We start from the raw sequence: 57671 nt of genomic DNA on the forward strand, positions 1-57671 counted from the left end.
AACCTCATATCACTAAAATACTGCTTGCTGCGGTACTTTTTTTATTGGCGATATTTATTACGGTTCCTTTTTCCCTTGAAGCACAAGCGATTTTTATGAGTTTGATCTTATTTATCGCCTACTCATTGCGAGGTATAAAAGGACCATTGCCGACTATTGTAATGATAACATTGTCAATTACGACCTCTACTCGTTACATTTGGTGGCGTGTAAATGAAACACTGAATTGGGGTGACCCTATAGCCTTGTTTTTAGGATTTGGCTTACTTGCCGCAGAAGCGTATGCCTGGTTTATTCTAATTTTGGGCTTTTTCCAAACCATGCGCCCGTTAAAACGTAAACCAGTTAAGCTTCCTAAGGACACCAGTAGTTGGCCTACCGTTGACGTTTACATTCCAACTTATAACGAGCCTTTAAGCGTTGTAAAACCAACGACTATCTCAGCTTTGGCGCTAGACTGGCCAGAAGACAAGCTAAATGTGTATATTCTTGACGATGGCAAACGCGATGAGTTTAAAGAATTCGCCGCTGAGATTGGTGTTGGCTATATTGTTCGTCCAAACAACTTTCACGCTAAAGCAGGTAACCTAAACCATGCAATGCGTTACACTGATGGTGAGTTAATTGCCATTTTCGACTGTGACCACGTACCTGTACGTTCGTTCTTACAGATGACCATAGGTCAATTTGTCGAAGACCCTAAAATGTGTCTAGTGCAAACACCACACCACTTTTTCTCTGCCGACCCGTTTGAAAAAAACCTCGGTAATTTTGCCCAAACGCCTAACGAAAACATGCTGTTTTACGGTCTAATTCAAGACGGAAACGACTTATGGGATGCTACCTTTTTCTGTGGTTCTTGTGCCGTAATTCGTCGCAGTGCAATTGAAGAAATTGGCGGCTTCGCGTTTGAAACGGTTACAGAAGATGCTCACACAGCACTTAAAATGCAACGTAAAGGCTATCGCACCGCTTACATTAATATTCCACAAGCAGCGGGACTTGCTACTGACAGTTTGTCGACCCACGTGGGCCAGCGTATTCGCTGGGCGCGGGGTATGGCGCAGATATTTAGGGTGGATAACCCCTTGCTTGGGCGCGGGCTCTCGTTAAGCCAACGTTTTTGTTATTTGAACGCGGCAATGCACTTTTTCTCTGGTATTCCGCGCATCGTGTTTTTAACGGCACCCTTGGCACTCATTTATTTTGACGCCTATATTATTTATGCGCCGTTTTTAGCAATTTTACTGTACGTGGTACCAACCCTGATGCAGGTTAAAATTACCAACTCCCGAATCCAAGGTAAATGGCGTTATTCATTTTGGGGTGAAGTATATGAAGCTGTGCTTGCTTGGTACATTTTAAAGCCTACAACCGTGGCACTTTTTGCGCCTAACAAAGGTAAGTTCAACGTAACCGAAAAAGGTGGTTTAACCGATAAAGATTTCTATGATTGGGAAATCTCAAAACCATACCTTTTTCTCGCAACCATTAACTTGATTGGCTTAGTTGTTGGTGTTTTTCGCATATTTTTTGGCGACCCCGTTCAAATCGGCGTATTGTTAATCAGTATGGCATGGGCACTGTACAACTTTATGATTTTAGGTGCGGAGATTGCGGTTGCGGCAGAAGCAAAACAAGTAAGGCGCTCTCACCGTATTACGGCGAACTTCCCCGCTGCACTGCGTGATGCGAATGGCAGAACATACAAAGTACGCGTAACCGATTTTAGTGATGTTGGTGTAGGCGTACAGTTGCCAGCTGATGATTTAATCAATGTGGAAACTGATGTTGACCTGATAATGTCACGTGGACGTCGACAATTTTCATTTCCGTGTAAAGTGATTAACGCACGTAAAAATCGAGTTGGATTGATTTTAAGTAATCTGACACTTGAACAAGAGAAAAACTATATTGAATCAACCTTTAGTCGCGCTGATGCGTGGCTCGGTTGGCAAGAGAATTTTACGCATGATCTTCCCTCTGAAAGTTTTAAGCATGTAAAACAAACCAGTATTCGTGGTTTTAAAAGCTTAATTCTTCATGCACCAGCGAAAGCAAAGAAATACATAACAAAGATTGGTAATATTTTAATTTTGGTTGGCTCATTTATGCCGCAAAAGCCAAAACTGGGAAATTTAAATTATGAAAGTGCTAACTAAAGTAGCAGGAAGCATATTGGCGCTCAGTTCGCTGTGTAGTATCAATGGCTACGCAACAACAAGCGGCAACAATGCAACAGGCAACTTTGCCCGCAACGCAACCAAAATTGCTGAAAATAAAGACATATACAAACAAGGTTACCCTGAGGCAGGTCCTCAAAGCACCTTGTCTTATACATTTGAGCAATTGAACCGACCTGATATGCGTTTGCGCGGAGTGCAAGCAAGTCGTACGGTTGATTTTACTAACCGTGTTGATCACATTATTACCGATTTAAGTCTCGACTTTGCATTTACCAGTTCACCTGCATTGATCAAAGAGCTTTCCCATTTAAAGGTGTATTTAAATGAAGAAGTGATGGCGACAATTCCGGTCACCGACGCGAGCCCAGATAAAGTTAACGAGGGCATGCAGCGCCATAGCATTAAGCTTGAGCCTAAATTTGTTGAAGACTTCAACACCCTTAGATTCGAGTTAATTGGTCACTATACGCGTGAATGTGAAGACCCATTTCATTCCAGTATTTGGGCCGATATTAGTCGTACCAGTCGCATTACCTATACCGAGCAGCAATTACCATTTGAGAGCTTACTCGCTCAGTTCCCAGAACCGTTTTTTGATGAACGTGATTACGCTCAGTTAACACTGCCGTTTGTATTTAACGAAACACCAGACAACACAACATTGCACGCTGCAAGTATTTTAAGCTCGTGGTTTGGCGCAAAAGCAAACTGGCGTGGTGCAAAATTCCCAGTTAACTACAATGCACTACCAAGTTCACACAGTGTTGTTTTTGCAACCAATGATAATCGCCCTGATTTCTTAGCGGATTACCCAGGCGTTGATGGCCCAGTTGTTGAAGTAATTGCAAACCCAGAGCATCGTTACCAAAAACTCTTGTTGATCTTAGGCCGTAATAATGATGACTTAAAAGTTGCAGCGGAAGGCCTAGCATTAGGCTTGCCAATGATGACTGGCCGCAGTGCAAAGATTAACAAGGTCGAATACATTGAGCCGCGTAAAGCTTACGACGCACCGCGTTGGATCCGCTCAGATCGCCCGGTTCGTTTCGGCGAATTGGTCGAGTATAAAAATCAACTGCAAGCTGTTGGCTACAGTGCACCACCAGTAAAACTAGATGTACGTGTTGCGCCTGATTTATTCACTTGGTACACCGACGGCTTACCAATCGAATTAAAATACCGCTATACACCACCTACAGATAAAGGTGTATCACGTCTTAATATGTCGATTAACCAAGAGTATGTGCAAGGTTACAAACTCGACCCGAATGAGTACTCAACGTTAGTCGATGAAGATATTCGTATTCCACTACTATCGACCGATGATACCGATAAAGAACGTTACTTTACCGTACCCGGTTTTAAAGTGGATATTAAAAATGACGTGGCCTTTGAGTTCTTATTCTCAACTGAAAAAGAAGGGTTTTGTCAGACTACCGCACCTGAGGGCACCATAGGCGCAATTGATGAAAACTCAACAATTGATGTCTCTGATTATCACCATTATATTGCGATGCCTAATTTGCATGCTTACGCACAAGGTGGTTTTCCATTTACCAAGTTTGCAGATTTAAGCGAAACCTTAATTGTTTTACCTGAATCACCTAACCGTGATGAGGTCGAAACCTTGCTTACTGCAACAGGTCACTTAGGGCAAACAACGGGTTACCCATCTCTAAAAGCAACGATCCTCACCGATAACGGAGCAGACATTGATTTCGACGATAAAGATATCTTGCTCATTGGCTCGCAAACAGGTGCAGATAGTTTTGCTCAAAACGAGCATATGTCGGTGCTGATTAATCACTCTCTACGTGAAATAAAACAAGCAATTTATGAAACTCAGCCGTACAAGTACGCTAAGAGCAATGAAGATGCCTCAACGCACGTTTCACTTGAGAGTTATGGTTCACTTGCAGCCATTGCAGGATTCCAATCGCCGTTTAACGACGAGCGCAGTGTAGTATCAATTATGGCCGCAACTAGTAATGATTTGGGGCTTATCAACAACACCTTAATTGATGGCGCTAAATTAATTCAAGTGCAAGGCACTGCAACAATTATCAACCCTTATAAAGTGCATCAATCGCATTTAGGTGAGCGCTACTATATTGGTTCGTTACCGCTGCACACACTTATTTGGTTCCACTTGTCGGACCATCCTCTGTTATTAGCATTTATGACGATTATTACATTACTTATTTTATCTGTTATCTTATGGCGTGTTCTCAATACTTTAGCGCGCAAACGTGTTGGTAATAAGGAAGACTAAATATGAAAAAGTTACTCATTGTATTATTGCTTCTAATGCCAACATTGCTAAAAGCAGAAAGCTGTATGGTGTGGCCTGAATGGCAGACCTTTAAAAACAATTTTATCTCAAAAGAAGGTCGCGTAATTGATCTTGGTTCTGAGAAAAACATTACCACCAGTGAAGGTCAATCTTATGGTTTATTCTTCGCATTGGTGGCGAACGATAAAGAAACCTTTGATAAGTTACTTAATTGGACCGAGCGTCACCTTGCTGAAGGTGATTTAAGCGCACGTTTACCTGCATGGCTTTGGGGCCGTAAAACGCCATCAAGCTATGGTATTTTAGACTCTAATCCTGCGTCTGATTCTGATTTATGGATAGCCTACGCGCTTGCAGAGGCGAGCCGTTTATGGAATGAGCGTCGTTATGCGGTACTTGCTGCGGTAATGGCAAAGCGCATTTTAAAAGAAGAAACCGAGTTTTTACCAGGACTAGGGTTAACTCTATTACCTGCCCCTTATGGCTTTGAAGTAGGCGAACAAACATGGCGTTTAAACCCAAGTTATTTGCCACCGTTTATTTTCCAACGATTTGTTGAGCTCTATCCAAGCCAACCATGGCAAGAAGTACTAAATTCATCATTGGTAGTGCTTTCAGAAAGTGCGCCAAAAGGCTTTAGCCCTGACTGGGTGTTATACAATCCCAAAAAAGGCTTCCACTTCACTAAAAAGCACAATGATGAGGGTAACTTCAATGCTATTCGAAGTTATTTATGGGTAGGTTTGTTAGCTGATGATGTTAGTTACAAAGAGCAGCTGTTGTTTAAGTTTGACCCAATGGCGCGAAAAGTAAGTGCCAATCGCGCAGTACCACTCAACACCTATGCTAAAACAGGACGCACTGCAAAAACTGGCCCTCTTGGTTTTCAAGCAGCGATTCTACCTTTTATGAAATCATTTGGTGATCGCGTAACGGCAAGTATGATTAATCAAAAGATCAACGCCAACATAGACTATGAGCTGCGAAATAATTATTACAGCAGTGTACTCACATTGTTTGGCACCGCCGCAACCAATGCACGTTTTGAGTTTTTAAATGACGGTTCGTTAGTGCCGGCATGGAGCACCGAATGCAACTAAGAGCGGCAGCATTATTAGTAAGCTGTTTACTTGGGTCACAACTGCACGCCAGTGAAGGCCTTGATGCTCAGCCTATTAGTTGGCTTTTAGAACAAGTTGAACTCGGCGAGGCACAACAAAAACCACAACTGGTGATTGATAGTCTCGCCCGATTAGAGCAAGTTGAACCTGGCAGCCTTGATATTCGCGCTGCCTGGATCCGCTACTACTTCGAGCAAGGTGAAACGGAAAAAGCTGTTGAAGAGCTCAAAGCATTTAAAAAAGATGAACCGTTTTATCCGTATATTCAACGCTTAGATAGCATTGCGTATATTCACTCACCTGAAGGTAAAGAAAAACTGCAAGCTGTGCGCTTATTAGCACGCGCAGGTCAATCAAAAGAAGCTGCAAAGCAATTCAAAGCGCTATTTCGCGGCGAAATACCAACGGCGAGACTAAAGTTTGAATATGCCAACATACTTTCTGCCGATCCAGATAGTTGGCAACAAGCAAAAAAGTTATTTACTAAGCTGACGCAACGCTACCCTAATACTGCACAGTTTGAAGTAGCCTATGCGCGCCATATCTTAAAACGAAAACCAACGGACAAAAAATCGCTGGCAATATTGCGTAAATACGCAACCCATTCGCAAATGCGCATTGAGGTTGAGCGCGTATGGTTAAATGCGTTAGAAGATATGCCAATTAGCACCTTTACTCGCTCACAATACAGTTACTTTTTTAGCCTCTATCCACAAAGTGATTTAGGTAAATTACAGTACGAAGTATTTAGTGAAAAATTGGTTGCACAACTAAAGCTAGAAGCCGATCCTAACTACCAAGCCTGGCAGCGCGCAAAACGCCATATGGCAAAAGAAAACTACGCACTTGCAGAAAAGCTGTTACGCAAAGCAGCCGCTGGCAGACCAAAAGACGCCGACATAGTGGGCGACCTTGGTCGTAGTTTAATGGCGCAAGGCAAACATGCTGATGCCCAACAATATTTTAGCAAGGCCGCCAAACTCGCAGACAGTAGCGATAAACCAATTTGGTTAGGATTATTAAATACTGCCAAGTTTTGGGGGCTGATCAGCGAAGCAAGATCTGCAATTGATGCCTTAGAGCTGACAAGAGCCGAACAACTGCTAGCCAGTGCATTAAAACTCAAAGAAGACACTAATACCGTACTGATTTATTCATCACAGGTAGCACAGGCCAAAGGTGACACAGCGCAGGCGACAAAATACCTGCAAACCGTATTACGCAGTGACCCTAATAATGGCTATGCCCTGTCTTTATTGCTAAATATTGTAGAACAGCAACAAAGTATTAATGCACTAGAGCGATTTGAATCAAGTTTAACTAAAAAACAACGCGAAACAGTCAGTGCGGAAATAAACGCTGCAAAAACGGTTATTTACCGTGAACAAGCTGAAGAACTGTCTGCGCGAGGCGAACCGAAAGAAGCGATTGCACTGCTTGAAAAAGCAATTAAAACCTCACCTACAAATGGCTGGCTTTATTATGACTTGGCCTTTGAATGGCGCAAGTTAGGCGATATTGACACCAGTAAGAAAGTCTACAATCAAGCGCTTTGGCGTTTTCCAATGAATCCAGAAATTCGTTATACCCACGCTCTTTACATGCGTTCGCTAGGCGATTTTCGCGCTGGATTACAAAGCTTATCTTATATTCGGGTGAAAGATTACACGCCGCAAATAAAAGAATTAAAAGAAACGTTAGCGCTCGGTGAGCAATTTGAACAAGTCGATGTGTTAATTGAGACCGAACAAAAAGCCTCTGCCCTTGCCCTGTTACAAGACATCGAAAATCAAAATGATTTAAGTAACCTGCAAACGGCACAAATTGCAGCGCAATGGTACAAATTAGGCATGCATAACCGTGCCACCAGCCAGCTCAAAAGCGCGCTAAATAGCGCACCTAAACTCGATTTCTACTGGTATCAGCTATACAGTGAATGGTTGCTTAGCGCAGACGACGCCGATGATCTCGATTCATGGTTTGCCAATTTGCATATGGCGCCGGCGCAAACCCAAAGTGAAAAGCGCGAAATAGAAAACTTAAAAGTGCGCTACCAAGTAAAAAAACAGCCTGATCGCGAAGAGATTATCTTAACATCTTACCTTAGCAACAACCCATCAAGCATTCCTGCAAATGCACGCTTGCTTGAATTTGCGTTAAATAAAGGTGATTTTGAGCAAGTTGATTTTTTATATGAAAATGCGCACAAATACGGCGAATTAGAGTTCGAAACTGAGTATCAAGTTGCGAAAAAGCCCTATTTAGTAATAAATATGCGCTGGGTGAAAAAGTAGTTAGACACTTAGTTTATCGCGTTCCCGCAGATGAAAACTATAATCAGCGCCGATTAATGGCCCTGTTGCTCGATTTTAAAGATCAAGACAATGCGCTCAGATACCAAAAAGATCTACTCGCACTTTCACCAAGCGACGGCGAATTGCTCAATCTTGCAGGCCAAGTAGCAGACAAATTTGGCCAAAGCGAACTCGCAATTGAATACTATCGTCAAGTACTTACAAAACAACGTGTTGATGTTGCCGACAAAAAAGTGCTGCATGACTTAGCACAAGACCAAGAAACCGATACTTGGTATATGCGCTCTGCTCGTTCGGGCATTGCAAAAATTAAAAACCGTACCGATGGGCATATTGCGCTTGCTGGCGACTTTAGCGGTCAAACCAGTACACAAAATGATCATGAACTGGGCTTAGGTGCTGCGTTATTTGAAGGCTACTTTCCATTTTTAGAGGGTCAGTTATTTGTTAAAGCGGATGCCGTTAGCATCTCTGCCCAACAAACTAACTTTTCAGAACGATTTGCCGCAAGTCGCTACGGCACTGGCGCACTTTGTTATGATACATGCTCGCTATTTAGCATTACTCCTCGCGATCAAGGTATTGCCTTTGGTGTTGGCTGGCAAAACGAAAACTGGCGGGTGGATATTGGTACCACACCACAAGGCTTCTTAATTTCAAATATCGTAGGTGGCGTGCTCTATCAAAATAGTCTCGGTGACTTCAGCTACGACATTGAAATTGAGCGAAGAGCACTCACTAACAGCGTATTGTCATATGCAGGCCTTGAAGACGTTAATCAAAATGAGATTTGGGGTGGCGTTACCAGCAATGGTATTACCCTTGGCTTGTATCACGATCTTGGCCTCGATTGGGGTTTTTGGGCGACGCTGGATTATCAGTATTATCAAGGCAAAAATGTACTTGATAACGACCGAAAACGTGCGATGACAGGTGCCTACTATCGCTTTATCCAGCAGCCAGACTTTGAACTGTCTGTCGGCACTAACTTGTTGTATTGGGGCTATAAGCATAACCTTTCAGAAGAAACGTACGGCCATGGCGGTTACTACAGCCCACAAAAATACCTTGGTCTGTCAGTGCCTGTTACAGTAGATGGTCGTTTTGAGCAGGACTTAGTTTATCGCCTCAAAGTGAACGGTGGTTATTCGCGTACAACCACAGATGCCATTGAACTTTACCCAAATAACCCTGAACTACAAGCTGTTGCAGAGCTCAAAGCAGTTGAAACGGGCATTGACCCAATATTTGCTGCTGATAAAAGCAGTGGATTTTCATGGGGTATAGAGGGCTTAGTTGAATACCGCGTGCAACCTCAATGGTTAATTGGTGCGAGCTTTAATATCGACCGCGCTGATTTTTACGAACCAAATTACGGTCAAATTTACGTGAAGTATTTGTTTAACCCTGTTTACGGTGAGCTGCCATTAGTACCAAGGCTAATCGTGCCTTACGCTAACTATTAATCACATAATTGAAAAAGGGAGCAAAGCTCCCTTTTTTATTTGTTAATTACTGACTTTGACTGCGCCAAAGAGCGGCATAACGCCCTTCTTTTTCAAGTAGTTGTTGGTGTGTACCCTCTTCCACCAGCTGCCCTTGCTCTAAATAAAAAATGTGATCCGCATCGGTCACGGTTGAGAGGCGATGAGCAATCATAATCGCAGTATGATGGCGTGCCACTTTTTTGATGGTTCGCATTATGGCTTCTTCGTTATGACTATCAAGTGCTGAAGTTGCTTCATCAAATACCATAATAGGAGAATCTTTCAATAGTGCCCTTGCAATCGCAACGCGCTGTTTTTCACCTCCCGAGAGCTTTAAACCGCGCTCGCCAACATGGGTTTCAAAACCATCGTTAAGCGATTCAACGAAGGTTTTAAGATTGGCAGCTTCGCTTGCGGCAATCACTTGCTCTTTCGTTGCCGATAAGTTGCCGTAATGAATATTGTCATAAATACTGGCGTTAAATAACACGGTATCTTGTGGAACCACGGCAATGACTTCGCGTAATGAATCTAATTTAACCTGAGCGATATTCTGCCCGTCAATTTGAATGTTGCCATTGGTTACATCATAAAACCGGCAGAGTAACTTGGTTAGAGTACTTTTTCCAGAGCCACTCGGACCAACAATTGCTACCTTGCTCCCCGCCTTAATATTAAGAGACAGGTTATTTAAAATTGTGCGCTCTTTTGCATAACCAAAGCTGACATTTTTAAATGTAATGACTCCTTGGTTTACCGCAAGTGACTCACTTTTGCTATTGCGCGACACAGAGGAGTCAACCTTGAGTAAATCAAACATATTTTCAATATTGGTGAGCGAGCCTTTAATTTCACGATAGACAAAACCCAAAAAGTTAAGTGGCATGAATATTTGCATCATAAAGGCATTCACTAACACAAAATCACCTAGGGTCATCGCGTTTGCTTCCACATCAAGCGCCGCAAATAACAGCATTGAGGTCATCGCTGTGGCAATTACAAGGGCCTGACCGCCATTTAAGGCAAACAGTGATAATCGGTTTTTACGGCGTGCTTTTTCCCAAGCCGCAAGTTCAACATCGTACTCTTTAATTTCGTGCTCTTCGTTATTAAAGTATTTAACTGTTTCAAAATTTAACAGGCTATCAACGGCGCGGGTGTTTGAACGATTATCAGCCATGTTGGCTTCGCGAATAAACTTTAATCGCCAATTAGTCACATACACAGTGAACGTAATATAAACCACCACTGAGGCGGCAATCACTAGCCCGTATTTGGCGCCATACTTGGTAGTTAAAATACCAATTACCAACATCAGCTCGATTAACGTTGGGCCAATATTGAAAACAAAGAAGCGCATCACAAAACTAATGCCCGACACCCCGCGTTCAATATCTCGGGCAAGGCCACCGGTTTTGCGATCTAAATGAAATTTAAGGTCGAGGTGTTGTAGATGGCTAAATACTTTCATACTAATACGGCGCATGGCGCGCTCAGTAACACGGCCAAACAGCATGTCACGTAATTCAGACAACACCACATTGGCAAGGCGCAGTACACCATAGGCGGCAATTAAACCAACCGTGCCTAATAACACCACATTATTTTGTTGATCTAACGTGTCTACCGTGTATTTCAGTACAAAAGGTAAATAAACACTGGCAAGCTTAGCAAATACTAAGCAACAAAACGCAATAATAATGCGCGTGCGAAATTCTAATAAATAAGGTACAACTTGTTTAAAGACGCGTATATTAAAGCTGTCATTTTCGTTTGGCACAGAAAAACCGCGGCGCATAACTCACTCGTGCTCATTAAGATCAAATATAGGATGTATTATGTATTGGCAAGCAGTTGAACAGCAAATAGAAATCGCATTAAAAACAAAAACGCTCCAGCCACTCACAACACAAAGCCAATCCTTTTTGGATAATAATATTCACTTCACGGTGCACTTGCGCGTCGCTAAAAAAATCGACAAACCCCATCAAAGCACGCAAAAGACCAACCCATTTTTACCTCATGAAGAGGCGATGTTTGTAAAAGACTGCCCACCGTCACACAAGCTGCTGTTAAATAAGTTTCCGGTATTAAAACCCCATGCACTGTTGTGCAGTAAAGAATTTGTAGCGCAGCAAAGCCCATTAACGGAGTCTGATTTTTCAGCTTGGCTTCAACATTTAAATTCGCCTTATGATGTTGGCTTTTATAATGCGGGCCCTATTGCTGGTGCCAGCCAAGGTCATCGCCATATGCAATTGATTCGCTTAGCACACAGTGACACCGTTACGGCTATTGCAAAACAGCTAGACGACATCAGCTTTGTGCGATTTGGCCCTCTAAATTTAGCACTGTGTATCAAATATTATCAGCAAGCGCTTCAACAATTTGCTTTGAATAACAATGACATTGAGACCGGTGCATACAACCTAATTATACATAAAGACTTATTCTGGTTAGTGCCACGAAAAACCGCGCATATCGAATCAATATTCGCTAACGGACTTAATTTTTGCGGCCATTTTTTGGTAAGAGATGAAGCGCATCTACACTGGTTAAAGGAACACGGTTTTATCGCGTTTTTAAGAGGCCTATGCCAAGACCTGCATAAATAAACAGCAAAAGTGCATACAAACAGGTCAAATCTGTTAGATAAGGGCTTTTGTTTAAAAAACTCTCTAGGTATACTGGCCGGATGCAGTTTGTATTAATAACCTTATTTTACCCCTCGTTCAGTATGTTTATTAACACAAATCTGCTTTCTGGGTAACTGTTACCCAAACACAACTATTGGCCGCCCGTTCAAACCGAAAGGTAGTAACAACAATAATAATATTGGCCACAACAATAATTTGAATTAGGAAGCATACGATGAATTCAGTCCCTAAAGCAGGTGAAATGTTAGGCCATCCGAAAGGCCTATTCCTGCTATTCACTACAGAACTTTGGGAGCGCTTTAGCTACTACGCAATGCGCGCAATCTTAGTACTTTATTTAGTAGACCAAGTATATTCTGAAGGCGGTAACGGTATGGGTTGGACCCAAGCCGATGCACTTTCAATGTATGGTACATTTACTGGTCTTGTTTACCTTACGCCATTAATCGGTGGTTGGTTAGCGGATCAATACTTAGGCCAACGTAAAGCAATTTATATCGGCGGCTTCTTAATGGCTGCGGGTCAGTTTATCTTAGGTACACCACACGCGTGGGTACCAGGTATGGAAACAGAAGCCTTCTATGTAGGTTTAGGTCTATTAATTGCTGGTAACGGTTTATTCAAGCCAAATATTTCAACCATGGTTGGTGATTTATATGAAGAAGGTGATAACCGTCGTGATGGCGCATTTACTATCTTCTATATGGGTATCAACGTAGGTGCTGCACTTTCTGGTATCGTAGTAGGTTCGGTTGTTGCACATTATGATGGTAACTACCAAGCGGGCTTCATTTGTGCCGGTATTGGTATGATCTTCTCACTTATTATTCAATTCTTATTTGCGCAAAAACTACTTGGTAACATAGGTACAATCCCAGCGGCTAAGTTAGAAAAGCAACAACAAACAGAAGTACGTAAAGAGCCATTAACTGCTGTTGAGCGCGACCGTATTAAAGTAATCATGGTATTAGGCCTTTTCACTGTTGTTTTCTGGGCAGGCTTCGAGCAAGCTGGCGGCCTAATGAATATCTTCACTAACGAATACACAGACCGTAACATTGGTAGCTTCGAAGTACCGACTACATGGTTCCAATCTTTAAATGCAATTTTCATCGTTGTATTTGCTCCGGTAATTGCGTCTATCTGGATCCGTCTTGGTAACAAAGAACCTAACTCACCGGTTAAATTTGCACTTGGCCTTATCTTATTAGGTATTGGTTTTGTATTTATGATGGGTGCGGTTATGGAAATGGACGGTGACCCAACAAATAAATCAAGCATGTGGTGGTTAGTAGGTGCATACTTCTTCCATACCATGGGTGAATTATGTTTATCACCAATTGGTTTATCAATGGTAACTAAACTAGCTCCGCTACGTATCGCATCATTAATGATGGGTGCTTGGTTCCTATTTATTGCAATTGCTAACAAAGTTGGTGGTATCGTTGGTTCATTTATTGGCCACGGCGACACGACTAAAGAAGAGCAACTTGCAAATGCAATGTCTATCTTTGGCGGTATCTTTATTACTGCGATTGCTTCAGGTGTTTTACTGTACTTTATGGCAGATAAACTCGTTGATTGGATGCACGGTGCAGAAGATCACCACCACACTGAAGAAGAAGTGTTAGAAGAAGAGCTTGAAGTAACAGCAACTCGTTAATAACGCACTTATTACAAAAAAAGGCCTATAATTTTTATAGGCCTTTTTTTATGTCATTAAGTGTAATTGAAGCTTAGCTGCCAGATATGGTATTTTTCACCCTCAATTTAATTCTTTTGGGTGATATGTGAAAACTTACAAGCTTTTAAGTTCATTACTAATATGTTTAGCGCTAAGTGCATGTGGTGGTGGCGAAACTGAAAAAGTATATGTGCCAGATCTAGAACAAGGTGGCGTAATCACACCATCGATGAGTTTAAACGCCAGCTTTGATAATGGCAGAATGGCGCTGCGTATACCCGCAGGCATTTCAGACAGTGATTTCACCCTAAAAGTTAGCACATCACAAAGCGCGCCTTCAACGCAAACGCAACAGGTAATTTCAAACACCTATACGCTCTCACCTGAAGACAAAACACTACTCAACCCAATTGAAATGGAAGTGTTTGTTGATTTAACTGAATATCAACAAGGCAAAGTGTATTTAGCCCGTTTAGAAAATACAACTTGGTATCCAATTACCAGCAGTGTCGGTGCTGCAAGCGTTAAAGCGAACCTTAGTCAACTAGGTCAGTATGCGGTGCTTTTTGAGCCAAAGCGCGAATTAGAAATTAGCAAAGTGATTGGCCCGGAGTGCGATACCAATGCAAATGAGCAAGCGCTGCGCTTTATTCATGTGGCCGATTTACACTCTCGTTTTGGCTATAAAGAACAACTCTTCAGTCGCATAAAAGGCCACTATCAAAATGCCAAATCAACACAGCCATATACTTTATTCACTAATGGCGGCGACGACTATGAAAAAGGCACAGTAGCAGAACAAATTTCACAAGGGCTTGCCACGGTCGATGCGATAAAAGCGATGGAATTTGATGTACGTGTTGTTGGCAACCACGATTATGCGTGGGGACCAGCACAGCTGTTAGATTATGCCAATGACGACCATGCCATAGTGCTCGCCAGTAATACGCGTTATGTCGGCAATGACGAAAATGGCTTCGCTGCTGTTGATTTTGCTGCAGTGCAAGTAGGTTGTTTAAAGGTAGGCTTTTTTGGCATGACTTCAGTGCCATGGAACGAGCTCGATGAGCCGCTACAAACCGCCCCTATTCCAGATTTTATCCCCGACTTTAAAATGAACTGGGACTGGACTTCCGTTGCGCAAGGTATTGTTAATACGTATCGTGAAGATGTTGATTTTATGGTTATGCTTAGCCACATGGGCATAGGTGGCGACACCCGTATTGCCGAAAACATCACTGGCGTTAATTTAGTATTAGGTGGTCATACCCACGGCGGCGAAAGTATTCAGGCACTCGATAACGGTGCGCTGGTTATTCAGCCAAACTTTTTTGCGCAAGGCCTAACAGACTTAACTCTGACAATAAATACCGATTCAAACACAATTACTAACTATGACTACAAAACTTATTTAACGAGTAATATCGATGTCGTTGATCAACAAATGGCCGGCACTATTGAGCAAATTATGGGTCGCTACGCGCCTGATACCAATACCGCTATTGCCTTTTCTGAAAATTACCCTAACGAAGCGCAAACCGCCGAAATTTTAGCAAATGCAACATTCTTTACCCACAGTGTCGATGCCGCCTTGTTTGATCCAATTCAAGTACAAAACCGTTGGACTCCGGGCAAACTAACCCAAGAGAAGTTTCACGAGACCTACTATGTTGAAAGACAGCCATCTGACACTCCTGGGTTTAACGCGCTTTATGAAGTCTCCATTACGGGCAGTGAGCTAAACCAAATGCGTTTAGCGCAGCCTGAATGGGTATTTAAACTGGCAAGTGATAAATCTATCAGCAATGACAAAACCTATCGCGTAGCACTGCAAAAAGGTCCCGCCTATAACGGCAACCTGTTCTTCTCGGGGATTACGTTACCTACTCCTACGGAATTGTCAGAATCTTGGTGGGCGCTTGATCAGTATGCCCGCCAGCGAACCAGCCAATGTGTGCATATTGATACCAACCAACCGTTAAATAGCTGCCTTGAAGATAACTATGTCACAATTTGGAATTTCAATGATTTAGATGCGCCATTCGAAGCTGATTTTGGGCCGAGTGAACTGAGCTACTTTGATCCACTCAATAAAGATTGGGGGCCGGAACGCAGCCCATTTGTAAGCACTAGCGATGCCAATATTGCAGATCTACCCGATGGCAGCTCTGGCGTACTAGCCTTTGGTCGTCATAGCCCATCGCAAGGCTTGGCATTAAAGCACAATGTGCCCGCTAACGGCGATTTTTACCAAAGCAATAAAGTAGCCGATTACACTTTAGTAATGGATATTATGTGGCCGCAAAGCAGTAGCAATGAATTCCGTGGGCTACTGCAAACAGACCCGCTTAACAACGACGATGCGGATCTATTTGTTGACCGCGACACCAATGGTGTAGGTATCACAACCCGTGATAGTGGCTTCTTTGGTAACCTGCAACCCAACATCTGGTATCGCGTTGCAATTGTGTTTTATAGCGCGCCTGAAAATGGGGTTTTAAAAGTATTTATTAACGGCGAGTTAGTCGGTGAAAAAGACGAAGGTGAAATTGGTGAACGCTGGGCGCTCAGTAATACCTTGTTACTGCTGACAGACGATACTTATGAAACTGAACCGGGCTATTTAAACGCACTACTTTTTGCTGGGCGTAGCTTCGATGCAGATGAAATAGCTAACCTTGGCGGCCCAAGTAAAACGATGCGGTTTAATCAAAGTACTCGGGCACTCAATCAAAAAGTGGAACGTCACAGTGAAAGTGTTGCCACGATGGCGATTAACCCTTGGTTAAAACAACGTGAAAAGTTCTTTAACAGTAAAAAATAGCAATGATTCTAAAAGGGGCCAACGCCCCTTTTTTTGTGCGTACGCGTCGCTTACTCAAAATTGTAAATAAAACTGCACAAAAATGAGCAAAAATCACACGCCATTAACAGTGCTACATTTTAGCCTGTTTTTATCTACTCACCATTCACACCGCAGAAATCAAAATTTTACTCGTGCAAATTAGGCTATTTTTTACGCGCCAATAAATCGTATTAAAAGAAACAGCTAAATATTGCCTTTTTTGTATTTAAAAGTTTACAAAAAGCCACCCCTAGCAAAATCACCTCAGCTCTTTTCCTTTTACAACTTTTGCATAATTATCTAGCCAATTCGTGTTTAAAGAGTTGGCCACTCGAAACGTAATAAGCCATCTCTCACTCTTTAGGGGACAAAAAATGACTCAAGTAAATAACCCACTCGGTTTATTAGGTATCGAATTTACTGAATATGCGACACCAGATGCAGATTATATGGACAAGATCTTTGCAGACTTTGGTTTTTCAAAACTGAAAAAGTTTAAAGGTAAAGACATCACCTACTACAACCAACATGATATTCATTTTTTACTAAACAATGAGCGTGATGGTTTTTCAGCTGAATTTGCTAAATCACACGGCCCTGCAATTTGTTCAATGGGCTGGCGTGTAGCTGATGCACAAAAAGCATTTGATGTTGCTGTTGAGCGCGGTGCAAAGCCTGCAACAGATGCGGCTAATAAAGATTTACCATACCCAGCGATTTACGGTATTGGTGACAGCCTAATTTACTTCATCGACGTATTTGGTGATAAAGGCTCTATCTATGCAAATGACTTTGAAGACTTAGCTGAGCAAAACATTGTTGAAGACAAAGGTTTCCTTCGCATCGACCACCTTACTAACAATGTTTACAAAGGCACTATGGAAACATGGGCGAACTTCTACAAAGACGTATTTGGTTTTGAAGAAGTACGTTACTTCGACATTAAAGGTCAGAAAACGGCACTATTGTCTTACGCACTTAAGTCACCATGTGGCACATTCTCGATTCCAATCAATGAAGGTAAAGACGATAACAACAACCAAATTGATGAATATCTAGATGAATACAATGGCCCAGGTGTTCAACACTTAGCGTTTTTAACCAACGACTTAGTGGGCTCTCTAGATAAGCTAGACCAAACAAATATTGCAACTTTAGATATCGTAGATCATTACTACGACACTATTTTTGACCGTGTTCCTTGGGTTAAAGAAGACAAAGATAAAATCAGAGAGCACCAAATTCTGGTAGATAGCCAAAGCGAAGATTGTTACTTACTGCAAATCTTCACTAAAAACCTATTTGGCCCAATCTTTATCGAAATGATCCAACGCGTTGACGATGGTGGCTTTGGTGAAGGTAACTTCCAAGCATTGTTCGAATCAATCGAGCGTGACCAAGAGCGCCGTGGTGTTATCTAAGTTAAGATAAGCTAACAACATAAAAAGCAGCTTTCGTCTTTTTTGGCCAAGCTGCTTTTGCTATTTCAAGGCTAACATGTTTTCAAACTTGAATTTATTAATTCAATCGCCATATTTAGCCTAAGCCAATAAAAGCAAAAGGAAAGACCATGTCTTTTATCAATGAAACGCACGATATTAATTTAAAAAGCTGGGTAAGCAGCGCAAACGTTGCTGGCAATGACTTCCCAATTCAAAACCTGCCATTTGCTTCTTTCCGTCGTAAAGGATCGTCAGAAGAATTTCGCGGTGGTGTCGCAATCGGTGACCAAGTATTAGATTTAGCCGTAGTTGCAAATGCGGGCATTTTCTCAGGCATTGCTCAAGAAGCTGTAGAAGCAGCTAACGCCCCTGCACTCAACGAATTTATGGGCATGGGTAAGGCATATTGGTCTGCTCTACGTTTAGCGCTTTCAAAAGCACTACGTGAAGGCTCTGAGCAGCAAAGTGCTCTTGAATCTGCACTGGTAGCGCAAGATGACGTTGAATATGCACTTCCATGTCATATTGGCGACTACACCGATTTCTACACATCAATTTACCACGCAACAGCCGTAGGTAGCTTATTCCGCCCTGATAACCCGCTTTTGCCTAACTACAAATGGGTACCAATCGGTTATCACGGCCGCGCATCATCAATTGGCGTATCAGGTCAAAGCTTCCCTCGTCCAAAAGGCCAAACAAAAGCGCCTGATGCAGACGTACCGTCATTTGGTCCTGCAAAACGTATGGACTATGAGCTTGAGCTAGGTATCTACCTTGGTAAAGGCAACGAGTTAGGCGATGCAATTAGCATTCAAGATGCAGAAGATCATGTATTTGGTTTCTGTTTATTTAATGACTGGTCGGCACGTGACTTACAAGCGTGGGAATATCAGCCACTAGGGCCATTCCTTGCGAAAAACTTCGCATCGACTGTATCGCCTTGGATTGTCACTACTGAAGCATTAGCGCCTTACCGTACACAGTGGCACCGTGATGAAAACGATCCACAGCCGCTTGATTACCTAGAGTCTTCACACAACCGTGAAGCAGGCGCATTCGATATTCAGATGGATGTGTTACTTGAATCTGAAAAAATGCGTGCTGACGGCGCTGCACCAAGCAAGCTTTCTGAGTCGAGCTTCAAACACAGTTACTGGACAGTAGCGCAAATGGTGACACACCACACGGTAAACGGCTGTAACTTTATTCCAGGCGACATGCTAGGTTCAGGTACTCAGTCAGGCCCTGAACATGAAGAAGCAGGTTCAATGCTTGAACTATCTCGTGGTGGTAAAGAAAGCATTAAACTTAACAATGGCGAAGAGCGTAAGTTCTTGGAAGATGGCGATAAAGTGATTATGCGTGGTTGGTGTGAAGCCGACGGCTTTAACCGCATTGGCTTTGGCCGCGTTGAAGGCACGGTATTACCTGCCAAGTAACCTCCTGCCCTTTTTAGGTGGCAAGCAAATTGCCACCTAATACTCCCTCTTAAGTCGTATTTCAAAAATTTTTCTGGATTTTTTGCAGTATGTTGGTATCTTGTACCGGTTAACTTGCCTGCTAATTAATAATAATCAAAGGCAGTATATTTAACTACGTCGGTTTTCATAATGTTAAAAGCACTTTTTCCAGATAAACAGTTACTGATCCGCCAAAACGGTGACGTAAAATACCTTACTTTGCCAAGTTGGCTGCAAGTAATGCTATTTTTCGTGGGTCTTGCTGTGTGCATTATTGCTGGTGCGGGTAGCTATCAATACGTTGAACTAAATGGCGTGATCACCGAACAACAGCAAGTCATTGAGCAAAAACAATCTGAACTCGATGCGCTACACCTATCCTATCGTGAAAAACACAGCGAACTTTCAAGTCGCATTTCTCAAATTGATGAAAAATCACAACTAATGACCAATATGCTTGAGTCATTACCTGAAGCACAGCAAGAAGAATTTCAGGCGCAACAAGACGCCACGCAAAAAGAAAATGCTCCTGTTCAAACAGAGCAACAAGCGAAAACATCTGACACCGAAACAAAGCCAGAAGACGCTGACGTTACAAAAAAAGCGCAAGATAAAAAACAAGATAGCAAACCTGAGCCTAAGGCTGAAAGTGAAGGTGAATCTGACACACAAGATGACAGCACTAGCGAAGAAACCATTGAAAATGACATCGCGCGTGAAAACCAATTGCTTGATACTCAGTTTACTACCCTTGCTCAAGTTGTCGATGGCCGTACTGAGAGCCTATTAAAAGCGTTGGAAAAAGCTGGAGTTGACCACACAACCTTAATTAACAAAGAGTTAGATGAAACAGCTCAAGGTGGTCCATTTAATGCGGTTGATGCGTCTGTACTGAGTAAAGATCAGCAAGCGCTATTAGATAAAATCGTAGTACTTAATCAGCTAAGCGGTAATCTTGAATTACTACCGACCAGTTTGCCGGCTAAAGCATTTTATGTTTCAAGTAGCTATGGCCTACGTACCGACCCTGTTACCAAGCGCAGAGCAATGCACCGCGGCGTTGATTTAGCTGGCTGGCACAAAACTGAAATTTTTGCCCCAGCACATGGCACAGTAAAACGTGCAGGTCGCAATGGCGGCTATGGTAAATTTATCGAAATTGAACATAAGAATGGATTCGTAACACGCTACGGGCATTTAGCTAAAATTAACGTAAAGCGTGGACAAGAAGTACAAAAGGACCAAGTTATCGGGTTAATGGGTAACTCAGGACGCAGTACAGGCACCCATTTACATTATGAAATTTTACACAATGAAAAACATATTAACCCGTTAAAATTAACTAAGGCATTTGAGAATGTTCTCCAATAAGAAAAAAAATTCGTTTCCTTCTATTATCTCATCAGACGTTGAAATCTCCGGGACAATTAACAACTCAGGTACAATTCAGTTAGAAGGCTGCATCATTGGCGAAGTGAATGTACAAAGCCTAACTATCGGCAATGACGGTCGTGTAGAAGGCGATATTAACGCGCAAGAAGTAATCGTAAAAGGCACTGTTAAAGGTACTATTAAGGCTAAAAAAGTAGTACTAGAGCAGTCGGCAAGTGTAGTTGGCGATATTTTTCACGACACGATTAGCATTCAAGAAGGCGCTTCAATTCAAGGCTCTATGACACAAGCAGCAAAGCCTGTAGTAACAAATACTGAAGAAAAAGAACCGAAAAAAGAAAAGAAGACAGCCTAAATGACTTTATTACGTAATACCCTACTCGCGCTTACATCAGCCGCTATTTTATCTGCATGTTGGTTTCAAGATCCTGCTGTAAAGCAAGTTGAGCAATTTATTAGCGAACAAAAAGTCGATAAGCAAGACGAGAAATGGCGCACTAAACTAACGCTGCCGCCAAAACTTGAATTTGCACCAGACACAACCTACTACTGGGTACTTAAAACAAGTTTAGGCGAAATGAAATTTGAACTGTTTCATAAAACAGCGCCGATGCATGCCTCAAGTACGATTTATTTAACCAAGCTTGGCTTTTACGATTCACTGACGTTCCACCGTGTTATTACAGATTTTATGGCGCAAGGTGGCGACCCACTTGGCAATGGGCAAGGTTTCCCAGGGTATCGTTACGGCGGTGAATTTGAACCTTTAGTATCGCATGATCAAAAAGGCCTATTGAGTATGGCCAATGCCGGTCCAAATACCGACGGTAGCCAGTTTTTTATTACCTTTCGCGCAACCCCGCACCTAGATGGTAAACATACCGTATTTGGCAAGCTAGTTAGCGATGAGGCAGTGTTAGATCTGTTTAACGAAAACGCGACACGCTTTGGTAAGCCAAAACAACAACTGATTATCCAATCAGCGCATATTATTACTGAATAACAAATCATTTAGTAACCAAGCGCTAACCACAAGCCTTGAGCTAACGCTTAAGGCTTGGATCTTCTAAGCATAACGTATACAATTCACCGCCCCTGATAATTGTAGTGAGATTATGCTAAAACTCGCCCTCGTTCTGCTTGTTATCTTTTGCCCAATGGCAATCGACCTTTACCTACCAGCCATGCCTCAGATGGCTGACCAACTCGATACGTCAATTACCAATATTCAATCAAGCATTACCGTTTACATGTTATGTGTGGGCTTTGGACAGCTCTTACTTGGCCCGTTAAGCGACCGTTTTGGCCGCCAAAAAATAGCGATATTTGGCGTTTTTGCTTACTTTATTGGCTCAGTACTCGCGGCGTTTTCCGATACCGTCACCTTGCTAATTATCGCCCGTATCATTCAAGGCATTGGTGCCGCAGCAACATTTGTTAGCACATTTGCGTTAGTACGCGACAATTACAATGCCAACAAAAGTGCCCAAGTAATTTCATACTTAAATGGTATAGTGTGCTTTATTCCTGCATTAGCCCCTATTTTAGGCGCTTGGCTAACCTTGCAATTTGGCTGGCAAAGTAACTTTTACTTTTTAGCCGGATTTGCCGCTATCGGATTTATCGTGTTGTTGGTTGCGATTCCTAAACGCCCTGCTATTGCAACTCAGCAACAAACTGAAGAAAAACTGTCTTATTGGCAGATAATTTCACACCGAACGTTTTTGTTTAATGCCACCATTTGCATGCTGGCAATGGGTGCTATTTTGGCATTTGTCGCACAGGCCCCTAACTACTTAATTAATCAACAAGGGCTAACCGAGCAAGAATTCACGCTCTGGTTTAGCATCAATGCCACAGTGAGTATTATCGCCAGTTTCACGGCACCGCAACTAATCAAGCGCTCTACATCACTCGCCTTGTTATGTGGTTTATTGTTGATGGTTAGCGCTGCGTGTTTGGTTTTACTATTTCAATTTACGCTTGCCAATATAAGTAGTTTTATGGCTGCTATTTTTGTCGGTTCCATGGGCTATTCATTCGCTATGGGCGCGGCTGCAGGTAACGCGCTAGGGCCTTTTAAAAAGCAAGCAGGCAAAGCCTCAGCCTTACTTGGCATGATGCAAATGAGTGGCGCGGGGTTAATCGTCAGCTTAACCCAATACCTACCGCTTGCGATTCCATTTATTATTGCGCTGCACTTACTCAGTGTGCTGCCTTTTTTACTAACGCTAAAACGCCATCAAAGCGCGGCAAAACCATCGTACAACTAGAGACATCAATTAATGATTAACTTTGAATCGCTGCTGTCATTTATCACCTTAAGCTTTTTACTAGCGGTGTCTCCGGGGCCGTCAAATGCGTTTTTAATGGCGCAAACATTTGCTAAGGGCAAAGCCGCGGGCATGCAAACAGCATTTGGCTTTGCCACCGCGGGTGTAATACACACAATATTAGCGGTTGCTGGCCTCAGTGTTATTTTAAAAACATCTCAAATAGCGTATCAAACAGTGCTGATAATAGGTGCGCTTTACCTTGTTTATTTAGGTGTCACCAGCATTATTGATAGCTTACGAAAACCAGAAGTTATTCATTGTGAGCTTACAAATAAAAAAGAAAAAAACATCTTCGTACAAGCTATGCTTACAGAGATTTTTAACCCAAAAGTTGCGCTCTTCTTTTTAGCCTTTATTCCACAATTCGCCGACGGTTCGCTAAGCACACCGGTATGGTTACAGTTGCTGATTTTTGGCTTACTTTACCCAATTTTGGCTTTCCCTATTGATGTGTTGTACGTAAAAAGCGGGAACAAGATTGCAGGTTACTTTAAACATCACCCAAGCGCGCAGCAATGGATTGATCGCATTGCCGGTAGTATTTTTGTTGTATTGGGGTTACGCTTGGTGTTCGAAGTATTTTAAAGTGTGAAAACATGGAACAAATTACCACTGCGATCCCTGCCAAAAAAAGCATTGCGCTTGTTGCCCACGATGGTAAAAAATCAGCGCTAACTCTGTGGTGTCAAAAACACCAAGATGTACTCAGTCAGCACAATTTATACGGTACAGGTACTACTGGCCACTTAATTGAAAAAACCACTGGGCTGGCGGTTGAAAAGCTTTTAAGCGGTCCTATGGGCGGCGATCAACAACTTGGTGCTAAAATCGCCGAGCATGAAGTCAACCTACTGATTTTCTTTTGGGATCCTCTTGCTTCACAGCCTCACGACCCTGACGTAAAAGCATTATTGCGACTTGCTGCGGTGTGGAATATTCCCGTTGCCTGTAATGAAGCAACAGCTGATATGCTAATTGCCAGCGAGCTGATGTCACAACAAATACATCGCACAATTCCTGACTACCATAATTATTTGGCCGATCGCCTCGATTAAATCACTCAGAGCGCCTAACACGCAGAAACCGTGCAAAACGAGGCTTGCCGTATTTCGTCAAGCCATTGTAACGATATGTCACCATTGACCCTATCTCGGGCGGTGTGTTTCTCATAACATCTGACAAGCCACTGCCCAGTTTGATTTGTTGGCCACTTGGCAGCTCAACAATCAATGCGCCAACTAACCCATGGTATTTTCCTTTACCCGGACTGTAACCCACTACCTTTGCTTCAGCATCTTGATACGGCTTAAGCTTAAGTAAATTATCACTGCGGCCATCGCTAAACTGAGCACCTTTTGCATGCAGCATAATGCCTTCGGCGCCTTGATTTATTAAGGCTTGATAGTAGGCATCCAACTCCTGATAAGTAGTAAATTTACGCTGTTCAATTGCCGCCAAATAGTTAGAAGGCGTTGCTTCTATCAATGTTTTGTAATTCAAGTAGCGCTGGTGAAATGCTTGGCTGTGATTCGGCATATCAAATACATAAAACCTTATTTTACGCCACGCTTGATGATTTGCCTTGATATCGAGTACCGTGCTGGCAATAAACTCAAAATCACCATGGCGGCTCCACAATTCACCATCAAGCCACTCACTCGGCCAATCTTCAGTAAACCAAGTTGGCGCATGAATAACGTTACCATTTCGCGTCACAAGCTGGTTGTTTTTCCATATGGCACGCACGCCATCAAGCTTTTCGCTCACTAGGTAATTTTTAATGGGCTGTTGTTGATAAGATTTGGCAAGCTGCACTTCGACACAGTAAGCAGCAGATGTAACAAGTGAGAAGATTAAGAATAGAGAAATTTTAAGAGCCATCATTTCCTCCTTGAAAATTCAACGGCTCTTTAAAGTGTACTTTAAAATTTAAAGTTTGCTGGCAATAAGTGCCTGAACATCAAGTAACGATGAACAGCGACTATCCGCGTGTGAAAAGTCAGCGCTTAGGCTGTATTTATTAGGCACTACAACAGTGTATAGTTCAGCCGATTTGGCACTGCTAGAGCCGGTTACGGTATCTTCAACCGCAAGCCCTGAACTTGCTGTTAATGAAAAATGCGCGATTGCCCTTAAATAAGGCTCTGGATGTGGTTTTGGCTGTTCAACATCATCACGTGTGAAAATCACATCAAAGTACTTTGCAAGATCATGTCCTGTCAAAATAGAATGCGCTTCTTCTTTTGCACTCCCGGTCACTAACGCAACCTTTAGTCCCTGCTCACGGCACCACGCTAGCAACGCTTTTGCACCCGGTAATAATGCGGGTAAATGCAATTTAGATATCTCAGCGAATACAATGTGTTTCTTCTTTGCTAATGCCGATGCGGATAAACCCAGCTGGTGCTCTTCAACAAGCACTTTTGCCGCTTCAAGCGTTGGTTTACCAGCAAACTGCTGGCAAAACTCAGTCTCACTAAAATGTAAATCAAACATCGCAAGTACCTTGTTCCAACTAACGGCATGCAAATGTTCGGAATCAACCAATGTACCATCTAAGTCAAAATAAATTGCACTTAACGACATTGGCTTAGCCTTGCTCTTGCAGTGACTCTGGCACTGGCGAACTTGCCACGTCGCCACTTTCCACTTCTACCAATTCATAACCACGTGCTAAGCGCTTTACGGTGAGCACAGGCTTTTCTAACGCCTGTTTTTGACGCTCAATATCTTCTGCTAAGCCCGTTAAGCTTGTACCAAACGAACCTTCAGCCGTTTCAGACCAATTAACTGCTTTACCATTAATATTGTATTCAACAACATGTACTTGAAACAGTGTACCTTCATCACTTGGGCACTCAATAACGCGATAATTCCAAAATGCAGACATAATATTTTCCTCTAGTTAACGCGCGCTGACTGTAGCATATTTCACCTCAGATATGGATAGCTAATGTGCTGCAACAGCTATTTATGCAGGCCTCTATTTAACCTTATATGAAGCAAACGAAATGTTTCGCTTGTAAAGCTGAATTAATCTAGGGTCTGTTGATCTTTGCTGTTCTATTTTTGTTCTGTTTGAGCGTACTTTTATCGCGGCGCTCGATGTGTGGCCTAGCTATCTAAGCGAATATCGAGCAACAATGAGAAAAGTGCGCTCAAAAGAACCGTTCGGCAGTGCTTGATTGGGTTTTCTACTGTGTTATCGGCTGACTCACATAGAATAACTATGCCACGCAGCCTCTGCCTTGTATAAAACCCAATCAAACTGCTGCAAAAACGAACTTGAAAGGTCAACAGACCCTCGTTTGGTCGCCCAAAATAAATAAAACGCGATACAACTAACGAAATAAGCATAAAGTTCGCAGCATCCAACTGCTTAAAGCTTGCATAAATATGCGTAAACTGTTTGTATAGTGAATAAATAAGCAATTTAGTGTAGAAAGTATGTGGTTGCAAAAAGTAGTTATATTGCTGATATTCTTGTTTAGTGTTCAATCTATCGCTAAATCAACAGAACTTATTGATGTACCCGTTTTAATCGCTGAAGACGTCAAACTACACTTACAACGCTTAAGTAAACAGACCGATATTCTGACTATTTCAGATTTTTCAAAGTTACCGCAGGGGCGCGATTTAGTTGATGTTATTCTGCTCAACCAAGCATTGCACTTAGGCAACTGCCAGTGTCGTTTAGTATATTTTGACAATTCGGTATATGGCCGTAATATCGAACTGCTCAAAAGCGGAAAATACGCATTGAGTGCCGACACGCTATGGCTTTCTGATATTACAAATCACCCCAATACATTGCTCTCGAGCCAAGCAGTTATTCGCAATGGTGAATACGATGTTGGCTTATATACGTCAGTAAATAACGAGCGCGCATTAAAGGCGCAAAATAAAGAGGACATAGCGCGCTTAACCGCAATCTCAAATCGCTTTTGGAGCGCTGACTGGCAGGCAATTAATCAGTTAAACCCTATCAAGCTGGCACATATCGAATCATTTCCAAATATGAAGCGCCTTGTTAAAAGTGAAATTGCCGATTTTACCTTGCTGCATTTTCGCATAAATGATGATGATTTAAGCTTTGAGCAGTTAACGCCTATTCCAAATGTAAAAGCGGTATTGTGGGATAGCCGTCATTTCGCAATATCAACTCAATTTCCTAATTATCAACATATTGCAGACTCATTAAATAAAGGGCTTGAGCAACTTCATCGCGAAAATAAAATAACTAGCGCTTATTTGGCGGTGGGCATTAATCACCCTCTCACTTCAGACTGGAAAATACTAAATGCATCGGATGCACCCTATTACCAAATACAATCACCGTAGGCCATTCTGCAAGTGTAAGCGTATTGTTTTCTTAACAAGATATATTTAAGAAACCACGTATTAAACAATCGCTAAACGAAAAAAAGCCCATCAATTGATGGGCTTTTTGCTATGAAATCTAAATAAATAGGTGTTTAGAAAAATGACACCTTAAACTCAACACCCATAATACGAGGTTGGTTTACCATAGCAGCATTGTTTGAGAAATCTACACCACCTATGAATACTTGCTCATCAGTAATATTTCTAACAAATGCAGATACTTCGTATTCATTGTCGCCAGCTTCCCACAGGTAACCTGAGCGAATACCGCCTTCAAGTAATGCTTCGCCTTCAAATTCAACAGACTCATATAAGAAGAAGTCAATTGCACTGCGGTAAGACCAATCAGTGTATGCGAAGAACTCACCGTCGCCAATTTCTTTGCTGTAGCGTAGTGTGAAGTTAGAAATCCACTCTGGTGAATGCGGTAAGCTGTTGCCGTCTAAGCTATAGCCTTTACCTTCAACAAATGGGTCTGTAATTGTACAGTTAAAGCAGCCTTGCAAGAACAGTGAGTTGTCTTGTAATTCAGTTTTGTTGTAGCTGATGTTGAATGTCGCGAATAGCTCATCAGTTAAAATCCACTCTGAATCTAACTCTAAACCGTAACCAACTGTTTTATCAGCATTAAGTAAACGGTTAAAGTTTGCAGAACCACCTACTGCAGTTACTTGCTGATCATCCATCTGGAAGTAATACGTTGTCGCGTTTACACGGCCACGGCCATCTAATACATCTGATTTAACACCAAACTCAATTGAGTTGATAGTTTCAGAGTCAGCTACAGTTACTTCGTCACCAAATAAGATACGACCTTGAACACTTGGTGCGCGGAAGCTGTTTGCTGCACGTGCGAATAGGTTTACATCATCAGTAAGCTTATAAGCAGCACTCAAGTCCCATGACACGTGTGAATCTTCTGGATTAGCAGATTTTTCTAGGTCGATATTGTTGAAATCACCCGGAGTTACAAGACGTACCGCTCTAAAATCACGCTTGTCATCTGAATAACGAAGACCACCGCTCACTTTTAACTTATCTGAAACGTGGTAATCTGCTGAAGCAAATACAGCCCAAGCCGTTGTATCTTGCTCTTGGAATACATAACCCCAGTTAAAGTCGCCACCTAAACCATCAAAACCAAAGGTTTCAATTGTTTGTTCTTCGTTGTAGTAGTACGCACCCACTTGGTAATTAAAATCACCAGCAAAGTTACTTGCTAAACGAATTTCTTGTGAAATCTGGTCGTGTGATGGGATTGCGTCAGCACTTTCTGATGCAAGGAAAATGAAGCCTGGGCCCATTTCAGGTGTTGGACAACCGAATACAAAGTCGTTACCACAACCATAACCACCATCAACGTCTGCACGTGAGTAAATCTCAGCGCTTTCCCAACCAGTGATTGACGTTAGCGTGTGATCTTCAAAATCATACTCTAGTTTAAGGCTTGAACCTTGTGACTCAACTTGCTGTGTAGCAAATTGTACTGAGTCTTGGTAAATCACTTCAGGATCAAAACCTGCAACAGGCTTGTTTGTGCCTTTTTCAATTGCATTTGCATGGAAAACAATTGGCTTACCATCTAAATCACGCGTGTGGTAATTTAGTAACGCAGTGAAATCACCTGCTTCATATAAAAATTGAATACGTGCCGCTTGCTCATCGTAACCACCGGTTACATCATTGATGAAGTTATTTGGCGCACGGTTATCAATATAATCATCGCGCGTTTGCTTAAGCACTGAAACACGAGCTGAAAGGTTATCGGTTAAACCACCGCCTACAGCACCTTCAAAATCTACTGAATTAAATGTGCTGTAAGATAATGCACCGTAACCTTCAAATTCTTGCGACGGCTTAACTGAGTCAAACTTTACAAGACCTGCAGGCGTGTTACGGCCGAATAGTGTACCTTGAGGACCACGAAGTACTTCTACACGCTCAACATCAAATACCGGAAAACCTTTTAAAATTGGGCTTTCTTGTACAACGTCGTCTACCACTAACGATACTGGCTGTGATGCATTCAGATCGAAATCGGTGTTACCTAAACCGCGCACGTAAAAACGTGGGAAAGTACGACCAAAAGAAGATTCAACTGATAAGCTTGGGATTTTCGCGTTCATAAAACGGATATCCATACCAGCAGAACTGTATGCGTCTAGGTTATCGCCTTGCAGCGCAGAAACCGCAACAGGCACTTCTTGCGCGTTCTCAACACGTTTACGAGCAGTTACTTGAATCACTTCTAATTGTGCAGATTCAGCGCCTGCTTCTTCACCCTGTGCAACCGCAGCACCTGATAAAACTAATGATGAGAATAACGAGCCTTGAATTAATTTAGCTAGCTTTGACTTTTGTAGATATTTCATGGTGGTTTAAAACCTTGTGCACTCAAAATAAAACGTTTGATTAGCTGAACTCAGTTGTCTTGAGACAGTCATAATCATGCTTGTATCCTTTTAAAGTGAATAGCGAAGTTCAACTTTACACGTGTTTAACGCGGACCCATCAATACGAGTACTTAATACTGCGGGTTGAACATCGCCGCAACAGCCAGCCTTTCGGTTAACATGTTGTTTACACCCGTATCCATTTGCGGCAAAAATAATACAAATTGCCACCGTTTAAAAAGGACATATATCCTTGAAAAGTTTCAACAGATCGAATATGAAATATAGTTTAAATGCACTTTTTTGCATCTTTTAGCAGCATTTTTTGCAAAATACTCTAAAAAAGTACATTTAAAGAAAGGACAAATGGCCGCACAGAAGTTACATGAAATTTACATTTCTATGCTGAGAGTAACTCCGGTGATGCCAAAGTAAGTTGATGTTGATGCAACAATGCCATAATTTGAAAGTGAATTTCATCACTAACTTGCAAGTAGGTTTCGAAGTTTGTGGTAGCAATATACGACAGCACGTACAATTCAACGGCAAACGGGCTAAACCCTTTAAAATAAACACGACACGGATTTTCATCTATCAACTCGTGGTTATCTAACAAGGCCTTTAGCGCCACATTAAACTGCTCCAACTGGCTGTTTGACTCTGGCATCGCAAGCAATAACTTAGGGCGAAATGCCATCTTTTCACGTTCCGAAAAGTTTTCAATTTCCATATCAATAAACTTAGCGTTGGCAATGTACACCACTGTACGTTCGATAGTGCGCACGCGAGTGGCGCGTAAGCCAATCTCTTCAACTGTGCCAATAAACTGGCCAATACGGCATAAGTTCCCCACTTTAACGGGCGTTGATGAATAGAGAGTGATCGCCCCAATTAAGTTCTCGACCGACTTTTGCGCCGCAAGTGCAACAGCCAAACCGCCAATTCCTAAACCAGCCATAATGGTAGTGGCACTGAAGCCTAAATTCTCAAGCCAAATTAAAGCAGCTGCAATCACCAATAATGACTTAACGACATTGCCTGCAGGTCTTAGTAAGTAGGTTGCATGATCTTTTCCCTCGGCAATCAGTTTTTCTGAATACTTTTGTTTGAACAAATCGGCAATGCGCCATAAAAACCACAACCACGCAAAAATAGACAATGTCGACGCTTCAGCAACGGCTTTTACCGCAAAAGTTACATTCGAGGTATCTGCGTAATTGCGCGCTAGAATCGTGGCAGTCAAAAAGCTTAATGGGCCATAAAGAAACTGTATATAATTAGCGACTTTAAGATTGGCAAAACGGGTAACACGGATTAAAAGCCAAAAGCCCACTGAGGCAAGCACCACATAAAGCAGCAAGGTTACCGAAAAATAAAGCCATTGCCATAACATCACCCCCATAAAGCGATAACTTGGCAAATTCATCGATAGCCATTCACCTAACTCACTGTAGCCGTAGTACTTATCGAGCAACGGGGTTTTTGCCACTGTGGCATTAGAGATTTTCCAAATTCGATTATCGTTAAACGGAACTCGTTGCAGCAACACAGCAACTTTGCCTTCGGGCGTATCTATGGTGCCAACTAAATCGCGATAGTCAGGTACATTTTCAGGCAAGGTGCCCAATGGATCGTTCGACAAGCCATCAATATCAACCCACAGCGCACGGTCTAAACTGACATGTAATTGGCGGGCGATTTCAGCTTTATGTGTCTCTTCTACCTTAAATGGCAGATTGCGAAAATCGAGGTAATTAGCAGCCTGCTCATAATCTGATTGACGTGCGGCGGTTAAAAACCCTTGCATGCTGCTGCGTGGTGTTTCGCGACCGAGCATATCCCAGCCGATAAAGGTATTAAGTGACTTGTCTTGTGAATGAGTTTGCTCAACGTTTTCTTGTTCAAGCAAATCTTTAACGGTTACTTCGTTTTTCGGCTGCGCTAACGCAACGCCGAAAAACAGGAATAAACTCAAAAGCAAACTGTGCCAGATTGTGTGTTTCATATGCTACATTCCCTATTCACATTTGAGTTTATTTTAGCGATTAACTGTGGCTTTTTGCCTTATTAAATAAAGCTACTTGTTCGTCACTTGGTTCGTCAGTAAGACGACTGACAATCACAATCGCCAAAGTAGCAATAATAAAGCCAGGTACGATTTCGTACATTAAGCTACTTAAGCTATCACCATTTACACTAATTGGTAAATAAATCCACAGTAGTACTGTCACCGCACCCGAAATAATACCCGCAAGCGCGCCCTGCTTAGTCATACGCGACCAATACAAACTCAGTATAACAACCGGACCAAACGCGGCACCAAAGCCAGCCCAAGCATTACTTACTAAACTTAAAATTGAACTGTCACGGTCATAAGCGAGGAAGATGGCAAGTAGCGCGACTGCAAGCACTGAAATACGGCCTACCGTTACTAACGTCTTTTGTGACGCTTGTTGATTAAAGAACGCTTTGTAAATGTCTTCTGTAAGCGAGCTAGACGTTACCAACAGCTGTGATGAAATCGTACTCATAATCGCAGCTAGGATTGCCGCTAATAAAAAGCCTGCAATTAATGGGTGAAACAACACTTGCGATAATAAAATAAAGATGGTCTCAGCATCTTTCAATTCAGTACCCGTTTGATTGACATACACAACACCAACAAACCCTGTCGCTAATGCACCGATAAGCGACACAATCATCCAACTCATGCCAATACGACGCGCAGTCGGTAAATCTTTAACTGAGCGAATGGCCATAAAGCGCACAATAATATGTGGTTGTCCAAAATAACCTAAGCCCCATGCCATCGCAGAAATAACACCCAGTACAGAAACACCCGACGCAAAACTGAGTAAACTTGGGTTAATTTGTTCTACCGTTGCCACCGCATTAGATAATCCGCCAACTTCACTTAATACCACAAACGGCACTAACACTAAGGCTAAAAACATAATGCAACCTTGTACAAAGTCAGTCAGGCTAACCGCCAAAAACCCACCAAACAAAGTGTACACAACAACAACGCCAGCAGTTACATACAAACCTAACTCATAGCTTAAGCCAAAACTTGATTCAAACAGCTTGCCGCCTGCAACCACACCAGATGAGGTGTAAAGTGTAAAAAATACAATAATTACAATTGATGAAATAACGCGTAGCACGCGCTTATCATCGTTAAATCGGTTTTCGAAAAAATCAGGAAGCGTAATTGAGTCATTTGCCAATTCGGTATAACTACGCAAACGCGGTGCAACAATCAGATAGTTAAGATACGCACCAATAATCAAACCAATGCCAATCCATGCGCTACTGAGTCCCGACAAGTACATTGCACCTGGCAGACCCATTAGCATCCAGCCACTCATATCGGATGCGCCCGCCGATAATGCCGTTACACTTGGGCTTAAATTCCTACCGCCGAGCATATAGCCTGATACGTCACTCGTTGACTTTTTATAGGCATAAAAACCAATGCCTAACATCACGATAAAATATAAGGCTAACGAAAAAATTGTGCCGAATTCCAAGTTATCTCTCCTAGGTACTAAACTTAGTACTTTATTCGCATTTTCACATCAAATGCGAGCTGTCATAATATTTCACTATATCAAAACATTACTTTGATTTGTTTATTTCTTGCGATTAATGCAACTGATAGTGCGTCAAATTTGTTCACCTAGGAAAAAATAACCAAAAACAGGTGAAATGCACACTCAATTATCCTATATTCAAGTCATAAAAAATTCTAAAGACAACATACAGGACCTCTGCTTTTATGTATTTTTATGCAGCGAGACAGCCTATTCTAAACCGAGAAAAGAAGCTAATTGGCTACGAACTACTTTTCAGAGACAGTTTAGAAAATGTATTTCCTAATATAAACGAAGACGAAGCAACATCACGTTTAATTGAAGGTAGCCAATTAAGCCTTGGTTTAGAGGATATGACAGGCGATAAGCCTGCGTTTATCAATTTCACTCTTGAGACGCTACTTAAAGGGTATGCAAAAACCCTTGAGACAAAAGAAGTGGTTGTTGAAATACTTGAAACCGTACAACCGGGTAAACGCCTATTAGCCGCCGTAAAAGAACTCAAAGAAATGGGCTATACGATTGCGTTAGACGACTACAAACATGCCCCTGTATGGCGTCACTTCTACCCTTTCGTCGATATTATCAAAATTGACTGGCTCGACACCTCGCTTGAGCAAATACAAGAAATCATTGCTCAAACCAAAGACTTCCCAAGCATCAAATTTCTCGCAGAAAAAGTAGAAACCCCTGAGCAATTTGAAAAAGCAATGGAACTTGGATTTGATTACTTCCAAGGATTCTTCTTTGCTAAACCAGAAGTGGTACAAAGCCGTGCGCTAGCGCCAAACGAAATGACATTGGCTGAGCTTCTTTACCAAACATCAAGCCCAGATATGGACTTAAAGAAAGTAACCGAAGTATTTGAGCGTGATGTTAACTTATCGTACAAGTTATTACGTTATTCAAATTCAGCGGCATTTAAGCGTCGCGCAGAAATCAGCACCATTAAACAAGCGTTGGTTGTACTGGGTGTAGAAGAGCTAAAACGTTTCTTATCAGTGCTGTTCACAGCGCAAGTTGCTTCAGATAAGCCACCTGAACTAATGCGCCTTTGCTTAACACGCGCGAAGTTCGCTGAGCAATTATCTGAACAATCAGGTCAGTTCCAAGAATCATCTAAAGCGTTTTTAACTGGCATGTTGTCGCTTATCGACGGTATTTTAGATCAGTCCATGGACGCCATTTTAGAAAAGCTACCGCTTTCTGAAGAGATTAAACTTGCCATTCTAAAGCGTGAAGGCCGTTTAGCAGACTACCTTGGTTTGGTTGAAGCGTATGAACAAGCAAAGTGGCAAGAAGCCAATGAGATTCAAACCAAACTGAACTTAAATGCAGATGATATTCCAACTGCTTACCACGATGCATTGCAGTGGGCTAATTTACAAATGGAAGCAATGAGTAACTAAGCTCAGAGACAATCTATTTTGCACATAAAAAAACCGACAATTAAGTCGGTTTTTTTATATCTTAAGCGAAACAACTTAGCACTTTACAAATTCTCGAAGAAATCGTCATTCGCAGTTTCTTCTTCGGTCTTTTCGACTTTTGGTAACGGTGGATTACCATCATGCAGTTCGTAAAGCTGACGCTGAAGATAAATATCTTTCATAAACAAATATGGATCGAGTGATTCGTTCAGCAATGCCTCTTGCGGAATAAGCGATGCACGCGCCTCTAATACTTTGATCACCCACTTACCAATTGTGGCTGGTGTACCAAGCGAGATACTTGGCAATACAAACGCATCCATCACATCACCAGAGATATTTCTCGCCGTACTTGGCCCGTAAGCAGGAAACATTAAATAAGGTCCGTCGCCTGCTCCCCAAACACCAAGTGTTTGACCAAAGTCTTCCGGCTCTTCAACCAAACCGATCTCTGAGGCAACATCAAAAATACCAAAAATACCCACAGTCGAGTTCACTAAAAAGCGTGCAACACTAACGCCCGAATTTGAAACTTTGCCCTGCAGCAACGAGTTTGTTGCATCAATCGGCGCATCGAGATTATTCGTTGCATTAACTAAACCATTACGCACAGGCTGAGGCGTTACCTTGCTGTAACCTACCGCAGCTGGGCGCAATACGTACGCATCCAACACATCCATATTAAAGTCATAAATCGGACGGTTCATCGATTGCAACGGATCTCGTGGATCGTCTTTTTCTGGTGGCACCTGTGCGCAACCCGCTAGCAGCAGTACAATAACTGCCGCAAACAGGCTAAACACAGACTGGATTTTTTGATTAAGCACTCAGTATCCCTATTAAAACTTAAAGTAATGTATCAATTGTTAATTCAACTTGATTGACTTGCTCGATATCAAAACCTTTGGTCTGCCCTTCAAGTTCGCCAGCTTGCGTATCAACTTTATCGTCATTACTCACACGCGCTACCACTTTAACGCGTTTAAACTCAGCAAAGCTCATGCCCGCAACCATCGCGTCACTTTCTGATAACGTTACTTGCAGCGGTAATTGCCATTGTGATTTTTTCACAACAGCTAACGGCATTGGTGGACCGCTTTCGGCTTTTGCAAATACAAATAACACACCATCACGCGGTAATTTGTCTTTCAGTTCATCTGATAACGTAATATTTACCGCGACTGAACGCCCTTGTCCAAGTGAATTTTGTTTAGAAGTGTTAGATTGCTCAGCAACTTTCGCTTTTAACTCTTCAACGCGCGCTGACAACATTGCGTAGCTCGGGTTAGTTGTCGACATGCGTCCCAGAATAAGCTCAAACGCAGCCAGTGACTGTTGCCAATCACCACGCTCATAAGCAATTAATGCGAGCATTGAGAGTGCGTCAGTATTGCTTGGTTCTAACTTTAAGACTTGAGAAACCGCCTTCGCTGCTTGATTCATCGAACTTTCTGAACCTTCTAGCATCAGCACTTGTGCCTTACTAACTAGCGCATTTACGCTTTTTGGGTTCATCGCAAGCGCTTTATCAAACGACATATTTGCTGCTTCAAAATCATTTAGCATAAGCATAATACGGCCAAGTAACAACCAAGCCATCTCGTCATCGCCCTGCTCGGCTAATTTAGTGCGCAGACCTAACGCCAGCTGTTGCATCTCATTATTAGACAAAGGTTCGCCCTGCTGCAATACCGCACGCTTACCGAGCTCTGGTAAGTTATCTTTCGCTTGCTGCCACTGAGTAAGTAAGTTAAAGCTGCCTGTCATTAAATAAAACACGGCGCAGAATGTTAGCGTAAACATACTTGCCGTGAGCGCAATAACCGAACGGTTACCGCGCTGGCTTAATTGTTGCTCAGGCGCAAGCTCTTGTAATAAAGCTTGCTTTTGCTCAATTACCGCAGTGTTATAGGCATCGTCACTCAGTTTACCGGTATCAACTTCTTGTTTTAATTCATCAAGACGCGACTCATAATCTGAAATACGAAGTGCGTTTGCATTAGGGCTCGTTTTTACCGCTTTTTCTTTACGAATAAATGGAAAAACGACGAACAATAAACCAAATACAATTAACGCCGCAGCATAGATATAAAATGACGTGATCATGCTACTTCCTTATACTTGGCAATCAGTTTTGACAGTTTTTGCTCATCTGCATCCGTCCACGTTGAACGACTTTGCGCTTGTTTCTTCTGCTTAAAAAGAATTAGCACAAAACCAAGCAACACAAAGCCAAGTGGTAACACCCAAAGAAGCAGTGTTAACGGTGTCACTGGCGGCTTGTAGTGAACAAAATAGCCATAGCGATCAATCATATAGTCAACTACTTGATCTTTAGTATTACCCTCTTGTACTAACTGAAGCACTTTATCACGTAAGTCTTTGGCAACCACTGCATCAGAGTCTGCAATATTTTGGTTTTGACATTTTGGGCAACGTAATTCAGCCGTTAATTGGCGAAATAATTGCTCTTCTTCTGCGCTATTAAATTGATATTGGTTCTCGGCGGCAAATAGCTGCGCAGCAAATACCGTTAATAAAACCATTAAAAAATTCTTCATTACTGGAGCTCTAATAACTTAGGTGCAAACTTGGCACGCCATACTCGTTCATTAATATCACCGGTGTGATGTAAAATTATCTTACCGTTTTTATCTACTAGGAAGTGCTCTGGCGCACCCGAAACACCTAAATCTAACGCCAGTGTGCGATTAAGATCGAGAATGTTAAATTGATAAGGGTCACCTGTGCGCGCCAACATACCCTTCACTTCACTTTGCAATGCAGGTAAATCAAACACATCACCGAAGTCTGGGTCATAGTTTTGCTCGTAATACAAACCGATAATTTTTATGCCTTGTCCGCGCAATTTAGTCAGATAAGGTAATTCAATTAAACACGTTGGGCACCAAGTCCCCCACACATTTAATAAGTACACTTCGCCAAGTAAATCTTTATCGCTCCAGCGCTTATTCTCATCCATTAGATCCGGCAAACTGAACGTTGGCATAGTGTGACCTATACGCCCAGTTTCAATTTCCTTTGGATTACCAAATAAACCTTTCAGTAAAAAAACACACAGCACAGCAAAAATAATAAACGGCACTAACATTAAAGTTTTGTTTTTCATGCAATCGCCCCTTTAATGGTTGCCTTAGATGCCGCCGTTTTACGACGATAGCGCTTATCAAGCATCATAAATACGCCAGCAAGCGACATTAAAATGCCGCCAAGCCACATCCAGCGCACAAACGGTTTTTCATAAATACGCAGTGCCCAAGCGCCGTTACTAAGCTGCTCACCTAACGCAAGGTATAAATCACGACTTAACTTGGCATCGATGGCCGCTTCAGTCATCACTTGCATGCCTACATCGTATTGACGTTTTTCGGCGTAAAGCTCGGTTACTTTTTGGTTATCTTTAAAGACAGTTACAACGCCAGCATGACCTTTATAATTAGGGCCAACAATGGCTTTTACACCGTCAAAGCGATAGCTGTAATCATTAAGTTGAACTTGCTCACCAGGGTTAACTTTTACTTGTTTCTCTACCGAGTAAGCTGACGTTAGCGTGACACCGAGTACCACAAACGCAAAGCCTAAGTGAGCAGTATGCATCGCCCAAAAACTGTTACCCAATTTTGTCAGTGACATGCCTTCTTTGCTTAACTTTTCAAACAAATCAATCGCCACTGTTAAACAAACCCAAAGGGCAAAGAAAACACCAACCAAGGTGGTAGTCGACACATTTTCATAACTTGAATAAAGCCATGCAAAAGTAACGACAGCTGTCACAACGAGTGCGCCAACCAGTTTTTTCATTACATGAGAAAACTTATTTTGTTTCCAGCGCAACATAGGCCCTAAGCCTAATAGTAGTGAGAACGGCATTAACAAGTAGAAGAACATTTGATTAAAGAAAGGGACACCAATTGAAATTGTGCCCATTCCAAGTTCTTTGTGCACCATAGGCAATAACGTGCCAAGCAGTACAATTAGCATTGCTACACACAGTAATAAGTTGTTGAGCCACAGCGCTACCTCACGAGAGAAAAACTTATAACGAGAAGTAGATTCGACCGTGCCTGCTCTTAATGCATAAAGTAGTAAACTACCGCCTACAACAATGGCAAGAAACGACAGAATAAACGAACCACGACCTGGATCAGTGGTAAAGGCGTGTACCGATACAATAATACCCGAGCGCACAATAAAGGTGCCAAGCAGTGTTAACGAGAACGCTGCAATCGCGAGTAATACCGTCCACGACTTAAACACGCCACGTTTTTCAGTTACCGCAAGTGAGTGGATAAGTGCAGTTGCTACAAGCCATGGCATTAGTGATGCATTTTCAACTGGATCCCAGAACCACCAACCGCCCCAGCCAAGCTCGGCATAGGCCCACCAAGAACCAATCGTAATACCAAGTGTTAAGAACAACCACGCAGCCATAGTCCAAGGACGTGACCATTTTGCCCAGGTATTATCTAACTTACCCATTAAAAGCGCTGCAATCGCAAATGCGAACGACACCGATAAACCTACATAACCCATATACAGTAATGGCGGGTGAATAATCATGCCTGGATCTTGTAACAATGGATTTAAATCATGACCTTCAATTGGGTAGTAAGGTAATAAACGCTCAAATGGACTCGACATCAGAAGCGTATAGAGAATAAAACCAAGGCCAAGGAAGCCTAAAATCGACAGTACGCGCGCGCGCAATTGCCACGGCAATGATTTAGAGGCAAATGCCACAATGGCAGTCCAGCCTGTTTGCATAAGCACCCAAAGCAATACAGCACCTTCGTGACCACCCCAAGTAGAGGTAACTTTGTAATACCAAGGCAACTTAGTACTGCTGTGACTTGCGACATATGCCACTGTAAAGTCATCAATTAAGGTAACGTAAATTAAAATAGCGAAGGAAATAGCAGTAAAAATAAACTGTGCTAAGGCAAACGATGGTGCGCTTTGCATTAAGCGTAAGTTGCCTTTTACAGCACCATACATAGGATACACACTGAGTAATATCGAAAACGCTAACGCCAGCGTTAACGATAAATAGCCTAATTCAGCAATCATAATTAGTAACCGCCGTTATTTAGGTTATATTTTGGTTTTTCGTGTTTAATGCCCTTAACTGCTTCAGCAACATCAGCCGGCATATATTCTTCATCGTGCTTAGCCAGTACTTCAAACGCTTCAATTACATTAGGCTCAATTAGCACGCCCTGTGCCACAATACCTTGACCCTCACGGAATAAGTCTGGAAGAATACCGTGATAGCGGATCGTTACTAAAGGACCGGTATCAATCAGTTTAAATTCGACATCTAACGATTCTTCGTTACGCACTACTGAACCCGGCACAACCATACCGCCAATGCGTAGCTTTTGACCGATAAATGGTTTTTCTTTATTTGGCCCTTTACCCTCAATTAGCTCTGATGGGGTATAAAATAAATTGATGTTTTCTTGCAACGCGTAGAGCGTTAGGCCTATTGCCGAGCCAATACCCAAAAGCACCGCAATAATGGTAAACATTCGTTTCTTACGTCTTGGATTCACAGCCCCTGCTCCTCGCCTTTTTAATACGTGCTTCGCGCGCAATTTGCGATTTTACATCTTCTAAAATTTTGCCGTGAGTGCGCTTACTTGATATAAAAATACCTAATAAAATCACTGCACATGCCCCATATGAGAGCCAGACATAAAAGCCATAGCCACCCATAGCGAAAAATTCTGAAAGCGAGTTAAACTGCATTTTTACCTCCACTCACTAAATTACGCACCCAGGGGCGGTGCTTTTCTCTTTCTAAAATTTCATTCTTTAAACGCATTAGCACGATAACAGCCATTAAACATGCAAATGCCAAAATATTAATAAGCAATGGATATAGCATGCTGCTATCAATTGCTGAACCATCAAACTTTGTAATGGTTGAACCTTGGTGCAAAGTGTTCCACCACTCTACTGAGTAATGAATAATAGGCACATTAACCACACCAACCATGGCTAAGATACATGATGCACGACCCGCCGCACCTTTATCTTCAAAAGCGTGATAAAGCGCAATCACACCAACATACAAAAACAATAAAATCAGCATAGTGGTTAAGCGCGCATCCCATACCCACCAAGTACCCCACATAGGTTTACCCCATGCAGCACCTGTGATTAATGCAATTGCTGCGACTGCTGCACCCACTGGTGCAATAGCAATTACGGCCAATTCAGCATTTCGGATCTGCCACACCATGGCAATAAATGCGGTAATTGCCATTGAGGTGTAAGCCCCCATTGACAATATGGCGGAAGGAACATGAATAAAGATAATTCGATAACTGTCTTTTTGTTGATAGTCAGCTGGCGCATACGCAAGACCCCCAAGTCCAACCCACAATCAAACCAATCACGGCAACGACGGCAAAGTACGGCATCAAGGTATTGCATACTTGATACGCTTTTTCTGCTTTCGCATATGGATGTAACCACTTCCACATAACTAACTTACACTCACTTTTAAAGATGATGAAACGGCAAATGGCGCTAAAACACTTGCACCAGCAAGCAGCGCCCCTAATATGGCTAGTTGACCCGAGTAGTCAAGCGACATAGAGCCTGCGTCGATCGCAGATGTCGCAAAAATTAGTACCGGAATATACAAAGGCAATACCAACAAGCTAAGCAGTACGCCGCCTTTTTGTAATCCCACAGTTAACGCCGCACCTATCGCCCCGATTAGGCTTAACAACGGCGTACCAATCAGTAGCGTTAACAAGGTCGCCGTTAACGCTTCGCTTTCTAAATTAAGTAATAAGGCGAACATGGGGGTCATTAGCACCAAAGGTAACCCCGTAACCGTCCAATGTGCAGTAACCTTAGCTAACACAGTCAATGATGTTGGAAATGGACTCAACATCATTTGCTCTAACGTACCATCCACGTAATCATCGCGGAACATTTTATCTAAACCTAACATGGTAGAGAGCAATGCAGCTACCCAAATGATTCCTGGAGCCATGCGCGCTAATAGATTAGGCTCAGGACCAACCCCTAACGGAAATAAAGTAATCACAATGATAAAAAATAAAACAGGATTGATAATTTCTGAGCGCTGACGAAATGCCAACGTGAGGTCTTTTTTATAAATACTTGAAAATAAGCGCCAGTAAGAATCGTGAGTTTTCATTTAAAAACGGTACTCCAATACTAAGCGCGACAGTTCGGGGAAATGTTCTGTTAGGTCTTGGTGGCTAGTTAAAATAATCGCGCCACCTTGTGCTAAATGTTTTTTGAATTGCTGCTGCAATAGCACTACGCCTTTTTTATCCACCGCAGTGAAAGGTTCGTCGAGCATCCAGAGCCTTGCTTTATTAAGCCAAAGGCGCGCCAGTGCAACACGACGTTGTTGCCCAGCCGAGAGTAAACGTACTGGCACATCTTCAAGGCCTACTAATCCAAGTTGCGCTAATACATCATGTAAATCTTGCTGTGTTTCTAAACCATGGGTTTCAAGCCAGAAGGCAAGATTTTCAACTGCAGTTAATTGACCATTTACCCCAGTTTTGTGACCAATATAAAGCGTATCACTTGCAAATTGCAGATTATCTTTGGCAATGTCTTGACCTTGCCACAAAACCTTGCCCGATTCAGCACGCACAAATCCCGCTAGAATACGTAGTAGCGAGGTTTTACCCGCACCATTTTGCCCTTCTAACTGGACAATTTGCCCTTGATGTAATTCAAAAGAGAGATCTTCAAACAAACATCTATCTTGCCGAATGCAGCAAATTGAATCTACTTTTAACAAGTTTAATCATCTCTCGACCTAAAATTGGGCATTAGTCTAACATAATGGTATTGTAAAACGTAATCTCCTCGACAAGAGAAATTGGCAATAGCTTGATTTAAAACAGATGACCGATATTCAATCTTTGCTAAATGTTGTTAGTAGCGCCACTGTTGATACAGAGCAAAGCGCGTTATCGCAATTAAGCCCAACACAGCAAGACCAAGTAAAACAATTGCAGCAGTTAATGCAGCAGTTGAATTTACCCACAAAAACAAGTCAAAAATTGCTCACTGCACTGCTAAACGAAACACTCAATGTTAGCAATGTTGATATTAGTAAAAACAAGCTGTCGTTTAATTTACCTCAACTAACACCAAAGCTTATTGAGCTAATTATTCCTAATCAAACAATACAGTTACAAACAGATAAGGCACAGGTAACGTTAAGCACTTCGCTAACTGACTTATTAGTCTCTCTGCCAAAGCATGAAATTAAGTTACCAAACAACGTGGTTTTTCAGCTTCTTAAACTCGCCACAAACGATATCAGTGCACAGCCTACGCTCAAATTACCAGCTCACATTGTCAATCAACCCAATTTACTTGCGGTTGAATCGCAAAAGGCCGCTATCACCAGTGATTTACCAAAAAACTTAGTCAGTTTAGTGAAGCACAATCAACCCGCAATAATTGAAATAGCGACTAAACAAGAGAAGTTTAGCTTTAGCGTAAAACTCGACAAACACAGCCAACCGGTGCTAACCCAACCTTTGTCGATGAAAAAAGTAATTGATTTGATCAAACTGCAAAATGCACCGCTACAACTTGATACCGCTAAAGCCCCGGTGATTAAAATCAACCAAAATGCCGTTCAATTGCCGTTAGAAAATCACCTCGTATCAAATCAGATACTCAAGCCGAATCTAAAAAATTTAGGTGATAAGGCGGTGCTAGCGGTGCCAAAGCTTGAAATGACAATTAAATTAGTTCAATCAGATACTAAACAGCTAAAGGCGCAAGACTTAATTACTGCACCTAAGCCACAAAGCCATCAGCTACCCGTTATTAATCAACTTACCTCGTTAAAAGCAAGTGTCGCTAAACCGCTACTTGAACCCATTATGGCAAGTATTCGCTCGCTATTATCAGGACGAGAAGTCACGATTAAACATGCCGCGCAAGGCAGTATCAACATACAAGTGACTACAACAAACCCAAATACAAAAGCAGATGTTACCTTACCTAAATTTGAGATAAAAAGCGGCACTGAAAAACTTCTTACATCGCCTATTCAAAGCGAAGCGCCAGTTCAAAAAGCACCGATCTACGCTCGACCTCTTGTCACCACTCCCTCGCTTAAACCAAGCGCGAGTCTACAAGTTCAAGTTTTTGCGCCTAATCAAAGTGCAATTAATATAAAATCGAACCTTAGCGAGCTTACTGCCAAACTAGAGGCTACAGCAAAACAAAATCCACTCAGCATTTTGACCCAACAAATTAGTAAACTTGCGTCAGAGCCAAAATTGCCTGAACCAATAGCCCGACTAGTAAATCAAGCGTTTACACGAATAATCAGCGAAGGCACAGCGGTGCCACAAACTGTACTGCAATTGAAATCGGTAGTAGCACCACAGCAAAATACCCAAACTGATACATTGCAAACGCCTTTTGGCGCGATGGAACACGCCAAAATTTCTCTTGCAAGCAACGGCGTTTTACAACAAGCAACGCTCAATCATGAGCTGCAAGGCAAACTTGAGAATTTACTGCCCATTTTACTTGGACTATCGAAAGGGCTAACAAATAAAAAAGACAGTAAATCCCTAAAAGGCCAGTTAGCGCTTCCAGCATTACTGCAAAAAAGTATGACAGACAGCCTTAGCGCGCTGCAAAAAGGGTTACAAGGAAATGCCAGCAGCGCACCACAGCAAACAGGCAGTACCGAACAACCACAAGTCAATATGCAGTTTTCGATACCCATGCAACAAAATGAAAAACTAGCCACAGCACCTATTTCAATTGAAGAAGAAAAACGAAAAACGAAAAACGGCGAATTAGTATCTGTATGGCGTATTAATTTAGCGTTTGAAGTAGAAAATTCAATTCTAAATATTGGTGCAGAGCTTATTAAAAAGCAGTTATCTCTCAGTTTTAACTCATCCCATACGCGATTGATTGAAAAAGCAAAAACCCAAGCGCCTTTATTACAACAAAAACTGACGCAACACGGTATTGAAGTAGCACAAAGCGAATTTCATGTATCAGAACAACAATCACTGTCAACACGCTCCGGCATAGTTAACATTAAGGTGTGATATGACAACGCAAAAATCAGCAATCGGCTTAATATATGATGGCCAAGGCGCACCAGAAGTAAGCAGTAAAGGGTTTGGTGAATTAGCCGAACACATAATTCAATACGCGAAAGACAATGATATTTTACTTCATCAAGACGAAGCACTAGCAAACAGCTTAGCAAACCTCGAAGTGGGGCAAGAAATTCCAGAAGAGCTTTATTATGTTATTGCTGAACTCATTGCATTTTCATATGTGCTGCAAGGAAAGTTCCCACCGGGCTGGTTAGCACTACACAATAAATTAGATGTAAAAGTGTAAGCTTATACCAATTTACTTATGTAGCTGATCATTCTAGCGGGCTAAATATCATGCTAACTGCGTTAGGGTTTATCAATGCAGAACAACTACATAGGAAAAATTCCGCCGTGTTATCATTTCATTTATCCAGCGCTATCCTGCTCTCATACTTAACAGACTTGGTATTATTTGCACTTTTGTATGCATAAGTACATCAATATACAGAGGTAAACGCTAAAGCTAATTGAGCCGTTGTGAATTTAGTTCTATATCGAAGCCTAGCGTTAATCGATTATTTAATGCAGTTTGAGGTGCAATGGAAAGCAACCTAGAGCAGCCGCCCTAGGTTAGAAAGTAGTAATTACTCACCTTCTTTTTGGTGAAGCGTAAATAACAACTCAGCTTCTGCGCGAGGCAACTCACACTCTCGCATCACTTCTTCGATATCAGCGCCAAGCTCAATCATTTTTACTGCGCGTGAGTAAATTTTAGATTCAGGATCAGCCAACTGAATATCTTGTTGTTTTTGTTTTAGCTCTTGCGTTTCAGATTGAAGTTCCATCACATGCTTACCAATTTTAAGTAGGCCTGAGCGGATCTCTTCTATTTCGTTTTTATTAATTGTTTGCTGTTTGGTTAACTGCGATTCACTTTGTGAGTTAACAATTTGCACCTGTTTTAAACGCGAAAGCGCACGAAACGCAACAACACAGGCACAAACCGCAACACAAAGCGCAAGAATAGAGATAATTTGCCAAATCATTAGAAATTACTTAGCTCATCCCACTCTTCATCACTTAGAAGTTTATTTAGATCGACTAAAATAAGTAATTCGCCATCGCGATTAGAAACACCTTGGATAAACTTAGCACTTTCTTCAGTGCCAATATTTGGTGCGCTATCGATTTCAGATGTGCGCAAGTAAACTACTTCTGCAACGCTATCAACCAAAATACCAATCACTTGCTTTTCAGCTTCAATAATCACAATACGCGAGTTATCGGTAACCTCTGCACTTTGTAAACCAAAGCGAGTACGTGTATCAATTACTGTAACCACGTTACCACGTAGGTTAATAATACCTAGCACATAACCCGGAGCGCCTGGTACAGGAGCAATTTCACTGTAACGCAACACTTCTTGCACTTGCATTACATTAATACCGTACGTTTCTTCACCTAAGTGAAACGTAACCCATTGCAATACTTCATCATTTACGTCGGCTGCATTTGACGAAAGAACTCTTTCTTCACTCATTTTTAAGCTCCTATCCAATGTGGATATGTATTAACTGCTACTAACTAAACGACTGAGCGCTATGCGTCATCGTCTTGGCTATCTAAACCTTGATCTAATAATTCAGTCATTGCTGATACATTAATTAAAGCACACATTTTCTCTTTAATTAATCCCGCTAGCCATGGTCTACAACCACCTTTATCACGCCATTTAATATCTTGATGCGATAAACTGACATTATCAATTAAACGCTCAGCTAACAGTCCCCAGTTAGATTCACCTAACATTATAAGATACTGATAGTTTAGCGCTTCTTCTAACTTTTTGTTATATTTTTCTGGCATTACCCAACGCGCTGAATCAACTACGTTGAGCTTTTGTTCACGATGAAGCATCACCCCTTTAAACCAATCTGGCTTGCCAAATATTTGATTTACTTCACCTAATTGGTAGATTCCACCTAATGCCTTGAGCGGCACAGCAAGCGTTAAGCCTGCAACTTCAAAGTAAAGCGCCTGGAATTCGTCATCATCATATGTGGCATCTTGCGTGCGTGCTGGCGGTAAAGCAACTTCAACCGCTTCAACCACCTCTACCTTAACTTCCGGTACAATTTCAGGCTCTTTTACAACTGGCTTTGCTATTACCTTTTCAGTTGTAGCCTGCTGATGCTCGGCAGCTTTAACTTCAACGTCACTTAATAAATTTTCAACTGGATTGGCGACTGAGTCGCGCGCAATATCTTCTTGCAATAAGGCATCTAGATACTGCTTCATTACCTTTTCATTTGCAAAAAGTTGCTTAGTCATTCACTGCCTCTTCAATGTGTTCTAGCAAAGAAGTATAAGCAAATACCCCGCGTGATTTAGGACAATATTTGTGTGGTGCCTGCATGGCTAAACTTGCATCTCGTAATTTAGTATCGACCGGAACGACGCCCGGCCATACTTTTTCGCCATAAGTGGCACGTAATTTTTTATATGCTTCAAGTGACGCTTTAGTGCGTTTATCGTACATAGTGGGCACAATCGTATAGTTATACGATTTATTTTGTGAACTTTGCATTAGTTCCATAGTGCGCATCATACGGTCTAGGCCCTTTAGTGCTAAAAACTCCGTTTGCACTGGAATTAATACACGGTTGCATGCAGCAAGTGCGTTAACCATTAATACACCAAGTACTGGCGGGCAATCCAAAATCGCAACATCGTATTCATCGCTAATTTTATCGAGTGCATTGCGCAAAATAAGGCCCATACCACTTTTTTTACCTAGACTTCTATCTAGTGTGGCTATTGCCATAGTAGCTGGCAAGATATCTAAATTTTCTACCCCTGACGGGCACAGAGATTGCAAAATTTCTTCACGTGCCATGGTTTTACCACGTGAGAAAATATCAAACACACTCACTTCTAGCTCTTCAGAGTCAATACCAAAATAATATGTCAATGACGCGTGTGGATCGGTATCAATCAGCAACACACGTTTACCACGAGACGCTAATAAGCCTCCCAAGGTGACTGTGGTTGTGGTTTTACCCACACCGCCTTTTTGATTTGCTACCGTCCAAATTTTCAAGCGAATACCTATTGTTCTTGTTCTCGGGTTGTTATGCGAATACCACCATTTGGTAATTCGATTACTTTAAGTGAATCGTCTTTTTCTGCATCCTGCTTTAACTTCTCCACCGCTTGTTCAGTGGTTTGTTTTGCGTTAGCTGTTATCTCAGTTTCACCGGTTTCTGGCAATGCATATTTTGAAATTGCGATCACCACCTTGCGATTTTGCTGACGCCCTTGTTCGTCATTATTATCGCTAAACGGCGAGTATTCACCATACCCTTCAATAGCCATTCTTGCAGGGATTATGCCGAGATACTCAAGCCATACCAGCACTTCGGTTGCACGGGCTACCGATAAATGCCAATTAGAACGAAATACTTCATTATTTATCGGCTGATTATCAGTGTAACCACGCACTCTTAAGTAGTTTCGGTTAGCATTTAAAATTGGTAGTAATGAGCGTAAAACAGTTCTTGCACGTTCAGTGGCAACCGCGCTACCGCTGGCAAACAACAAGCTTGAACTCAGCTCTATGGTAAGCCAATTCATGTCTTTTTCTAACTGAGCTTGCCCCGCTTCAATTTCATCAGATATCGCTTTTTTAAGCTCTTCTTCTAGCGCATCGAGCGGCTGGCCTAAATACTTTTGCTGTAAATTACTCAGCTCTCCTCGCCCATCGACAAGTTCTGGCCCTTTTTCTTCATTTACAATACTAATGCCGTGCAGTTGCGAATCAACTTTTGGTTCGTTGCTCGTAAGAATGCCTTCACCAGATACGCCTTTTCCCGTACCTTTGCTAAATTGGTCTGTTGTTTTAAACACATGAGAAATTGTGTCTGACAACACTGAAAATTTTTCTTCTTCGATAATGGCCATCGCGTACATCACAACAAATAACGCAAACATTAATGTCATGTAATCGGCATAAGAAACTAGCCAGCGATGTGTGTTATCATTTTGTTCGGTTTGCTTAAAAGGCTTAAAGCGTGGCATACACGACTACCTAAACAACGACTTATTATTTTTTTCGATTAAGTACGCCGAAAGCTTTTGTTCAATGGCATTAGGCGTATCACCTTGAAGAATGCAAAACATCCCCTCAGCTAACATCTGATGATAACGGCAATGTTCATCCACTAAATAAGCCAATTTATTGGCAATTGGAATATAAAGAAGATTGGCAAAGCCAACACCGTAAATAGTAGCAACAAACGCAGTGGCAATACCCGCACCTAACATATCGGGTTGTTGAATAAAGTTCATTGCTTGAATAAGACCGAGTACGGCACCCAGAATGCCAAGAGTTGGACTATAGCCTCCCATGGCATGATACACTTGGCTTGACTCGTTAAGTGCATTGCGACGTTGCAAAATTTCGTTTTCCATGGTGTCAAAGAACTGCTGCTCGTCACTGCCGTCAACAAGCAAATTTAGGCCTTTTGATACAAAGTGATCTTTTTCATCAATAGCAAGATTTTCTAACGACAAATAGCCGTCATGACGTACTTTTGCAGCCCAACTTTTTACTTGCTCGATGCCTTTTGCAAAATCATGCTTAGGTTGGTGTTATCACCCAAGGCAGCATTTTAATGGCTGTGGTAAACTGGTATTTAGTTGCCTGCAACATTACCGCGCCAAGCGTACCACCAAACACAATTATGAATGCTGACAAATCAAACAGATTCGCCAGCACACCACCTTCAATGGTATACCCTAAGCCAATTGCTACAAACGCTATAATCGCACCAAAAACGGCTAGTTTATCCACAACCTATTTCCGTGTTGATATGTTTAGCAACGTCATCCAATGCGATGCTTTTCTCGCTTAAACCAGCACTTGCAACTGCTTGTGGCATACCGTATACAACGCAAGACGCCTCATCTTGTGCCCAAATTTTAGAGCCTGCCTGTTTTAGCATGCGTGCGCCATCTCGGCCATCAGCTCCCATACCGGTAAGTACAATTGCCAACACAGAGTCACCGTAACTTTTTGCTGCACTAGCAAAAGTGATATCAACACTTGGTTTGTAGGTGACACGAGCGCTATCATCCTCATAGATTTTTAGCTTTTGATTGCCGCTACGACCTTCAACTAGCATTTGCTTACCACCAGGTGCTAAATATGCAACGCCTGGTCTGAGCAAATCGCCGTTTTCTGCTTCCTTAACTTTGATTCGACAAAGTGAATCCAATCGCTGTGCAAATGCCGGTGTAAATGCACCAGGCATATGTTGAATCAACAAAATTGGATGAGGAAAGTTGGCTGGTAACTGCGTAAGCACTTTTTGCAGCGCAACCGGACCACCTGTAGAAGTACCAATTGCCATTAACTTATATTGTTTACCAGATGCTTTTGGTCTTTCGCTTTTAGTTGCCGCGCGCGAATCAGCCGGTGTGGAGCGAGCAGCAAAGGTTCTATCAGGCTGGCGTAACGTTGAGCTAGTGCTGCGCTCAGGTGTTGTTCTTGCCGTAGACGCTTGATTTAATGTTGCACGCTGTGGCCTAAAACCGCCTACTCGGCGACGGCCTATTTCTTTAACTTTTTGTTGAAGTACTTTCGTTGCTTCTTCTTTGTCGCGAGCAATATCTTCAAACTTTTTAGGTAAAAAGTCTAACGCGCCGGCATCAAGTGCATCAAGCGTTGCACTTGCTCCATCATGCGTTAACGAAGAGAACATTAATATTGGTGTCGGCGTTTGCTGCATTATTTGCTTTACAGCGCTAATACCGTCAAGCACAGGCATCTCAATATCCATTGTGATAACCGATGGTCGTAATTCGGCAGTTTTTTCAACCGCCTCTTTACCATTGTTAGCTGTGCCAATCACTTCAATATTGGGATCTTGACTCAAGATTTCACTCACACGACGGCGAAAAAAGCTTGAATCATCTACTACTAAAACCCTAATTGTCATTAAGTGCTCTCTTACTTTTTATTGCGACCTTGGCCTGCGTAGTGCTTTAACAAGCTTGGTACATCTAAAATTAGTGCAATGCCACCATCTGACGTAATTGTTGCGCCCGCCATACCCGGCGTACCTTGCAATAATGCATCTAATGGTTTGATTACCACTTCTTCCTGACCAATTAAGGAATCAACCACAAAGCCCATTTGTTGCGTACCTAATTGCACAATAACAACATGCCCCTGCGAACGCTTTTGTTCGCTGCGAGGGTTCCGTAACAACCATTTTTCTAGATAGAATAACGGAATCGCTTTATCACGTACGATAATCGTTAGCTGCCCATCAACTAGATTTGTTTTAGTAAGATCTAAGTGGAAAATCTCACTTACACCTGCAAGTGGTAATGCAAACGTTTGCTGACCAACTACGACCATTAAAGTAGGCAGAATAGCGAGCGTCAGTGGTACTTTAATTTCAAGTACTGTGCCTTTACCTTTTTCTGATTCGATATTCACTGTACCGTTTAATTGGGTAATTTTGGTTTTAACCACGTCCATACCCACGCCACGACCAGAAATATCAGAAATCTCTTCTTTGGTAGAGAAACCTGGCGCAAAGATTAAGTTATACGCTTCGTTGTTTGACAGTCGAGCTGCCTGGTCGGCATCTATTACACCTTTACCAATCGCTATACTTTTCAGCTTTTCTGCGTCCATACCCGCACCATCATCTTCAATGGTAAGCAAGATATGGTCACCTTCTTGTGATGCTGACAGCGTCACCGTACCGGTGCGTGGTTTGCCTGCAGCTTCACGATCGTCTGGCATTTCAATACCGTGATCCACCGAGTTACGTACAAGGTGAACTAGCGGATCTGCAAGTGCCTCAACAAGGTTTTTATCTAAATCTGTTTCTTCACCAACTAGCTGTAAATTAATTTCTTTTTTCAAGCTGCGAGCTAAGTCACGTACAACGCGAGGGAAACGGCCAAATACTTTTTTGATTGGCTGCATCCGGGTTTTCATTACCGCGCCTTGTAAGTCTGCGGTCACCACATCTAAGTTAGAAATGGCTTTACCCATACTTTCATTACTAACGTTAGCACCTAAGCTGACAAGTCGATTTCGAACCAATACCAGTTCGCCGACCATATTCATGATTTGGTCAAGGCGTTTGGTATCTACACGCACTGTCGTTTCAGCCGGTGGCGCTGCCGGTTTAGCTGGTGCTTTACTTGGTGCTGCAGCTGGTTTGGCTGCACTTGGCGCAGCAGGCTTAGCAGCTGCTGGTTTTGGTGCTGGAGCTTGTGGTTTCGCCGGCGTTGGCTTAGCCGCAGGAGGTGGTGTTGGCGCTGCCGGTTTTGCCGCTACCGCATCAGTATTAAATGATTTTTCAGCAGTGCTTGGCGCACTGCCCTTGCCATGAAGTTCATCAAGCAAGGCTTCGAATTCATCTTCGGTAATGTCTTCATCGTCGCCTGATGAAGCTGCAGGAGCTGCACTTTCTGGCGCACTCGTCTCAGACGCACCACCGAATGAACCAGCCCCATGTAATTCGTCTAGTAAGCTTTCAAATTCATCATCAGTGATTTCATCAGAGTCGCTACCTTCACTCGCTTCTGGCGCTGCATTAGAGGCTGGGCCATTACCAGAGCCGTGCAACTCATCTAACAGGCTTTCAAATTCTTCTTCTGTGATATCGTCAACGCTATCACCAGAAGATTGTGCTTCATCACTTGGCGCATCAGCATCAAATAAAATATCACCAAACGGGTCTTCTTCGACTGCTTCTGGCTCGACAATTTCTTCTGCTGGCGCTTCAGCTACCGGTGCTTCATCTGCGCTTTCAGGCTGACTAAGTCTATGTAGTTCTGCCAATAACTGCGGGTCAGCAGGATCGGGCTGAGCGCGATTTTGAATGTGAGCAAACATTTCATTGATGGTATCAAGTGCCTGTAAAATCACATCCATTAATTCAGGAGTAACCCTGCGTTGGCCTTGTCGTAAAACATCGAAAATATTTTCTGCGCCGTGACATGCATCGACTAGCTCTGTCATAGACAAGAAGCCAGCGCCCCCTTTTACGGTATGAAACCCTCTAAATATCGCATTCAGTAAATCAGCATCTTCTGGATTATTTTCCAGTTCAACTAACTGTTCTGAGAGCAACTCTAAGATTTCACCGGCTTCGACTAAAAAGTCTTGTAAAATATCTTCATCGACATCAAAGCTCATGCATTTTTCTCCGATTAGAAGCCCAAACTAGACAGCAGATCGTCTACTTCATCTTGACCTGAAACCACATCTTCACGTGATTCAGCATTTATAATTGGACCTTCAGCTACTTGGTCTAATTCACCATCAGCAACCATTTGTTGTTCTTGTTGTATTGTCGTTTCAGGCGATTCATCATGTTCTACAGGTGTGCCAAACACGGTTAACATATGAATCAGGCTATCCTCGACTTCGCGGACAAGCTCGATTACGCGTCGAATAACTTGACCTGTGAGGTCCTGATAACCCTGGGCCATGAGCACTTCTGTCATTAATGCATTTAATTTATCAGAATTTGTTTTTGCTTCGTCCATAAAGCCGTTTAGCTCATGACATAACACTTTAAACTCACCAACTTTAAGATCTCGCGACATTAATTTGTCCCATTTGGGCTTAATATTGTTGAGACCTGTTTGCAAGTTATCGGCAATAGGCAGCGATGCTTCAACGGCGTCCATCGTTGTATTCGCAGCTTGCTCTGTCATTTCCATAACATAATTGAGACGTTCTTTTGCGTCAGGAATAGACTCAGTTGTTAACGCCGATAAAGTGGTATCAAGTTGAAAATTTTTCAATGAATCATGCAGTTGACGAGTTAGTTTGCCTACCTCACCAAATAATTCATCTTGCTCAATTGCCGTAACTTGCTTTAGCAGCTCTTGCGCTTGTTGTTGCTCATCGTTTTCAAGAAACGCAACTAGCTGCTTAGCTTGTTCTAAGGTAATTTGAGGCGCAGCACTTGCTGACATAAACCTCTCCTTCCCGTTAGCCTAAACGCTCAAAAACTTTATCAAGCTTTGTTTTAAGCGTTGCTGCTGTAAATGGTTTAACGATATAACCGTTTACACCTGCTTGCGCTGCAGCAATGATCTGCTCTTTTTTGGCTTCCGCAGTTACCATTAGTACCGGTATGTGTTTTAGACTGTCATCCGCGCGAATCGCGCGCAGCAAATCTATACCTTGCATACCTGGCATATTCCAATCCGTAACTACAAAGTCAAACTCTTGGTTTTGCAGCATTGGTAGCGCAGTGCTACCGTCGTCTGCTTCTTGCACGTTTGTGAAACCAAGATCTCTTAACAGGTTTTTAATGATTCTTCTCATCGTTGAAAAGTCGTCAACTACAAGAATTTTCATGTTTTTATCCAAAATATCCTCCAGTGAGGTATGCACCTAATTGTTTACTTACTACTTTTATTCTATATCCAGTCATGGACTTTTGCTTTAAGGCGCACCATGGCCTGACTATGTATTTGGCTCACTCTTGATTCACTCACTTCAAGAATTAGCCCAATTTCTTTTAAATTCATTTCATCATTGTAGTAAAGTGACAGCACTAACGCTTCTCTTTCTGGCAAAGTTTGTATTGCCTCTACTAACGCTTTATTAAATTTATCCTGTTGAATATCAACTAATGGATTTTGTTCTTTATTGCCGAGCCCTGCGTCGATGACATCTTCATCAACACCGAGATCTTCAATGCCGATAATTTTACCATTGCTTATATCCCTTAGAATATGATGGTACTCATCTAACGTAATATCAAGTTTTTCAGCTACTTCACTGTCTTTTGGTTCACGTCCGAGTGATGATTCTAGCTGATTGATGACTGCGGCGACTTCACGGGCGTTTTTATGTACTGAGCGAGGTACCCAGTCTCCTTTACGCGTTTCATCAATTATTGCACCGCGAATCCGAATACCCGCATAGGTTTCAAAGCTCGCACCTTTACTGCCATCAAAGTTCTTAGCAGCCTCAATGAGTCCTATCATGCCCGCCTGAATGAGGTCTTCGACAATAACGCTCGCCGGCAGACGCGCTAAAATATGGTAGGCAATGCGTTTAACCAACGGCGTATGCTGTTCGACAAGTTGCGATAATTGATTTTGATTAGCATAGGCAGCGGTTCTTTTCATAGGCGTTCCTAATTACTAACCAGTTTCTCAATGAAAAACTCTAGGTGTCCTGACGGCTGATTTGGAATTGGCCAGCTCGCCGCTTTAGTTGCAAGTGCTTTGAACGCAATTGCTGCAGGCGATTTTGGAAATACGTCAACAATGGTTTTTTGTTTACGAATCGCTTTTCGAATATTTTCATCAAATGGAACTGTTGCGACTAGCTCAAGCGATACATCTAAAAAGCGGTCAGTTACTTTTGATAATTTTGCGAAAAGCTCTTGGCCTTCTTTTAAGCTGCGTACCATGTTCGCAACTATTTTAAATTTGTACACACCGTGCTCACGGCTTAACACTTTAATCAGTGCGTAAGCATCGGTTATTGATGTTGGTTCATCACACACAACAACAAGCACATCTTGTGAAGCGCGAGAGAAACTAAGCACCATATCTGAAATACCGGCCGCAGTGTCAACGACTAGTACATCATAGTGTGAGTCTAATTCGCCAAAAGCGCGAATTAGGCCAGCGTGTTCAGATGGTGTTAATTCCACCATGTTTTGAGAGCCAGATGTCGCAGGTACAATTTTCATACCATACGGCCCTTCAACTAAGATATCTTCGAGGTCACATTCACCTGAAAGCACGTGAGAAAGGTTACGCTCTACACGCAAACCCAGCATTACATCACAGTTTGCTAAACCCAAATCGGCATCGAGTACCAGTACTTTTTGGCCTTGCTGAGCCATGGCGATTGCCATGTTTAGAGAGACATTGGTTTTACCAACTCCCCCTTTACCTCCAGTTACCGCAATTACTTTTACAGCCTTGTTGTTGTTTTTCATTTTCCGCAGGCCACTAGCTTGATCTAATTCTGGGTTAATCATACATTCCTACTGCTTGATGCGCCATGCTTGATGCACGTCTTGCTTGCGCGTTTGTTCGTTTTGCATACAACTGCTGAGCTTTGCTGACCAATTTTTCCGCATTTGCCACACGAATGTCCTCTGGTACACGCTGCCCATTGGTAAGATAGCCTATTGGCAGACGATTTTGAATGGCTACACTGATAATTTCACCTAAACTTAGACATTCATCAAGTTTTGTGAAGATACAACCACTTAACTGTACCTGTTTGAACTGTTTAATCGCCTCTTGCTGTACTTCAAGCTGTGCTGTTGAACTTAACACAAGGTAACTGCGAATATCTACTCGGCTATTGCGCATTAAGGTGTTAAGTTGCTCAGTCAAACGTATATCTCGTTGGCTCATTCCTGCTGTATCAATTAATACTAGACGCTTATTTCTTAAATGATAAAGAATTTCAGTGAGTTCTTCTGCATTTTTAACTTGCTTTACTGGGCAGCCAATAATACGACCATAAGTCGATAATTGCTCATATGCGCCAATACGATAAGTATCTGTTGTGATTAGCGCGATATTGTTGGCGCCAAATTTTTGTGCGCCAAGTGCAGCTAGCTTGGCCACGGTCGTGGTTTTGCCAACGCCCGTAGGACCAACTAAGGCATATACACCACCACGACGCAAAATTTCGTTATTCGCCGTGTATAGTTGTTTGCTCAGCATATTAAGCGTTTCTTGCCACGCTTGACGCGGTGCAACGTCATCTGGAATAAAACACGCGAGCTGGTCCGCTACTGCCTCACTGATACCCATACCTTTCAAACGGTCGAGTAAAAGAGCACGAGTTGGGTCACGGCGCGCCATATCTTCATTCATTAAGCCAGAAAGTTGGTGCTCAAGTAACTGTCTGATCGAAGCCATTTCATCACGCATCGCTTGCATTTCATCAAGCGACTGAGCTTGGTTGCCATAACTGCTTTGTTGCTTTGGCTTAGCAAAGCTATCGAGGGCATCTTGCTGTGTCGATGTGAGTGAATCATCGTCATCAAACCAATTACGAGGCTGCTTTGGCTCAGGTGCTTTATCAAATTGAGGTGATTTTTTCGCTTGGCGCTCAAGTAATGCCGATAAACTGTCTGCTACCGCAGCTTGTTTTTCAGGGGTCGCTGTTTGTGGTTTTGGCTTAACAAAATTATTACTAAAACGAGGCTTTTCTTCACTTAACTTAGGCGCTGCAGGTGCAGCTTGAACTGACTTTTCATAATCAACAGCTGCCACAATTTCAACACCATCAGCCATGCGCTTATTTGACATGATAACTGCATCAGGACCTAGCTCATGCTTTACTTCATTCAACGCGCTGCGCATATCTTTAGCAAAAAAACGTTTAATTTTCATGTGACACCTCGTCTCTACTTATCACTGTTGACCGACTGAGCAAACAATTTTGATCTGTTTTTCTTCAGGTACTTCCTGATATGACATCACGCGCAAACCCGGTAGGCTGTGTTTCACAA

The 57671-nt window shown here is 42.3% G+C and carries 49 protein-coding genes and 2 pseudogenes (2 of these 51 cut by a window edge); 20 read left to right on the top strand and 31 right to left on the bottom strand.

Annotated elements, in window-relative coordinates; genetic code table 11:
* The 5 genes in view from bcsA to C2M30_RS03250 are tightly spaced (at most 56 nt apart) and all read left to right on the top strand, a layout consistent with a single transcriptional unit that may run on beyond the window.
* Positions 1 to 2162 carry the 3' portion of a UDP-forming cellulose synthase catalytic subunit gene (gene bcsA, locus C2M30_RS03230; protein WP_105170656.1) on the top strand. The gene continues 466 nt to the left of window position 1, outside the view, so 2162 of the gene's 2628 nt are visible here — the last part of the coding sequence; its start codon lies beyond the left edge, outside the window; it ends in the stop codon at positions 2160 to 2162.
* Entirely contained in the window at positions 2146 to 4458 is a 2313-nt protein-coding gene (gene bcsB, locus C2M30_RS03235; protein WP_105170657.1) for a cellulose biosynthesis cyclic di-GMP-binding regulatory protein BcsB, read from the top strand. The genes bcsA and bcsB overlap by 17 nt, the downstream gene beginning before the upstream one ends.
* Before the next feature lie 2 nt (positions 4459 to 4460).
* Positions 4461 to 5579, top strand: coding sequence for a cellulose synthase complex periplasmic endoglucanase BcsZ (bcsZ, locus tag C2M30_RS03240; protein ID WP_105170658.1), 1119 nt, complete (start codon positions 4461 to 4463; stop codon positions 5577 to 5579).
* Complete coding sequence (locus C2M30_RS03245) at positions 5570 to 7894, top strand: tetratricopeptide repeat protein (protein ID WP_158683309.1); 2325 nt, start codon at positions 5570 to 5572, stop codon at positions 7892 to 7894. The genes bcsZ and C2M30_RS03245 overlap by 10 nt, the downstream gene beginning before the upstream one ends.
* 56 nt (positions 7895 to 7950) lie before the next feature.
* Positions 7951 to 9381: a cellulose synthase subunit BcsC-related outer membrane protein gene (locus tag C2M30_RS03250; protein ID WP_105170660.1), complete on the top strand. Its 1431-nt coding sequence runs from the start codon at positions 7951 to 7953 to the stop codon at positions 9379 to 9381.
* A 46-nt stretch (positions 9382 to 9427) separates the two neighbouring features.
* Here C2M30_RS03250 and C2M30_RS03255 read toward each other — a convergent pair whose 3' ends face one another.
* A complete protein-coding gene (locus tag C2M30_RS03255; protein WP_105170661.1) occupies positions 9428 to 11200 on the bottom strand; it encodes an ABCB family ABC transporter ATP-binding protein/permease in 1773 nt (590 codons plus the stop codon).
* 40 nt (positions 11201 to 11240) lie between these two features.
* Here C2M30_RS03255 and C2M30_RS03260 point away from each other — a divergent pair, with 40 nt between their 5' ends.
* The 11 genes from C2M30_RS03260 to C2M30_RS03310 all read left to right on the top strand — a co-directional run bounded on the left by C2M30_RS03260 (position 11241) and on the right by C2M30_RS03310 (position 24276).
* Positions 11241 to 12017, top strand: a complete 777-nt coding sequence (locus C2M30_RS03260; RefSeq protein WP_105170662.1) for a hypothetical protein — start codon at positions 11241 to 11243, stop codon at positions 12015 to 12017.
* 256 nt (positions 12018 to 12273) lie between these two features.
* Positions 12274 to 13722, top strand: a complete 1449-nt coding sequence (locus tag C2M30_RS03265) for a peptide MFS transporter (RefSeq protein WP_105170663.1) — start codon at positions 12274 to 12276, stop codon at positions 13720 to 13722.
* Positions 13723 to 13849: 127 nt separating this feature from the next.
* Positions 13850 to 16567: a metallophosphoesterase gene (locus C2M30_RS03270; protein ID WP_105170664.1), complete on the top strand. Its 2718-nt coding sequence runs from the start codon at positions 13850 to 13852 to the stop codon at positions 16565 to 16567.
* A 395-nt stretch (positions 16568 to 16962) separates the two neighbouring features.
* A complete protein-coding gene (hppD, locus tag C2M30_RS03275; RefSeq protein ID WP_100913050.1) occupies positions 16963 to 18009 on the top strand; it encodes a 4-hydroxyphenylpyruvate dioxygenase in 1047 nt (348 codons plus the stop codon).
* Positions 18010 to 18158: 149 nt separating this feature from the next.
* Positions 18159 to 19472 (top strand): fumarylacetoacetase, encoded by a 1314-nt coding sequence (gene fahA, locus C2M30_RS03280; RefSeq protein WP_105170665.1) that lies wholly within the window; start codon positions 18159 to 18161, stop codon positions 19470 to 19472.
* A 171-nt stretch (positions 19473 to 19643) separates the two neighbouring features.
* Positions 19644 to 20864: a M23 family metallopeptidase gene (locus tag C2M30_RS03285; RefSeq protein WP_105170666.1), complete on the top strand. Its 1221-nt coding sequence runs from the start codon at positions 19644 to 19646 to the stop codon at positions 20862 to 20864.
* Entirely contained in the window at positions 20851 to 21240 is a 390-nt protein-coding gene (locus C2M30_RS03290) for a bactofilin family protein (RefSeq protein ID WP_105170667.1), read from the top strand. Before C2M30_RS03285 ends, C2M30_RS03290 begins: the two co-directional genes overlap by 14 nt.
* The gene (locus tag C2M30_RS03295) at positions 21241 to 21888 is read left to right on the top strand and encodes a peptidylprolyl isomerase (RefSeq protein WP_105170668.1); all 648 of its coding nucleotides are present in this window, start codon (positions 21241 to 21243) and stop codon (positions 21886 to 21888) included.
* A gap of 112 nt (positions 21889 to 22000) precedes the next feature.
* Positions 22001 to 23158 (top strand): multidrug effflux MFS transporter, encoded by a 1158-nt coding sequence (locus C2M30_RS03300; RefSeq protein ID WP_105170669.1) that lies wholly within the window; start codon positions 22001 to 22003, stop codon positions 23156 to 23158.
* A 12-nt stretch (positions 23159 to 23170) separates the two neighbouring features.
* A complete protein-coding gene (locus tag C2M30_RS03305) occupies positions 23171 to 23806 on the top strand; it encodes a LysE family translocator (protein WP_105170670.1) in 636 nt (211 codons plus the stop codon).
* An 11-nt stretch (positions 23807 to 23817) separates the two neighbouring features.
* Positions 23818 to 24276, top strand: coding sequence for a methylglyoxal synthase (locus C2M30_RS03310; RefSeq protein WP_054978344.1), 459 nt, complete (start codon positions 23818 to 23820; stop codon positions 24274 to 24276).
* 1 nt (position 24277) lies between these two features.
* On the opposite strand, the gene C2M30_RS03315 is transcribed toward C2M30_RS03310, so the two are convergent.
* The 3 genes from C2M30_RS03315 to C2M30_RS03325 are packed head-to-tail and all read right to left on the bottom strand — an operon-like array spanning position 24278 to position 26111.
* Positions 24278 to 25102 carry a DNA ligase gene (locus C2M30_RS03315; protein WP_105170671.1) on the bottom strand — a complete coding sequence of 275 codons (825 nt, stop codon included), beginning with the start codon at positions 25100 to 25102 and terminating at the stop codon, positions 24278 to 24280.
* 48 nt (positions 25103 to 25150) lie between these two features.
* A complete protein-coding gene (locus tag C2M30_RS03320) occupies positions 25151 to 25807 on the bottom strand; it encodes an HAD family hydrolase (RefSeq protein ID WP_105170672.1) in 657 nt (218 codons plus the stop codon).
* A 4-nt stretch (positions 25808 to 25811) separates the two neighbouring features.
* Positions 25812 to 26111, bottom strand: a complete 300-nt coding sequence (locus C2M30_RS03325; protein WP_105170673.1) for a hypothetical protein — start codon at positions 26109 to 26111, stop codon at positions 25812 to 25814.
* A 557-nt stretch (positions 26112 to 26668) separates the two neighbouring features.
* Between C2M30_RS03325 and C2M30_RS03335 the strand changes: the two genes are divergently transcribed.
* A complete protein-coding gene (locus tag C2M30_RS03335) occupies positions 26669 to 27562 on the top strand; it encodes a hypothetical protein (RefSeq protein ID WP_158683310.1) in 894 nt (297 codons plus the stop codon).
* Positions 27563 to 27696: 134 nt separating this feature from the next.
* On the opposite strand, the gene C2M30_RS03340 is transcribed toward C2M30_RS03335, so the two are convergent.
* The 3 genes from C2M30_RS03340 to putP all read right to left on the bottom strand — a co-directional run bounded on the left by C2M30_RS03340 (position 27697) and on the right by putP (position 33527).
* The gene (locus C2M30_RS03340) at positions 27697 to 29976 is read right to left on the bottom strand and encodes a TonB-dependent receptor (RefSeq protein ID WP_010560543.1); all 2280 of its coding nucleotides are present in this window, start codon (positions 29974 to 29976) and stop codon (positions 27697 to 27699) included.
* A gap of 421 nt (positions 29977 to 30397) precedes the next feature.
* Positions 30398 to 32002, bottom strand: a complete 1605-nt coding sequence (locus C2M30_RS03345) for a mechanosensitive ion channel family protein (protein WP_105170676.1) — start codon at positions 32000 to 32002, stop codon at positions 30398 to 30400.
* 40 nt (positions 32003 to 32042) lie between these two features.
* On the bottom strand, positions 32043 to 33527 hold the full coding sequence (gene putP / locus C2M30_RS03350; protein ID WP_105170677.1) for a sodium/proline symporter PutP: 1485 nt from the start codon (positions 33525 to 33527) through the stop codon (positions 32043 to 32045).
* A gap of 248 nt (positions 33528 to 33775) precedes the next feature.
* Between putP and C2M30_RS03355 the strand changes: the two genes are divergently transcribed.
* On the top strand, positions 33776 to 34999 hold the full coding sequence (locus C2M30_RS03355) for an EAL and HDOD domain-containing protein (protein ID WP_010560546.1): 1224 nt from the start codon (positions 33776 to 33778) through the stop codon (positions 34997 to 34999).
* 83 nt (positions 35000 to 35082) lie between these two features.
* Here C2M30_RS03355 and C2M30_RS03360 read toward each other — a convergent pair whose 3' ends face one another.
* From C2M30_RS03360 to ccmA, 10 genes and pseudogenes are all read right to left on the bottom strand, one after another.
* Complete coding sequence (locus tag C2M30_RS03360; RefSeq protein ID WP_234004675.1) at positions 35083 to 35847, bottom strand: MlaA family lipoprotein; 765 nt, start codon at positions 35845 to 35847, stop codon at positions 35083 to 35085.
* 19 nt (positions 35848 to 35866) lie between these two features.
* On the bottom strand, positions 35867 to 37126 hold the full coding sequence (gene ccmI, locus C2M30_RS03365; protein ID WP_105170678.1) for a c-type cytochrome biogenesis protein CcmI: 1260 nt from the start codon (positions 37124 to 37126) through the stop codon (positions 35867 to 35869).
* The gene (locus tag C2M30_RS03370; protein WP_054978333.1) at positions 37123 to 37581 is read right to left on the bottom strand and encodes a cytochrome c-type biogenesis protein; all 459 of its coding nucleotides are present in this window, start codon (positions 37579 to 37581) and stop codon (positions 37123 to 37125) included. Before C2M30_RS03370 ends, ccmI begins: the two co-directional genes overlap by 4 nt.
* The gene (locus tag C2M30_RS03375) at positions 37581 to 38150 is read right to left on the bottom strand and encodes a redoxin family protein (protein ID WP_105170679.1); all 570 of its coding nucleotides are present in this window, start codon (positions 38148 to 38150) and stop codon (positions 37581 to 37583) included. The genes C2M30_RS03370 and C2M30_RS03375 overlap by 1 nt, the downstream gene beginning before the upstream one ends.
* Positions 38147 to 40108 carry a heme lyase CcmF/NrfE family subunit gene (locus C2M30_RS03380; protein ID WP_105170680.1) on the bottom strand — a complete coding sequence of 654 codons (1962 nt, stop codon included), beginning with the start codon at positions 40106 to 40108 and terminating at the stop codon, positions 38147 to 38149. The genes C2M30_RS03375 and C2M30_RS03380 overlap by 4 nt, the downstream gene beginning before the upstream one ends.
* Positions 40109 to 40110: 2 nt before the next feature.
* Positions 40111 to 40593, bottom strand: a complete 483-nt coding sequence (gene ccmE, locus C2M30_RS03385) for a cytochrome c maturation protein CcmE (RefSeq protein ID WP_100913031.1) — start codon at positions 40591 to 40593, stop codon at positions 40111 to 40113.
* Positions 40577 to 40789 (bottom strand): heme exporter protein CcmD, encoded by a 213-nt coding sequence (ccmD, locus tag C2M30_RS03390; protein ID WP_105170681.1) that lies wholly within the window; start codon positions 40787 to 40789, stop codon positions 40577 to 40579. The genes ccmE and ccmD overlap by 17 nt, the downstream gene beginning before the upstream one ends.
* Positions 40779 to 41529, bottom strand: a pseudogene (locus C2M30_RS03395) (heme ABC transporter permease). The gene ccmD and the pseudogene C2M30_RS03395 overlap by 11 nt, the downstream one beginning before the upstream one ends.
* A 2-nt stretch (positions 41530 to 41531) precedes the next feature.
* On the bottom strand, positions 41532 to 42218 hold the full coding sequence (gene ccmB / locus C2M30_RS03400; protein ID WP_010560555.1) for a heme exporter protein CcmB: 687 nt from the start codon (positions 42216 to 42218) through the stop codon (positions 41532 to 41534).
* Complete coding sequence (ccmA, locus tag C2M30_RS03405) at positions 42219 to 42839, bottom strand: cytochrome c biogenesis heme-transporting ATPase CcmA (RefSeq protein WP_105170682.1); 621 nt, start codon at positions 42837 to 42839, stop codon at positions 42219 to 42221.
* Positions 42840 to 42945: 106 nt separating this feature from the next.
* On the opposite strand from ccmA, the gene C2M30_RS03410 reads away from it, so the two are divergent.
* Together C2M30_RS03410 and C2M30_RS03415 are read left to right on the top strand one after the other, a co-directional pair.
* Entirely contained in the window at positions 42946 to 45135 is a 2190-nt protein-coding gene (locus C2M30_RS03410; protein ID WP_105170683.1) for a hypothetical protein, read from the top strand.
* Between the two features lies 1 nt (position 45136).
* The gene (locus C2M30_RS03415) at positions 45137 to 45436 is read left to right on the top strand and encodes an EscU/YscU/HrcU family type III secretion system export apparatus switch protein (protein ID WP_100913029.1); all 300 of its coding nucleotides are present in this window, start codon (positions 45137 to 45139) and stop codon (positions 45434 to 45436) included.
* A gap of 340 nt (positions 45437 to 45776) precedes the next feature.
* On the opposite strand, the gene C2M30_RS03420 is transcribed toward C2M30_RS03415, so the two are convergent.
* The 14 genes and pseudogenes from C2M30_RS03420 to flhA form a co-directional block, all read right to left on the bottom strand.
* Entirely contained in the window at positions 45777 to 46178 is a 402-nt protein-coding gene (locus C2M30_RS03420; RefSeq protein ID WP_010560559.1) for a DUF2802 domain-containing protein, read from the bottom strand.
* The gene (locus tag C2M30_RS03425; RefSeq protein ID WP_054978325.1) at positions 46178 to 46672 is read right to left on the bottom strand and encodes a chemotaxis protein CheW; all 495 of its coding nucleotides are present in this window, start codon (positions 46670 to 46672) and stop codon (positions 46178 to 46180) included. Before C2M30_RS03425 ends, C2M30_RS03420 begins: the two co-directional genes overlap by 1 nt.
* A gap of 59 nt (positions 46673 to 46731) precedes the next feature.
* Positions 46732 to 47463, bottom strand: coding sequence for a chemotaxis protein CheW (locus C2M30_RS03430; protein WP_105170684.1), 732 nt, complete (start codon positions 47461 to 47463; stop codon positions 46732 to 46734).
* Positions 47456 to 48232, bottom strand: a complete 777-nt coding sequence (locus C2M30_RS03435) for a ParA family protein (RefSeq protein WP_010560562.1) — start codon at positions 48230 to 48232, stop codon at positions 47456 to 47458. The genes C2M30_RS03430 and C2M30_RS03435 overlap by 8 nt, the downstream gene beginning before the upstream one ends.
* Positions 48233 to 48240: 8 nt before the next feature.
* On the bottom strand, positions 48241 to 49209 hold the full coding sequence (locus C2M30_RS03440; RefSeq protein WP_105170685.1) for a flagellar motor protein MotB: 969 nt from the start codon (positions 49207 to 49209) through the stop codon (positions 48241 to 48243).
* Positions 49210 to 49215: 6 nt separating this feature from the next.
* A pseudogene (locus C2M30_RS03445) lies at positions 49216 to 49984 on the bottom strand (flagellar motor protein).
* Positions 49977 to 51131, bottom strand: a complete 1155-nt coding sequence (locus C2M30_RS03450; protein ID WP_105170686.1) for a protein-glutamate methylesterase/protein-glutamine glutaminase — start codon at positions 51129 to 51131, stop codon at positions 49977 to 49979. The pseudogene C2M30_RS03445 and the gene C2M30_RS03450 overlap by 8 nt, the downstream one beginning before the upstream one ends.
* 11 nt (positions 51132 to 51142) lie before the next feature.
* Positions 51143 to 53356 carry a chemotaxis protein CheA gene (locus C2M30_RS03455; protein WP_105170687.1) on the bottom strand — a complete coding sequence of 738 codons (2214 nt, stop codon included), beginning with the start codon at positions 53354 to 53356 and terminating at the stop codon, positions 51143 to 51145.
* A 14-nt stretch (positions 53357 to 53370) separates the two neighbouring features.
* Positions 53371 to 54144, bottom strand: a complete 774-nt coding sequence (locus tag C2M30_RS03460; RefSeq protein WP_010560567.1) for a protein phosphatase CheZ — start codon at positions 54142 to 54144, stop codon at positions 53371 to 53373.
* A gap of 16 nt (positions 54145 to 54160) precedes the next feature.
* Positions 54161 to 54544, bottom strand: coding sequence for a chemotaxis response regulator CheY (gene cheY, locus C2M30_RS03465; protein WP_010560568.1), 384 nt, complete (start codon positions 54542 to 54544; stop codon positions 54161 to 54163).
* Between the two features lie 50 nt (positions 54545 to 54594).
* Positions 54595 to 55311, bottom strand: a complete 717-nt coding sequence (locus C2M30_RS03470; protein ID WP_010560569.1) for an RNA polymerase sigma factor FliA — start codon at positions 55309 to 55311, stop codon at positions 54595 to 54597.
* Positions 55312 to 55319: 8 nt separating this feature from the next.
* Positions 55320 to 56177 (bottom strand): MinD/ParA family ATP-binding protein, encoded by an 858-nt coding sequence (locus tag C2M30_RS03475; RefSeq protein WP_010560570.1) that lies wholly within the window; start codon positions 56175 to 56177, stop codon positions 55320 to 55322.
* Entirely contained in the window at positions 56170 to 57552 is a 1383-nt protein-coding gene (gene flhF, locus C2M30_RS03480) for a flagellar biosynthesis protein FlhF (RefSeq protein WP_010560571.1), read from the bottom strand. Before flhF ends, C2M30_RS03475 begins: the two co-directional genes overlap by 8 nt.
* Positions 57553 to 57573: 21 nt before the next feature.
* Positions 57574 to 57671 carry the 3' portion of a flagellar biosynthesis protein FlhA gene (gene flhA / locus C2M30_RS03485; RefSeq protein WP_105170688.1) on the bottom strand. Its footprint extends 2011 nt past the window's final position, so only the last 98 of its 2109 coding nucleotides appear in the window; its start codon lies beyond the right edge, outside the window; it ends in the stop codon at positions 57574 to 57576.

Origin of the sequence: Pseudoalteromonas sp. T1lg24 (assembly GCF_002964745.1) — a bacterium.
GTDB classification, from domain to species: Bacteria; Pseudomonadota; Gammaproteobacteria; order Enterobacterales; family Alteromonadaceae; genus Pseudoalteromonas; species Pseudoalteromonas spongiae.

Coding starts and splice junctions, on each gene's coding strand:
- C2M30_RS03300 (WP_105170669.1), top strand. CDS start 22,001: ATGCTAAAACTCGCCCTCGTTCTGCTTGTTATCTTTTGCCCAATGGCA.
- C2M30_RS03335 (WP_158683310.1), top strand. CDS start 26,669: ATGTGGTTGCAAAAAGTAGTTATATTGCTGATATTCTTGTTTAGTGTT.
- C2M30_RS03420 (WP_010560559.1), bottom strand. CDS start 46,178: ATGATTTGGCAAATTATCTCTATTCTTGCGCTTTGTGTTGCGGTTTGT.
- C2M30_RS03475 (WP_010560570.1), bottom strand. CDS start 56,177: ATGATTAACCCAGAATTAGATCAAGCTAGTGGCCTGCGGAAAATGAAA.
- C2M30_RS03430 (WP_105170684.1), bottom strand. CDS start 47,463: ATGACTAAGCAACTTTTTGCAAATGAAAAGGTAATGAAGCAGTATCTA.
- C2M30_RS03325 (WP_105170673.1), bottom strand. CDS start 26,111: ATGTCTGCATTTTGGAATTATCGCGTTATTGAGTGCCCAAGTGATGAA.
- C2M30_RS03265 (WP_105170663.1), top strand. CDS start 12,274: ATGAATTCAGTCCCTAAAGCAGGTGAAATGTTAGGCCATCCGAAAGGC.
- C2M30_RS03310 (WP_054978344.1), top strand. CDS start 23,818: ATGGAACAAATTACCACTGCGATCCCTGCCAAAAAAAGCATTGCGCTT.
- C2M30_RS03375 (WP_105170679.1), bottom strand. CDS start 38,150: ATGAAAAACAAAACTTTAATGTTAGTGCCGTTTATTATTTTTGCTGTG.
- C2M30_RS03295 (WP_105170668.1), top strand. CDS start 21,241: ATGACTTTATTACGTAATACCCTACTCGCGCTTACATCAGCCGCTATT.
- bcsZ (WP_105170658.1), top strand. CDS start 4,461: ATGAAAAAGTTACTCATTGTATTATTGCTTCTAATGCCAACATTGCTA.
- C2M30_RS03345 (WP_105170676.1), bottom strand. CDS start 32,002: ATGAAACACACAATCTGGCACAGTTTGCTTTTGAGTTTATTCCTGTTT.
- C2M30_RS03285 (WP_105170666.1), top strand. CDS start 19,644: ATGTTAAAAGCACTTTTTCCAGATAAACAGTTACTGATCCGCCAAAAC.
- C2M30_RS03440 (WP_105170685.1), bottom strand. CDS start 49,209: ATGCCACGCTTTAAGCCTTTTAAGCAAACCGAACAAAATGATAACACA.
- C2M30_RS03340 (WP_010560543.1), bottom strand. CDS start 29,976: ATGAAATATCTACAAAAGTCAAAGCTAGCTAAATTAATTCAAGGCTCG.
- C2M30_RS03290 (WP_105170667.1), top strand. CDS start 20,851: ATGTTCTCCAATAAGAAAAAAAATTCGTTTCCTTCTATTATCTCATCA.
- C2M30_RS03370 (WP_054978333.1), bottom strand. CDS start 37,581: ATGAAGAATTTTTTAATGGTTTTATTAACGGTATTTGCTGCGCAGCTA.
- C2M30_RS03380 (WP_105170680.1), bottom strand. CDS start 40,108: ATGATTGCTGAATTAGGCTATTTATCGTTAACGCTGGCGTTAGCGTTT.
- C2M30_RS03455 (WP_105170687.1), bottom strand. CDS start 53,356: ATGAGCTTTGATGTCGATGAAGATATTTTACAAGACTTTTTAGTCGAA.
- C2M30_RS03460 (WP_010560567.1), bottom strand. CDS start 54,144: ATGTCAGCAAGTGCTGCGCCTCAAATTACCTTAGAACAAGCTAAGCAG.
- C2M30_RS03245 (WP_158683309.1), top strand. CDS start 5,570: ATGCAACTAAGAGCGGCAGCATTATTAGTAAGCTGTTTACTTGGGTCA.
- C2M30_RS03415 (WP_100913029.1), top strand. CDS start 45,137: ATGACAACGCAAAAATCAGCAATCGGCTTAATATATGATGGCCAAGGC.
- ccmB (WP_010560555.1), bottom strand. CDS start 42,218: ATGAAAACTCACGATTCTTACTGGCGCTTATTTTCAAGTATTTATAAA.
- fahA (WP_105170665.1), top strand. CDS start 18,159: ATGTCTTTTATCAATGAAACGCACGATATTAATTTAAAAAGCTGGGTA.
- C2M30_RS03305 (WP_105170670.1), top strand. CDS start 23,171: ATGATTAACTTTGAATCGCTGCTGTCATTTATCACCTTAAGCTTTTTA.
- C2M30_RS03355 (WP_010560546.1), top strand. CDS start 33,776: ATGTATTTTTATGCAGCGAGACAGCCTATTCTAAACCGAGAAAAGAAG.
- C2M30_RS03260 (WP_105170662.1), top strand. CDS start 11,241: ATGTATTGGCAAGCAGTTGAACAGCAAATAGAAATCGCATTAAAAACA.
- C2M30_RS03250 (WP_105170660.1), top strand. CDS start 7,951: ATGGCCCTGTTGCTCGATTTTAAAGATCAAGACAATGCGCTCAGATAC.
- ccmI (WP_105170678.1), bottom strand. CDS start 37,126: ATGATCACGTCATTTTATATCTATGCTGCGGCGTTAATTGTATTTGGT.
- C2M30_RS03450 (WP_105170686.1), bottom strand. CDS start 51,131: ATGACAATTAGGGTTTTAGTAGTAGATGATTCAAGCTTTTTTCGCCGT.
- bcsB (WP_105170657.1), top strand. CDS start 2,146: ATGAAAGTGCTAACTAAAGTAGCAGGAAGCATATTGGCGCTCAGTTCG.
- hppD (WP_100913050.1), top strand. CDS start 16,963: ATGACTCAAGTAAATAACCCACTCGGTTTATTAGGTATCGAATTTACT.
- C2M30_RS03315 (WP_105170671.1), bottom strand. CDS start 25,102: ATGGCTCTTAAAATTTCTCTATTCTTAATCTTCTCACTTGTTACATCT.
- ccmD (WP_105170681.1), bottom strand. CDS start 40,789: ATGCAGTTTAACTCGCTTTCAGAATTTTTCGCTATGGGTGGCTATGGC.
- C2M30_RS03470 (WP_010560569.1), bottom strand. CDS start 55,311: ATGAAAAGAACCGCTGCCTATGCTAATCAAAATCAATTATCGCAACTT.
- C2M30_RS03255 (WP_105170661.1), bottom strand. CDS start 11,200: ATGCGCCGCGGTTTTTCTGTGCCAAACGAAAATGACAGCTTTAATATA.
- flhF (WP_010560571.1), bottom strand. CDS start 57,552: ATGAAAATTAAACGTTTTTTTGCTAAAGATATGCGCAGCGCGTTGAAT.
- C2M30_RS03320 (WP_105170672.1), bottom strand. CDS start 25,807: ATGTCGTTAAGTGCAATTTATTTTGACTTAGATGGTACATTGGTTGAT.
- C2M30_RS03425 (WP_054978325.1), bottom strand. CDS start 46,672: ATGAGTGAAGAAAGAGTTCTTTCGTCAAATGCAGCCGACGTAAATGAT.
- C2M30_RS03410 (WP_105170683.1), top strand. CDS start 42,946: ATGACCGATATTCAATCTTTGCTAAATGTTGTTAGTAGCGCCACTGTT.